The following is a 56,590-nucleotide window of genomic DNA, read 5'->3' on the forward strand; positions in this document are numbered from 1 at the left end:
GAGCTGGCGGCCGACCGCGCGGCGGCACTGCTGACCGGACGGCCCTCGACGCTGGCGGCGGCCCTCACCAAGGTCTCCGGGGAGATCGCGAGGATCCCGACGAAGGATCTGCGGACGGCCCAGGCGTTCAACGCCTTCTACTTCACCCCGGCGACCGGCCGGGAGCCCGGCATCGAGCGGTTCTTCGCCACCCACCCGAGCCTGGAGCAGCGGCTCGCTCAGCTGGGCCGGATCTCGGCGGAGCTGGGCGAGGCCGCCACCCCCGGGGGCACGACCCCGGGCACCGGCACCCCGGGGAAGGCGGGCTGACCGTGGGGCTGCTGGACGTCCTGCTGGGCCGTACGAAACCGGTCGCGCCCGACCTGGACCAGCTGTTCGCGCTGCCGGCGGCGGCCGTGACGCTTGAGGCGGCGGCCGGTTTCACGCCCACCGGCAGCGGAGCGGTGTGCTTCGCCACGGTGGAGGGGGCGGCCTTCGAGCAGACGCACCGGGAGGTGCAGGCGCTGCTGGACGCGGACGCCGACCGCACCGGGCCGCCGGTCGAGCCGAGCCGGGACGGCTACGGCTACTCCTGGCTGGTGTCCCGGCGCTCCCCCGGCCGGCTGCCCGATCTGGTCAACGACCTGCACGCGGTGAACACCTCGCTGGAGGCCAACGGCTTCGGCCCGCAACTGCTGTGCTCCGTGGCCTACTTCCGGGACGACGCCGGCCGGCGGCCGGCGCTCGTGTACCTCTACAAGCGCGGGACCTTCTACCCTTTCGCCCCGCTGCCCGGAGCCGCCGAGCGGCGGGACACCGCGCTGGAGCTGCAGCTGGGGGCCATGCTCGGGGACGACCTGCGGATCGAGCCGGACCTGGGGCGCTGGTTCCCGCTGTGGGGCGCCCCCGGCCTGTGACGGCCGGTGACGCCCTCCCTCACCTCGCGCCGGGCCGCTCACGGCGGTAGCGGCGCTCCCACTTGGCCTGCCGGTCCCGGCGCTCCCGGTACGCCCGGTAGCTGTCGGGCAGGGCGCCGGAGCCGGCGGGCGGGGACGCGGCCGGGCGTGTGCCGGGCGGGGCCGGGCTCGTACGGGGCGAACCGCGACCGTGCGTCGCGTACAGGTACAGCAGGGCGACGGCGGCGAGCCACCAGAGACGGTTCCCGATTCCGAGGATCACCAGGACGACGGTCCCGGTCGCGAGAATGCCACGCATGACGGACCTCCGTGGGGTGAGTGGGGGTGGAAGGAGTGGAAGGAGTGGAGGGCGGGTGTGCGGGTGTTTCGCCTCCGTTCGCCCAGCGTAGGGAGGGCGTGACGGCCGGTGCATCCCGTTTTCCGGCTGCGGCGGGCCGGGCGTGAGTGGCCCGCAGGGACGAACCCACCGCTTCCGGCTACCGGTACGACGGCGAAACGCTCGGCGGAGTGGGCGCGGGCCCGCCCGGCCGGGCCACGGCGGTCCTGCCGCACGGCGCGGGCAACGGCAGCGAGGAGCGGCTGCTGCCGTTCGTCTCCGACGTCGCCGGCCGGAGCTGCCACGCCCTGGCGTTCGACTTCCGGCCCTCCTCGGTGCCGAACGGGACCTCCCGGGCCTCGGGCGTGTACACGGCGGGTGCGCGCAGGCCCACCGCCGCCACCCGGCGCCCGTAGTGCCGTACCGGATCGGCCACCGTCTGCCCGCCCCCACCGCTGAAGCCGACCAGCACCAGCGGACCGCCGGCGGCACTCCCCCGCCCCGGGGGCGTTCCGCTCGTACGCGGGCCGGGCGGTGCCGGCCGTAGCGGGCACCGCCACGATCGTCCCACCGGCGGTGACGGCGGCCGTCCAGGAGGCGCTGCCGGACGGCAGCCGGTTCACCCGCCTCGGGCTCCCCCAAGGCGGACCACTTCCCGGGCATGTGGTTACGCGACCACGCCGAGGACCGGAAGGCGTTCGTGACGGCCCTGCTGGACGAGCGGCCCCGGCGGGGCACGGTTGTCGGTGGCATCGGCGACCATGGACGGCACGGGAGCGTGGACCCGGGGAGGCGGACATGACGCGAGAACGGCGGCACATCGGCACGGAAGAGCGGCGGGCGCGACTGGCCCTGCGGCACCGCCTCGCCGGTACGGCACGGGCCGCCACCCCCGAGCAGGTCGCGGACTCACTGGTGGCCCTGCACGGCACCGACCCGGCGACGGTGCACCTGGCGGTGGCCGCCCGGCTCACCGACCCCGCGAAGGCGGTCGCCGAGACGGAGCGGGCGCTGTACGAGGACCGCACGCTGGTGCGGATGCACGGCATGCGGCACACGGTGTTCGTGTTCCCGGCCGACCTGACGGCCGTCGTCCACGCCTCGACGGGTCTGGCTGTGGCCGCCCGTGAGCGGGCGAGCCTGCTGCGGGCCATGGCGGCCGCCGGTGCCCCGGACGCGGCCTGGCTGGCGGAGGTCGAGGAGGCCACGCTGGCCGCGCTGGCCCGGCGCGGCCAAGCCACGGCGGCGGAGCTGGCGGCGGACGAGCCGCGCCTGCGCGAGCAGTTCCTCTACGCGGCCGGGAAGAGCTACGAGGGCGTCCACACGGTGTCGACCCGTCTGCTGCGGGTGCTGGGCGCGGAGGGCAAGGTGGTCCGGGGCCGGCCGCTCGGCTCCTGGACGTCCGGTCGGTTCCGCTGGGCGCCGGCGCCGCCCCATCCCGAGCTGGACGTGGCCGAGGCCCAGGCCGCCCTGCTGCACCGCTGGCTGCGCGCGTGCGGGCCGGCGACCGAGGCGGACCTGAAGTGGTGGACCGGGTGGAGGATCACCGAGGTCCGCCGCGCGCTGGCCGCGATCGACGCCGAGGAGGTGGCGCTGGACGAGGGCACGGGGTACGTCGCCGACGGCGACACGGCGCCGGTGGCGGCCCCGGAGAGGCCGTGGGCGGCGCTGTTGCCCGCCCTCGACCCGACGGCCATGGGCTGGCGGCAGCGCGACTGGTATCTGGCCCCCGCGCTGCGTCCCCTGCTCTTCGACCGCAGCGGGAACGTGGGCCCGACGGTGTGGTGGAACGGCCGGGTGGTGGGCGGCTGGGCGCAGCGCGCGGACGGCGAGATCGTGTGGCGGATCCCCGAGGCGGGCGTCCGCCGGGAGGCCGCGGGCGCGGTCGAGGCGGAGGCCGGGCGGCTCGGGGACCGGCTGGGCGCCACCCGGGTCACCCCGCGCTTCCGTACGCCGCTGGAGCGGGAGCTGACGGCATGACGGCCGGGTGCCGGGTGCTCCGCACCCGCGCGGGGCACCCGGCACCGCGGGCGGCTCAGCGCGAGTAGCGCATCAGCGCCCGGACCATGTGGCACGTGGTGTCGGACGGGGAACGCATGCCGATCCGCTCGGCCGTGCCCCGGATCGTCTCGTTCCGGGCCTGGTCCGGGAGGTACACCCCGGAGTCGAGCAGGGCTATGGCGAGGCGCATGGCCTTCAGGCGGCGGTTGTGCGTGACGTACCACTCGCGCGGCCGTCCGGCCGGCAGCGGTCGCTTCGCCGCGGGCTCGTAGGGCGAGTCGAACAGCACGGAACGCCGGGCGGTGGACTGGGTCGGCAACGGCTTCGGCTTCAGGGCGGCAGCGGGCACAGGCATCCTCCTGTCGCGGTCAGGCAGCCGCCGGGGTCCCGGCGGCTCCCTCGAACACTGCTCCCAGTCTACCGGCGGGCACTGACAATCGGGGGTGCCCGGGAGGAGGCAAAGCCGCAGGTGAGTACCGGATTTGGCGGGCTGTCACAGGCGGTGGAGACGAGGCGGGCGAGGTGTCGTGAATTCGAACAGGAGGCGATGCCGAGTACCGTGTCCCGCATGGAGATCTGGATCAACCCCGCGTGCTCGAAGTGCCGTAGCGCGCTCAGCCTGCTGGATGCCGAGAAGGCCGACTACACCGTCCGCCGCTACCTGGAGGACGTGCCGAGCCAGGACGAGATCAGGGCCGTGCTGGAGCGGCTGAACCTGGAGCCGTGGGACATCACCCGCACCCAGGAGGCGGACGCGAAGGAGCTGGGGCTCAAGGACTGGCCGCGGGACGCGGACGCCCGGGACCGGTGGATCACCGCGCTCGCCGAGCACCCCAGGCTCATCCAGCGCCCGATCATCACCGCGGACGACGGAACGGCGCTGGTGGCCCGCACCGAGGAGGCCGTACGGGAGGCCCTCGCCCACAGCGAGAGCTGAGCGTGGTTCAACTCGCTTGTGACGCAGGTTACTTCACGGACTCCGGCGACCACTGAGCAGCCTCGTTCGGTATCTCGTACATAGCGGCGTACGCTCCCCTACCTCTTCAGGAGGCGCGCATGTCGCGCAGGAGAACTGCCGGTACGAAGAAGAAGATCGCGCTGCTCGTCAGTGCCGCGGCGGTGGCGGGCGGCGGGGCTTTCGCGCTGGCGTCCACCTCGAACGCCGCGCAGAGCCCGCACGACGCCAAGACGCTGTCGGCCGGGAACTCGACGGTGTGCCAGGGGCTGGCCACGGCCCTCGGCAACAACGAGAAGTTCATCGCGGACCAGAAGGCGAAACCGGACGCCCAGTCCGCGGCCCGGATCGCCAACCGCGAGAAGGTCATCGAACAGATCGAGGTCCAGCAGAAGGCGGCGGGCTGCACCGTTGGGGAGTCGGCTCAGGACTCCCAGGCGGGGCAGGGCGGCAACGCCGGGCAGGGCGCGGGACAGCAGGCCGGAGGCGCTCAGCAGGGCAACGGGCAGCAGGCGGGCGGTGCCCAGCAGGGCGCCGGACAGCAGGCCGGAGGCGCTCAGCAGGGCGCCGGGCAGCAGGCCGCCGGCGAGCAGGTCTGCAAGGGCTCCACCGTGACCCTCTCCGGCGAGGGCGGCGCCCCGGCGGCGTCCAGCAACCAGTTCCCGGCGGGGACGACCCTGAAGGTCACCAACCTGGACAACAACAAGTCCACGACGGTGAAGGTCACGTCCGTCTCCGGCAGTTGCGTCCTGCTCAACAACGCGGCCTTCGAACAGGTCCGGGAGGCCGGGAAGTTCCTCATCCGCCGGGCTGTGATCGAGAAGGTGGGGTGAGGTCGGGCCGGCGACCGCGACGGGGGTGGCGGTCGCTGGCTGTCCCATACCGCGGCACCGCCCGCCTCACCATGTGAGACACGACACAAGAGCGCCAGGTAACACGGGGTTCACATACGAGCAATGGACGGGAAACGGCCCGTTGACAGGCTGCCCGGCAGATCGAGCGGCGCACCGGTGCCGCCGCGCCGCAGCACCCGCGACGACGAGTGAGCCCGCCCCACCCCCGAAGGAAGTGGCCCCGTGACCTTCAAGGCCGAGTACATCTGGATCGACGGCACCGCGCCGACGGCCAAGCTGCGTTCCAAGACGAAGATCATCACGGGTGCCCCGGCCGGTCTCGACGCGCTGCCCGTCTGGGGCTTCGACGGCTCCTCCACCAACCAGGCCGAGGGCCACAACTCGGACCGCGTGCTCAAGCCGGTCTTCACCTGCCCGGACCCGATCCGCGGCGGTGACGACATCCTCGTGCTGTGCGAGGTCCTCGACATCGACATGACCCCGCACCGCTCCAACACCCGAGCCGCGCTGGCCGAGGTCGCCGAGCGGTTCGCCGCGCAGGAGCCGATCTTCGGCATCGAGCAGGAGTACACCTTCTTCGAGGGCTCCCGCCCGCTGGGCTTCCCCGAGAACGGCTTCCCGGCCCCGCAGGGCGGCTACTACTGCGGTGTCGGCGCCGACGAGATCTTCGGCCGTGACGTCGTCGAGGCCCACCTGGACAACTGCCTGAAGGCCGGCCTCGGCATCTCCGGCATCAACGCCGAGGTCATGCCGGGCCAGTGGGAGTTCCAGGTCGGCCCGCTCGCCCCGCTGGAGGTCTCCGACCAGCTGTGGGTGGCCCGCTGGCTGCTGTACCGCACCGCCGAGGACTTCGGCATCTCCGCGACCCTGGACCCCAAGCCGGTCAAGGGCGACTGGAACGGCGCGGGCGCGCACACCAACTTCTCCACCAAGGCGATGCGCGAGGGCTACGACGCCATCATCACCGCCTGCGAGTCCCTCGGTGAGGGCTCCAAGCCGCTGGACCACGTCAAGAACTACGGCGCCGGCATCGACGAGCGTCTGACGGGCCTGCACGAGACCGCTCCCTGGGACCAGTACTCCTACGGCGTCTCCGACCGCGGCGCCTCGGTCCGCATCCCGTGGCAGGTCGAGAAGGACGGCAAGGGCTACATCGAGGACCGCCGCCCCAACGCCAACGTCGACCCGTACGTCGTGACCCGCCTGCTGGTGGACACCTGCTGCTCCGCCCTGGAGAAGGCCGGCCAGGTCTGATCCGCCCGGCTCCGCCGAGGGGCGCCCACCGTCACGGTGGGCGCCCCTCGCGCGCGTCGTGCCCCGCCCGCACCCCGGCGTTGTCCGGGGAGTGAGACGGCGTTCCGGTCAGGGCCGGGCCACGGCAGGCCGCTGACCAGGCTGGGGAGCCGGGTTCGCGGAGGGACGCGCCGTCAGTTCTCCGCCGGGGAAGCGTCCAAGCAGTGAGAGGAGGCTCCTGCCCGGCGCGCGCCTCTGCTTCAATGGCCTCATGGCCGGCTTCCAGAAGATCACAGCGACGGGTCGTCACGACCTCGAGCCGTTCTGGCCTTCCCGTCAGCACCACGACTTCGACCGTGTGTGTTGCCGCGCGACGAACGCGCGGGCCCTCTAAAGCCGTACACCTCCGGCCTTCGGCCAGCGCGGAACGACGTACGTCCTCCGGCGCGCCCGACCACGAATCGCGGCCGCCGCTCCTCCCGACGAACTCCTCGCGCGAAAGAGCTGACCTCCCATGGCGACCTCTCGTACCCTCTCCACCGCCACCCTGGCCACCCCCGCCCCGAACGGCACCCGGCACCGGCTGCGCGCCGTCGACCGGGACGAGGACTGGGGACTCCCCTCCTCGGACGAAGTCGAGAGCCCGGCAGACGACGTCACCCGTTTCCTGCCGCCGGGTGCCACCTGGCTGCCCGCGCCGCAGCACACCCTGCCCGCCCTGCCGGGCCGGCCTCCGATGGTCGGCTACCTGGTGCTGGTCCCGGCCGGCCAGCGGCCCCCGTTCCTGCCGGCCGCGGTCCCGGACCAGCCCGGCAGCGGGACGGAGGCCGGCTCCGAGCCGCTGGTGCGGATCGACACCGGGCAGCGCACCGCCAGCGTCGACGGCCGCGAACTCGACCTGACCTACCTGGAGTTCGAGCTGCTCGCCCATCTGGTCGCGCACCCGCACCGGGTGCACACCCGCGACCAGCTGGTCTCCACGGTGTGGGGGTACGGCCATGTCGGTGACGGCCGCACCGTCGACGTGCACATCGCCCGGCTGCGCCGCAAGCTGGGCGCCGAGCACCGGCAGACGATCCGGACGGTGCGCCGGGTCGGCTACAAGTACATCCCGCCGACCGGCCGCTGACCGTTCTGCCCTCGGCAGAGTCCCGCGCCACCACGGCCCCGGACCGGGCACGATCCGGGCATGAGACTTCTCGTGCTGGGTGGAACGGAGTTCGTGGGGCGGGCCGTCGTGGAGGCCGCGCTCGGGCGCGGCTGGGAGGTGACCGTCTTCCACCGGGGACGGCACGAAGCCCCGGCCGGGGTGCGGTCGCTGCACGGTGACCGCACCGCGCCCGACGGTCTCGCCGCCCTCGCCGCGGACCGCGGTGACGGCTGGGACGCCGTGGTCGACACCTGGTCCTCCGCCCCGCGCGCCGTGCACGAGGCGGCCCGGCTGCTGCGCGGCCGGGCCGGGCGGTACGCGTACGTCTCCAGCCGGTCGGTGTACGTCTGGCCCTGGCCGCGCACGGGCGCCGAGGACGCCCCGCTGGTCGAGGGCGCCGCGGACGCCGGTCCGACGGACTACGCGGCGGACAAGCGCGGCGGCGAACTGGCCGCCGTCGGCGCCTTCGGCGCGGCGGACTCGCTGCTGGTCCGGGCCGGGCTGATCCTCGGCCCGTACGAGAACGTGGGCCGGCTGCCCTGGTGGCTGACCCGGATCGCCCGCGGCGGCCCGGTCCTCGCCCCCGGCCCGCGCGAACTGCCGCTGCAGTACGTCGACGCGCGGGACCTCGCCGGCTGGCTGCTCGGCGCGCTGGAGCGGGGACTGTCCGGGCCGTACGACCTGGTCGGCCCGCCCGGACACGCCACCATGGGCGAACTGCTCCAGGCCTGCCTGCGGGTCACCGGCGCGGACGCGGAGCTGCGCTGGACGGACCCGGAGACGGTCCTGGAGGCCGGGATCGAGCCGTGGACCGAGCTGCCGGTGTGGGTGCCGCCGGGTGGCGAGATGTACGACGCCGTGCACGGCGCGGACGTCTCCCGGGCGGTGGCGACGGGGCTGGTGTGCCGGCCGGTGGGCGAGACCGTCGCGGACACCTGGCGGTGGCTGGCCCGGCTCGGGGGCACCGCGCCCCTGCGTCCGGACCGCCCCCGCATCGGCCTGGACCCGGAGGTGGAGGCGAAGGTGCTGGCGAAGGTGTCGGCGGGGGCCGGGGGTGTACCTGGCACCACCCTCCGGAAGGGGTCCTCGGACGACTGACCCGGCCGCGGCCGTCGGCAAGACTGGCGGCATGCACACCGACAAAGACACAGCCGCCTTCGCGGCCCGGGCCAGGGAGGCGGTGCTGGCCGCCGTGCAGGGGCTCGTACTGGCCCTCGTGGTACTGCCGTGCGGCATGGCGTTCCTCGTCCTCACCCTCCTCTCCGTCGTGCTGATACCGCTCGGCGTCGGTCTCTTCACCACCCCGGCGGTCCTCACCGGCGTCCGGGCGCTGGCGGACACCCGCAGGAGGCTCGCGGAACAGTGGTGCGGGATCCGGATCCCGGCGGTGTACCGGCCGCTCCCGCAGAGCGCCAACCCGTGGACGCGCACGGTCGCGCTGCTCGGGGACCCGCAGGTGCGGCGGGACGTGCTGTGGCTGCCGGTGGACATGACCGCGGGCTTCGTCACCGCGCTGACGCCGGCCGTGCTGGTGCTGTACCCCTTCGAGGGCTTCGCACTGGCGGCCGGGCTGTGGCGGGCGTACGTCCCCGCCACGGGCGACCCCTACTGGTACGGCTTCGTGCCGGTCACCGGCCAGGTCACGGCCCTCGTGGCGGCCGCGCTCGGCGCCCTCGTCCTCGCCGGCACCTGGCGCTACGTCCCGCGCCTGCTCGCCGCGCACTTCCGGCTCACCCGGGCGGTGATCGGCGCCTCCCACGCGGCGCTCGCCGAGCGGGTCCAGGTGCTGACCGAGACCCGGCGGGACGCGGTCGACACCTCGGCCGCCGAGCTGCGCCGCATCGAACGGGACCTGCACGACGGGGCGCAGGCCCGGCTGGTCGCCATGGGCATGGACCTCGGCACCATCGAGATGCTGGTCGAACGGGACCCGGCGCAGGCGAAGAAGCTGCTCGCGCAGGCCCGCCGGAACTCCGCCGAGGCCCTGGAGGAGCTGCGCGACCTGGTGCGCGGCATCCATCCGCCGGTCCTCGCCGAACGCGGGCTCGGCGACGCCGTCCGGGCACTGGCGCTCCGGCTGCCGCTCGCCACGGAGGTCACGGTGGAGCTGCCCGGCCGTGCGGAGGCACCGGTGGAGTCGGCGGCCTACTTCGCGGTGAACGAGGTGCTCACCAACGCGGTCAAGCACTCCGGCGCCGACCGGGTCTGGGTCGACGTGCACCACACCGAGGGCCGGCTGCGGGTCACCGTCACCGACAACGGCCGGGGCGGTGCGGTGGTCGGGGCGGGTTCGGGACTCGCCGGGATCGAGCGCCGGCTCGGTACATTCGACGGGGTCCTGGCCGTCAGCAGCCCCGCCGGCGGTCCCACCATGGTGACCCTGGAGATCCCGTGCGTGTTGTCCTAGCCGAAGACCTCTTCCTGCTGCGCGACGGGCTGGTGCGGATGCTGGAGGCGTACGGCTTCGAGATCGCGGCGGCCGTGGAGTCCGGCCCGGAACTGGCCCGGGCGCTGGAGGAGTTGCGGCCCGACGTCGCGGTGGTCGACGTACGCCTGCCGCCGACGCACACCGACGAGGGCCTGCAGTGCGCGCTCGCGGCCCGGCGGGCGCGGCCGGGGCTGCCGGTGCTGGTCCTCTCCCAGCACGTGGAGCAGCTGTACGCGCGCGAGCTGCTCGCGGACGGCACCGGCGGGGTCGGCTACCTGCTGAAGGACCGGGTGTTCGACGCGGAGCAGTTCATCGACGCCGTACGGCGGGTGGCGGCGGGCGGTACGGCGATGGACCCGCAGGTGATCCAGCAGCTGCTGTCCCGGCGGTCGGCCGGCGCGACACCGCTCGACCGTCTCACCCCGCGTGAGCGGGAGGTGCTGGAGCTGATGGCGCAGGGCCGGTCCAACGCGGGGATCGCGGCGCAGCTCGTGGTGACGGAACGGGCGATCGCCAAACACACCTCCAACATCTTCGCCAAGCTCGGACTCGAGGTGTCGGACGACGACAACCGGCGCGTGCTCGCGGTCCTCGCCCATCTGGACCGGGACCGCTGACCCGTCAACTCCCTGTTTCGGGAAGGAATTTGTGAGAACGGTGAACACCTCCGGGACGGCGTCCGTATGTAGGGGCGCCGCTTCACTCCTGTCGGGCGCCTCGATGCTGCCCCGCAAGGAAGTCAGAGGAGTTCCATGGGACGCAACACACGAAAACGCCGCACGCCGCTGGCCACCAAGGCCATAGCCGCATCGGCGGCCCTAGCGCTCGGTGGGGGCGGGCTGATCTGGGCGAACTTCTACGCCTCGGCGCACGAGTCGAACAACCAGTCGTGGGGAGGCAACTCGACCAAGGCCGCGACGGCGCAGGTCGCGACCATCTCCTGCCCGGACGTCGGCCAGAAACTGACGAACGTGCCGAACCGGGCACGCCGGGGTGTGGCGACGGAGCTGGCGAACCTCGACAAGCAGATCACCGAGGCCTACAACCGGCTCGCCTCCACCCGGGACGCCCAGACGAGGGACGCGAGCTTCGTGCAGAACGCGATCGTCGGCCCCCTCAAGGAGAAGCGGGCGGCGACGATCGACCGGATCCGGATCGACATCCAGCGGGTCGGCGGTTCCTTCGACAACGCGCTCAAGCAGCTCGCCTCCTGCACGACGCAGACCGCCAACCAGACGAACGCCGGCGGCCAGCAGGGCGGTCAACAGCAGGGCGGCCAGCAGCAGAACGGCGGCCAGCAGCAGGGCGGTCAGCAGCAGGGTCAGAACGGGCAGCAGGGGAACATCGGCGGGCAGGCCGGCAACGGCCCGGTCGCGGCCGACTTCGTCGACATCACCAAGGTGGCGCCGAACGTCCAGGGCAAGCCGCGCAGGACCGGCAACGCCTCGACCGGTACGTTCACCACGCGCTGCGGCGTGAACGCCAACAAGAACTTCAACACCGACAACGTGATCGTGGCGCCCGGCGTGACCAACGGCGCGCACCACCTGCACGACTACGTCGGCAACCAGAAGATCAACGCGTTCGCCAGCAACAACACGTTCCTCCAGGGCGGCACCAGCTGCCAGAACCGCAGCGACCTGTCGTCGTACTACTGGCCGGTGGTCCGCGTCCAGGACGGCACGCAGGACTTCGACCAGAACAGGGACGGCGGCGGCAAGGAAGGAAACGTCGGCCGCATCCTGACCCCGGTCCAGGCCCAGATCAAGTACGTGGGCAGCCCGGCGAGCAAGGTCGTCCCGATGCCGCAGTTCCTGCGCATCATCACCGGTGACGCCAAGACCACGACCAACGGTCTGGCGAACGCCAACGCGCACTGGAGCTGCACCGGCTTCGAGAACAGGGTGCAGCTGACGCAGCAGTACCCGATCTGCCCGCAGGGCAGCAAGGTGGTGCGGACGTTCGCCTTCCAGAGCTGCTGGGACGGGCAGAACGCCGACAGCGCCAACCACCGCACCCACGTGGCGTTCGCCGACCCGGCGAGCGGTGTGTGCCCGAACGGGTTCAAGGCGATCCCGCAGCTGACCATGCGGCTCGTCTACAACATCAACCCGCCGACCGTGCAGAACGGCCAGGTGAAGAACGCCTACGCGGTGGACGGCTTCCCGGAGCAGCTGCACAAGGCGGCCACGGACCACGACGACTTCATCAGCGTCACGAAGAACGGTCTGGCCAACAAGATCGCCAACTGCATCAACCGCGGTCAGAACTGCGCGTGAGCCCCGCCCCGCGCCCCTGACAGAAGGCCGGTGACGAGACCCCCCTCCCGTCACCGGCCTTCGCCGTGTCCCCGGTCGTCAGCCGCTGTGCGCGGCGCCGTGCGCGTGGTGGTCGACGCCGTCCTCCAGGTCGCCGCCGAGCGTGCCGCGCAGCGCCTTGACCACCCCGTCGTCGCCGACGGCGACCCATTTGCGGCCGACCAGGTAGTGACCGCCGTAGTCCTTCGCGTCGTTGATCCACTCGCGCTGGCCGCGGTCGGTGGCGAAGGTGGCGAGGATGAAGCGGCCGTCGGGGTTGCGGCAGATGGCCTGGCGGATCTCGTCGGCGTCGGTCTGCATGTTCGGCCGGCACTTCACCTCGGCGGCCAGAAGCTCCAGGCTGCCGGTGGCGGTGGGCGGCACCGCGTCGGTGTGCCCCCCGCCCGAGCCGCACCCCGCCAGCGCGAGCAGGGCCACTGCGCCGAGCGTCAGTCGCGTCAACCTCATCTGTTCCTCCGGTCCTGGTGTGCCAGCATGCCCCAGCCCCTTCGGATACGGCTCCCGCGCGCGGTGCGCTCAAACCGGTGACCGGGCACGCGACGGACGCCCGGGCCCCCGGGGGTGAACCACCCGTCCGGCGGTGACCAACCACCGCCTCGCTCGTTCTCCCGGACGTGCAGTCACAGGATGTATCCCAGCGCCACGCACCCCACTCCGCCCGCGGCACCGGCACGGTCGACGTCGAACAGGCCGAGGCCGCGCTCGTGGAGCACTACCCCCGGCTGGTCCGGCTCGCCTACCTGGTGCTGCCGCCGGGGCTCGGCCGCAGCCGCCGGGTGCTGACCGCACACGCCCTCGCCCAGCGCGCCCTGCCCCGCGGCCGCAAGCAGCCGGCCGTGCTCCCGGCGCAGGCCTCGGGCCGGCAGGACGACCCGGGGTACGCCTGCCTGCGCGAGCGGGTGCTGCGGGCGGCCCTGGAGGCGGCCCGCCCCCGCAAGGGTCTGACCCGGCTCGTCCAGCTGCCGCCGTCGCTCCCCCAGGTGTGGGGGCTGAGGCTGTTCCCGCGCTCGGGCGGTGCCGACGAACTCGCCCTGGACCAGCGGCTGTCCGCCCTGTCCGCCCCGGCCCGCGCCGCCTACGTCCTGCGCGGCCTGGAGCAGCTGGCCGACCCGGACGTCCGCGACATCCTCGCGGCCGCCGGGGTGACCGACCCGGGCGGCGCGCTGGCCTCGGCGAACGGTGTGCCCGCCCAGCCCGGGCTGCTCTCCTCCCCCGAGTTCGACCCGTGCTCGCTGCAGGCCCGGCCCACCGATCTGATGCGCCGCCGACAGCACACCAAGGCCGCCCTGGCCGCCGCCGCGGCGCTCGCGGTGTGCGGCGCACTGGTCGTCCTGCCGGGTGGCGGCTGGGGCCCCGACGGCGCCGCCGCGCCCTCCTACGCCGAGAACCCGGCCGCCGAGGCCGCCCTCGACCCCGGCAGGCTGACCCGCGTCTCCCCCACCGCCTGGCGCACCTCGGCCCGCACCGACTTCTCCGTGTGGCCGGCGCGCGGACCGCTCACCGGTGACAAGGCCCTGCTGCGCCGCGCCCTCGCGGTGTGGGCCCGCCCCGGGGAGACGGTCCGCGTCTCGGCGACCCCCGGCACCCAGACCGGCGGCCCGGCCGGCCCGCCGCAGCTGCTGTACGCGGGCGAGGTCGACGCCGCCCGGGTGGTGGTCCTCTACGACGGCCTGCGCGTCGCCCGCTACGCCGAGCCGAAGAACGGCACCCAGGGCGCGGCCCTGGACTTCGCCCGGGTCGACGGCGCGACCGGCGCCGGGGCGAGCGCGCTGGTGCTGGGCCGCTCCGACGGCAACGTCCGCTATCTGACGGCTCCCTGGGTGACGAGGGCGGCCCGGCGGGACCTGACGAAGCCGGACGCGGCCGCGACACCGCTCACCCTCTCCGACGGGGTCACCGCGCCGCTGGCCAGCTCCGCCCTGCAGCCCGGCAGCTGCACGTCGTGGACGGTGCTCCAGCTGACCGACGCCTCCGGTACGCGGCTCACGACCGACCTCGGCGAGCTGGTCCCGGCCCACCTCACGGCCGGCCGGCCCGGCTCGGCCGGGGAGGCCTCCGGCGTGGAGGGGCTGCGCACCTGGGCGCCGTTCGCCTGCTCCCTGTCGGCGGAGCGCTCGTCGGGCGTCCGAAGCGTGAACGCGTGGGCGTTCGCCGTGCAGCCCCTGCCCGCGGGCGGCGGGTCCGCCGCGTGGGTGTGCACCCGGGCGGAGACCTGGCGCGGCGACGGCACGGCCGCGCTGGCACAGTTCCGCACGCCGGGCGGGGCGGCCGGGGCGGTCGTCGCCAAGGGCACGGACGTGCCGGCCTGTGGGCCGCGTGACCCGCACGTGCTGGCCGGGGTGCTGTGGAAGTCGGCGGCGGGGAGCTGGTACCTGCTGGCGGCGGGGAGCAGGGACACGGTGTCGATCCGGGCCACGGGCGGGGTCACCGCGTCGGCACCGGGGCAGTTGCTGGCGGCGAAGGCGGAGCAGGGTGCGCGGGCCGATCTGAAGGGCACTCTGGCGGGTGGCCGGGAGATCAGCGGGCTGCACTAGCTGACACTGGCGTCAACAAGGTGGCGCGCGGGGCTTCTCAGCGCCCCTACCCATCAGTACATTGACGCCATGTCCAACACGCACACCCGGGTGCCGCTCACGGCACGCAAGGTGTCCTTCTCCTGGGACGGCACGCCGCTGCACTGGGTGCCGGGGGATCCCCTCACCACGCACACCATCAACGTGCTGCACCTGCTGCTGCCCGCCGGTGAGCGCTGGTTCGTGCACGTGTACAAGCAGGTGCTGCCGTACATCCGCGACGAACGGCTCCGTGAGGACGTCATCGGGTTCATCGGCCAGGAGGCGATGCACTCCCAGGCCCATGACGAGGTACTGCCCCACCTCCGGGAGCAGGGGCTCGACCCGACGCCGTACACCGCGCAGGTCGACTGGTTCTTCGAGAAGCTGCTCGGCGACCGGACCCTGCCGCCGGGCCGGCCGCGCCGGTGGTGGCTGATGGAGCGGGTCGCGCTCATCGCGGCCATCGAGCACTACACGGCGTTCCTCGGCAACTGGGTGCTCAACGCCGACGAGCTGGACCGGCGCGGCGCCGACCCCACCATGCTGGACCTGCTGCGCTGGCACGGCGCCGAGGAGGTCGAGCACCGCTCGGTCGCCTTCGAGCTGTTCCTGCACGTCGACGGCGGCTACCGTCGGCGCGTGCGCACCTGGGCCACCGCCTTCACGGCACTGGTGTTCCTGTGGCAGCGCGGCACGCGGTTCTTCATGGAGAACGACCCCACCCTGGTCGACGGCAAAGCCTCGCTGAGGGAAATCCACGTCCGCGGCCGGCAGGGCCTGCTCCCCTCGACCGGTGACATCGTCCGGTCCGTCCCCCGCTACCTGAGCCGCGGATACCATCCCTCGCAGGAGGGCGACACCGAGCAGGCCGTGGCCTACCTGGCCGCCTCCCCCGCGGCCACGGCGGCGGAGCGGAGGGCCGCGTGATGCCGAAGCCGCGTACCCTCGCGCTCGTGGCGGCCGCCGTGCTGCTGACCCGGAGCGCCCTGCGCCGCCGTATCCGCCTCTCGCCGCTGTGGCCGCTGCCCGCGCTGGAGGAGCCCACGTCGGGCCGGCCGCGCTCACGGGCCCTGCGGCTGCTGGTCACCTCGCACGAGACGGTGGCCGACGGGGTCGTCCGGCTCCGGCTGGAAGGCCGGGACCTGCCGGGCTGGGAGCCCGGCGCGCATCTCGACCTGGTGCTGCCGTCGGGGCTCGTCCGGCAGTACTCGCTGTGCGGCGACCCTCAGGACACCTCCTCGTACACCGTCGCGGCCCGGCTGGTCGAGGACGGCCGGGGCGGCTCGCGCGAGGTGCACGAGCAGGTGGCGGAGGGCACGGAGCTGGAGGTGCGGGGGCCGCGGAACCGCTTCCCGCTGGTCGACGCGGAGTCGTACGTCTTCGTCGCCGGCGGGATCGGGATCACCCCGCTGCTGCCGATGCTGCGGGCGCTTCCGGACGACGCCGACTGGCGGCTGCTGTACGCGGGACGCACGCGGGCCTCGATGCCGTTCCTGGAGGAGGTCGGGAAGCTGGGCGGTGACCGGGTGACCGTGGTCGAGGGGCGGCCCGATCTCGACGCGCTGGAGGTGCCCGAAGGGGCCGCCGTCTACTGCTGCGGTCCAAAGGGGCTGATGGCGGCCGTCGCGGAACGCTTCCCGGACGTCCGTCTCGAACGGTTCGCGCCCGGTGCGCCGGCCGGCGGCGACACCGCGTTCGAGCTGGAACTGCGGCGCAGCGGGCGGACGTTGACCGTGCCGGCCGGTTCCACCGTGCTGGACGCCGTACGCGAGGAGCTGCCGGACACCGCCTACTCCTGCGCGCAGGGGTTCTGCGGGACCTGTCAACAGCGGGTGCTGGAGGGGGAGGTCGACCACCGGGACGAGCTGCTGACGGACGCCGAGCGCGGCGACTCGATGCTGATCTGCGTGTCCCGGTCCCGGAGCGACCGCCTGGTCCTGGACATGTGAGCACCGGCGAACGCGTGAGCAGCGGTCACATGTGATCACGGGGCGGCCGGATTCGATCGGTAAAGTGTTCGCATGAGTTCCGGGGTTCGCCGCAGGATGGGCGTCGAGGAGCGTCGGCAGCAGCTGATCGGTGTCGCTCTCGACCTGTTCAGCCGACGCTCGCCCGACGAGGTCTCCGTCGACGAGATAGCCACGGCGGCGGGCATCTCACGCCCGCTCGTCTACCACTACTTCCCGGGCAAACTCAGCCTGTACGAGGCCGCCTTGAAGCGTGCCTCGGAGGATCTCGCGAGCCGGTTCGACGAGCCCCGCGAGGGCCCGCTCGGCGCCCGGCTGCTCCGGGTGATGGGCCGCTTCTTCGACTTCGTGGACGAGCACGGCCCCGGTTTCTCGGCGCTGATGCGCGGCGGCCCGGCCGTGTCCGTGGGCGGAGCCCACTCGATGAGCCACGTGTCCACGACGAACGCGCTCATCGACTCCGTACGACAGGCCGCCCATGACCAGATCCTTTCGCACCTGGGCGTGACCGAGGCGTCCCCGCGCCTGGAGCTGGTGGTGCGGTCCTGGATCTCGCTCGCCGAGTCCACGGCGCTGATCTGGCTGGACGGCCGGCGCATCCCGCGCGCCGAACTGGAGCTCCAGCTGGTGCACGACTTCGCGGCGCTGGCCGCCGTCAGCGCCGCCTACGACGAGGACATGGCCGTTCTGCTCCGCTCGATGGTGGAGGAGGAGCCGGCCGACGGCCCCTTCGCGGACTTGGTCGGCCGGCTCGTCGCGCTCGGTTCCTGAGCGGTCGCTAGCGGTCGTACTTCCGGTACGACGGATCGAGGTCCTGGACCTCTGCGGAGGCGTGCAGGGCGAACGCCCCGTCCGCCACGTGCCTGCCGAGCAGTTCCAGGGCCGTCTCCGTCAGCTTCGCCTTCGCCTCCTCGCTGCGGCCGGCGAGGAGCCCGATCGTCACGTGCACGACGGCGTGCCCGCGCGCCCCGGGATCCTCGTACCCGAACACGGTGTACGCGCTCGGCCGGAACTGCGTCTTGCAGGCCTCCGGCTTCGCCGCCGCGATCTCCACGGTCGCCTCGTGCAGCGCCCGGGCGAAGCCCTCGCGGTCGAAGGCGTCCTCCATGAGGTCGGAGTAGTCGATGGTGATCTGCGGCATGCGCACTCCCGTTCTACGGCAACGGCCTCACCCTAGTTCCCCGCCCGGGTGAACACGGCCACGGTCCGCGCCGGGACGGTGAACGTGCCCGAACCGGCCGCGTAGGCGGAGGTCTTCACCGTCTCGTCGGCACCGGCCGCCTGCACCGGGTGCAGCCGGTAGTGCTCCCCGGCGAGCGCGGGGATCCGCTGGTCCTGCCGGTCGGGGGTGGCGTTGAGGACGACGACCAGGTCACCCAGGGTCATGGTGATCACGCCGGGCGTCTCGCCCGTGCCGGACAGCGGGAAGGAGAGCCGCTCCTGCACCCGTGCGGCCGTGCCCAGCGAGAACGCCTTCTCGGTGGTGCGGATCCTCAGCAGGTCCCGGTAGGCGGCCGAGGCACCGGTGATCTGCGGGCAGCCCACCTTCACCGTGCTCAGCAGCGGCCCGGCCCGGTCCCACTTGGACCGGTTGTCGGCCGCCGGGGGCAGCCCGCGCCCGAAGCCGTTGCCGTCGGCGCAGTTCCAGTGGATGGCGTTGAACCAGTCCCCGCTGTCGAAGGAGTTGCGGTCCAGCGACTTGGAGCGCAGCAGGTCGGTACCGGCCTGGGACAGCGCCGGGCCCTGGGAGAGGGCGGCCGTGGCCATCGCGAGGACCTGCATCCGGGCCCGGTCGGAGGCGGAGGTGTCCTTCGGCAGCTTGTAGGCCAGCGCGTCGAACAGCGACTCGTTGTCGTGCGCGTCCACGTAGGCGAGGGCGTCGCCGGGTGCCCGGGCGTAGCCGGCGGGTGCGCCGTTGTAGTCGACCCGGGCGCCGGTGACCTCCTTGCCGCCGCTGTCCGTGAACCGGTACCCGGCCAGGTTGCCGGTGAGACCGACCTTGATCAGGTCCTGGTAGTGCAGCAGGCGCGCCTTCTGCTCGTCCTTCGTGCCGTTGGCCGTGGACCCGTTGGGGTCGGTGTACAGCCCGGAGGCGAAGCCCTGGACACCGGGGTCCTCGTCGAAGGGGCCGCCGCCGCGCACCGCGTCCCGGGCGCGGTCGGAGAAGGTGGCGATGCCGGTGCCGGCCATGTTCTTCTGCGTGGCCTGCACGAACCGGGCGTCGTCCGCGACCTCGCCGAAGTTCCAGCCCTCGCCGTACAGGATGATCTTCTTGCCGTCGACGCCGTCCTTGCGCAGGGTCAGCGCGTCCAGGGCCTTGCGCACGGCCAGGATGTTGGCCTTGGGGTGGTGGCCCATGAGGTCGAAGCGGAACCCGTCGACCTTGTACTCCTTCGCCCAGGTGACGATCGAGTCCACGACCAGCTTGCCCATCATGGCGTTCTCGGGCGCGGTGTTGGCGCAGCAGGTGCTGTTCGCCACCGAGCCGTCGGCGAGGAGCCGCTGGTAGTAGCCGGGCACGATCCGGTCCAGCACGGAGGTGTCCGCCTGACCGCTCGCCGCCGTGTGGTTGTAGACGACGTCCATGACGACCCGCAGGCCGTCCTGGTTGAGCGCCTGCACCATCTCGCGGAACTGGACGGTACGGGCCGTGCCGTCCGGGTCGGTGGCGTAGGAGCCCTCCGGGACCGTGTAGTGGTACGGGTCGTAGCCCCAGTTGTAGGCGTCCTTCGCGGCGGTCTTCGCCACGCACTCCTGCTGCTTGTCGGAGTCGGCCGGGTAGGAGGCCAGGTCGCAGTCCGGGGTCGCCTGGTCGGCCTTCTTCTCGGGGATGGTGGCGATGTCGAAGGCGGGCAGCAGGTGCACGTACGACGTCCCGGCCCCGGCCAGCGCCCGCAGGTGCTTCGAGCCGTCGCTGTCCTTGTCGGTGAAGGCCAGGTAGGTGCCCGGGTGCTTGGCGGTGCGGTCCTCGACGGAGAAGTCCCGGATGTGCAGCTCCTGGATCTGCGCGTCCCTCAGCGGTACGGCCCTGGGCTTGCGCAGGGACGTCCAGCCGGCCGGCGCGAGGGACGGGTCGTCCAGGTCCACGACCAGGCTGCGCCCGGAGTTCGCGGTGAGCGCGACCGAGTAGGGGTCGGTGACCTTGTTGGTGACGAGCTTGCGGACGCTGGGCGCCCACACCTTCACGACGTACCGGTAGGGCTTGCCCTTCCAGGACGCGGGGCCGGTGACGGACCAGACGCCGGTGCCGGCGTCCCGGTGCATCCGCACGGTCTTGCCGTCGAGGTCGAGGTGCACGGACTGGGCCGTCGGCGCCCAGACGGAGAGGGTGGGCCTGCCGTCGTGGAAGACCGGGCCGAGCTTCGCCTTGGTGGCGCCGGGGTAGAGGTCGTCCAGCACGCCGGCGGTCTGCACGCCGGTCGCGGCCAGCACGGCGCCGTTCGCCGCCCGCTGCGAGGCCACGAGCTGGCCCTGGAGGGCCTCGCGGACCCGGTCCCGGTCGCGCGGGTCCACGGACCAGGCGGTGTAGTCCTTCAGGTGCGGGAACCTCGCCTTCTGCGCGTCGGTCAGCGTGGTCTTCCCCAGCCGGAGCCAGCGCTCGTCGTCGCTGGTCAGCGTCCCGTCCTTGACGGTGATCGAGCCGTCACGGGAGTACAGCAGCTGGGTGGAGGCGGCGCCGTCGACGCCGTTCCAGGCGAGGGTGTCCCGGTCGATCCAGACCGCCTTGGAGGTGGTCGGGTCCAGCGCGGCGGCGCTGCCGGCCGGCTGGGGCAGCAGGTACTGCTCCTGGCCGTTCAACAGCCAGACCTCGTTGCCGGCGGCCTTGAGGTCGAGGGACCGGTCGGCCGGGAACTCCTTCTCGTCGCCCTTGTGGATGATGTAGCTGAGGCTGGTGGCACCCTCGGTGAGCGGCACCTCGAAGACCGCGCCATAGGCATCAGTCTTCACCGGCTTGAGCGGGTTCGACCAGTCGGTGGGGTGCGCGGCCCCCGTCCAGACGTGCAGGCCCCAGCCGTCGTAGTCGCCGTCGGCGCGGTGGTAGTGCAGGACGGCCCTGGTCCTGTCCTGCGCCGGGTGGTCGGGCCGCTCGGTGAGGACGTCCGCCTTCCCCTGCTCGATCCACACCTCGCCCGTCCTGGTGACGTCGATGCTCCGGTCGGCGGAGACGTCCTTGGTGCCGTCCTTGTCGATGACCAGGAAGCCGACGTTCGAGGCGCCGGGCCTGAGCTTGACGTAGGCGAAGGCGCCGTAGGCGTCCCTGCCGGTGAAGGGGTGGCTGGCCGGCCAGTTCGTGGCCTCTCCGTCGGCGAGGTCGCCCCAGGCGTACAGGCCCCAGTCGGCGTAGTCGCCGTCGGTGCGCTTGTAGTGGACGATCGCGTAGTCCCGGGAGGAGGCGGTGGGGACCTCGGGGGCGGGCGGGGTGCCGGTGGTGCTGTCCGCCAGGGCGCTCGCGGTGTGCCCGGCCGTGTCGACGACGACGGCCTTGTAGCGCAGGGCGGTGCCGGCGGGGACGTCCCTGCCGAGGGTCTGGGTGACCTGGTAGGGGGCGTGGTCGGCGGAGCCGAGCGTCTTCCACGGCCCGTTGCCGACCTGGGCGGCGAAGACGACCCGGTTGAGCTGTCCGCCGTCGACGCCGGCCTTCACGACGGCCGTCCCGGTGGCACCGGCGGCCGGTGCGGTCAGGGTGATCGTCGGCTTGGTGACCGGTCCGGCGAGGGGGCCGGCGGCCTTGTAGACGACGGCGGAGCCGGCCGGGACGGTGACGGTGAGCTTCCGGTCGCCGTCGGACGTCAGCCGGCCGGTGGCTCCGTAGACGCCCTTGTACGACCTGTCCGCGGATCCGGTCGCGAACGTCGCCGTCTTCTCGGAACCGGCGTTGTTGAAGGCGACGACGTACTCCTGGCCCGTCCGGGCGTCCGTGCGCGTGAAGGCGTAGACACCGGGTCCGTCGGCCGCGTACCGCTCGGTCTGCACACCGTCGGTCAGGGCCGGCTCGGCCTTGCGGAGCTTCGCGAGCGCGGCGATCTGCCGGTACAGCGGGGCCCGGGTGTCGTAGGCGGCTCTGGCGTGGGTGCGGTCGGTGCCGATCTCGTCGTCGTCCAGGTAGTCGGCGACCTGGGAGGCGAACATGGTCTGGCGGGCGTCCTTGTCGCCGCCGGAGCCGGTGAAGCCCTGCTCGTCGCCGTAGTAGACGACCGGGTTGCCCCGGCTGAGGAACATCAGCTCGTTGGCGAGCCGGTCCTTCCTCAGGATCTCGGCGTCGGTCGCCTTCGGGTCGTCCTGCTTCAGGAAGTACCCGATGCGGCCCATGTCGTGGTTGCCGAGGAAGGTGACCTGCTCGTAGGCGTTGGCCTTGTCGGTGGTGTACCGGTAGTCGTCACCGAAGACGCTCGCGAGCCTGTGCGCGCTGCCGCCCTGGGAGGCGTAGGCGCGGGCCGCGTCCTGGAAGGGGAAGTCGAGGGTGGCGTCGAGGCGCCCCTGGGTGACGTACGGGGAGGTGACGGCGGTGTCGGCGGAGTAGACCTCGCCGAACATGAAGAAGTTCCTCCGCCCGCGCTCGGCCGCGTACCGTTCCAGCGCGGTCGCCCACTGGGTCCAGAACTCCATGTTCACGTGCTTGACGGTGTCGATGCGGAAACCGTCGACGGCGAAGTCCTTCACCCACCGCTCGTAGATCTTCTCCATCCCGTGGACGACCTCGGGACGCTCGGTCCACAGGTCGTCCAGGCCGGAGAAGTCGCCGTAGGTGGCGGACTCGCCCGCGTAGGTGGAGTCGCCCCTGTTGTGGTACATCGTCGGGTCGTTGAGCCAGGCCGGGACCTTGCTCCTGCTCGCGGTCTTCGGGGTGTAGGGGAAGGAGGCGCCGGACACGGCCGGGAAGGCGCGGCCGCCCTTGGCGTAGTCGGCGTCGTCGAAGGGCCTGCCGTCCTCCGTGAGGTAGGGGAAGGCGCCCTTGGACAGGTAGTCGTACGACTTCTGCTCGTAGTCGACGACGTCGGCGGTGTGGTTGGTGATGACGTCGAAGAAGACCTTCATCCCCTTGGCGTGGGCCTTGGAGATGAGGTTCTTGAGGTCGCCGTTGGTGCCGAAGTGCGGGTCGACCTGCGTGAAGTCGGTGATCCAGTAACCGTGGTAGCCGGCCGAGGCGTTGCTGCCGGTGCCCTGCACCGGGCGGTTCCTGAAGATCGGCGCCAGCCAGATGGCGGTGGTGCCGAGCCCCTTGATGTAGTCCAGCTTCCCGGTCAGGCCCTTGAGGTCGCCGCCCTGGTAGAAGCCCTTGTCGGTGGGGTCGTAGCCGGTGGCGAGGCGGGAGCCGGTGAGGCCGCCCCGGTCGTTGGACGCGTCGCCGTTGGCGAACCGGTCCGGCATGACGAAGTAGAACTGCTCGCGGGTGTCGTCGTGCCGGGCGGGTACGGCGGCGAGCTTCGCGTCCGAGGGGGGCGCGGGCGGGGTGGCGGCGCGGGCGGCCGGCACCTGGACCAGGGCTGCGGCGAGGGCCATGCCGGTGACGGCGGCGGCCCTTCTGCGATACGGCGTACGGCGCGTGCGCGGCGCCGGCCATCTCGGTATCACGGGTCGTGACTCCTAGGATTGCGGCTGACAGTTGCAGCAAGATGCGTGAAACCTCCGGCAAGAGGTTTCACGCACCGTCAGACGGTGGGTCAGCAGCTCGACTTGCCGGCGTAGAGCGCGAGTGCCGTGTTCGAGCCGAGGGTCGCGGTGAACTGTCCGCTGGAGTTCACGCTGACCGTGGTGTTGTTCTGGACGTTGCAGTACGTCCCGGCGGGCAGGGACGTCTGGTAGGTGCGGGTCAGCGACGAGGACTCGTGGTTGATCGCCACGTAGCCCTTGCCGCCCCGGCCGAACGCGATCGCGTTGTTGCCGTTGTCCCACCAGTTACCGACCGCCTGGCCGCGGGTCGCGTTGCGGAAGGCGACCATCGACTTGATCTCGGGCCAGGCGTGCTGGCACTTCCAGCCGTCCTGCCAGCAGGCGTTCACCTGGCCGCCGTTCGGCGGACCGGCGTCGGCGTCCGACCACTCGTAGCCGGAGTTGACGTCGGGGGCGCCGTAGGGCCAGGCCAGCATGAAGACGTTGGCCAGCGTGTAGGCGGCGCCGCTCTTGTAGTTCAGGGTGCTGCCGTTGCGCTCGGTGTCGTGGTTGTCCACGAAGACACCGGCGGACGAGCTGCCCAGGTAGCCCCAGCCCTCGCCGTAGTTGCCGAGGTAGGCGAGCTTCTCGCTGGTGAAGACGCGCTTGAGGTCGTAGGCGTAGCGGAACTCCTGGACGTCTCCGTTGCCGGTGTACTCGGAGGGCTGGACGGCCTCGCCCGACCCGTAGATGACCTCCTGCTTCCAGTAGACGGACGGGTTGGTCAGGCGGCTCTTGATGTTGGCCAGGTCCCCGGCGGGTATGTGCTTGGCCGCGTCGATGCGGAAGCCGTCGACACCGAGGCCGAGCAGGTCGTTCATGTAGCCGGCGATCGTCTTGCGGACGTACTCCTCGCCGGTGTCCAGGTCGGCGAGGCCGACGAGTTCGCAGTGCTGCACGTTCCAGCGGTCGGAGTAGTCCGACACCTGGGAGGTGCAGTCGTCGAAGTCGTGGGAGGAGTACAGGCCCGGGTAGTCGTACTTGGTGTACGACGAGCCGCCGGTGCCGGTGCCGGAGCCCGCCGACATGTGGTTGACGACCGTGTCGACCACGACCTTGACCCCCGCCGCGTGGCAGGTGTCCACCATGTTCCGGAACGCCGTGCGGTCGCCGAGGCGTCCCGCGATCTTGTACGACACGGGCTGGTACGACGTCCACCACTGCGAGCCCTGTATGTGCTCGGCGGGCGGGGAGACCTGGACGTAGCCGTAGCCGGCGGGGCCGAGGGTGTTGGTGCACTCCTTGGCCACCGAGGCGTAGTTCCACTCGAAGAGGACGGCGGTGACGTCCTTGGTGCCGGGCGGGGAGGCCTCGGCGGTAGTCGGGGTCATGCCAATCAGAGCGGCCGCTGTGAGGGCTGCCGCCGCGGGGAGTGCTCTGCGTGCCATGGGTGGGGCCCTTCGACGTTGAAGGTGGCAGGGACCGCTGAAGCCGCTTGCTGAAATCTTTCAGCAAACTTGCGGTGACGCAGATGTTAAAGGCCCGCTGGCCGAAAGGCAGCGGGCCGTTGTGAACTTGATGCAAGAACTTTCGGACGCGGCGTCAGCCGGCCGTCGTCCACCACACCGTGGTGTCGCCGGGCACCTTGGTCTCGCCGTCCGCCTCGGTCACCTCGCCGCTGGTCAGCAGGACGCGGCCGTAGGCCGGGGTCGTCACGGACTCGCCGGTCGTGTTCGCCACGCACGTGAACTCGCCCCGCCGGAAGGCCAGGACGCCCTCCGGAGCCCGCAGCCACTCCACCGCGTCGCCGGCGCCCAGATCGCGCTGGGCACGGCGCACGCGCAGCGCGCTCCGGTACAGCTCCAGCGTCGAGCCGGGCACCGCGGTCTGCGCCTCCACGCTCAGCTCGCCCCAGACCGGCGGCTGGGGCAGCCAGCTGCCCCCGCTGCCGAAGCCGTACGAGGAGCCCTCCCGGGTCCACGGGATCGGCACCCGGCACCCGTCCCGGAAGCCGTCCTGGCCCGCGCCCCGGAAGTACGCCGGGTCCTGGCGCACCTCGTCGGGCAGGTCCACGACGTCGGGCAGGCCCAGTTCCTCGCCCTGGTAGATGTAGGCCGAGCCGGGCAGGGCCAGCATGAGGAGGGTGGCGGCGCGCGCCCGGCGCAGGCCCAGTGCCCGGTCGCCCGCCGTGCGGATCTGGGTGCCGAGGCCCGGCGGGTTGGCGAAGCGGGTGGCGTGCCGGGTGACGTCGTGGTTGGACAGCACCCAGGTGGCGGGGGCGCCGACCGGGCGCATGGCCTCCAGGGTGCGGTCGATGACCGTACGGAGGTCCCTCGCGTCCCACTCCGTGCCCAGGTACTGGAAGTTGAAGGCCTGGTGGAGCTCGTCGGGCCGGACGTAGTTCGCGGTGCGCTCGACCGTCGGGGTCCAGGCCTCGGCGACGAAGATGCGCTCCCCCGCGTATTCGTCGAGGATGGTCCGCCACTGACGGTAGATCGCGTGCACGCCGTCCTGGTCGAAGAACGGCATGACATCGTTGCCCAGCAGCTTGAGCTGGTCGTGGGAGCCGAGGTCCGGCAGGCCCTCCGCCTTGACCAGGCCGTGGGCGACGTCGATGCGGAAGCCGTCCACGCCCATGTCCAGCCAGAAGCGCAGGATGGAGCGGAACTCGTCGCCGACGGCCGGGTGCTCCCAGTTGAAGTCGGGCTGCTCGGGGGCGAAGAGGTGCAGGTACCACTCCCCGTCCGCGACGCGCGTCCAGGCCGGGCCGCCGAAGATGGACTCCCAGTCGTTGGGCGGCAGTTCGCCGTTCTCTCCCTTGCCGGGGCGGAAGTGGTAGCGCTCGCGCAGCGGGGAGCCGGGGCCCTCGGCGAGGGCGCGCTTGAACCACTCGTGCTGGTCGGAGGAGTGGTTGGGGACGAGGTCCACGATGATGCGCAGGCCGTGCGCGTGGGCGTCGCGGATCAGCGCGTCGGCGTCCAGCAGGGAGCCGAACATCGGGTCGACGGCACGGTAGTCGGCGACGTCGTAGCCGGCGTCGGCCTGCGGGGAGGCGTAGAAGGGGCTCAGCCACACGGCGTCGACGCCGAGGTCACGCAAGTAGGGCAGACGGGAGCGTACGCCCTCCAGGTCACCCATGCCGTCGCCGTTGCTGTCGGCGAAGCTGCGCGGGTAGACCTGGTAGATGACCGCGTCCCGCCACCAGTCGCGGCGGTCGGCGACGGTGACGGCGGCGGAGTGGCGGGCCGGTGCGGCGGAGTGCTGCTGGCTCATGGCGTCCTTGATACGTAACTGGGGCATGGTGGGCGGTCGGGTGGATGCGGCGGGCGAGGCGGGCCGCGGTGACAGCGGGGTCGGATGGGCACCGCGGCCCGCCTGGACGGTGGCGGGCGTCAGCCCTTGGTGCCGCCGGCGGTGAGGCCGGTGACGAGGTTCTTCTGCACGAGGTAGAAGAACACGGTCACGGGTATCGCGATCAGCACCGCGGTGGCGGCCATGTAGTTCCACTGGGCGTCGTGCTCGCTGACGAAGGTCTGCAGGCCGACGGCGAAGGTGTACTTGGAGTCGTCCAGCAGGAAGGTGGTCGCGAAGGCGACCTCGCCCACGGCGGTGATGAAGTTGTAGAACGCGGCCACGGCCAGGCCCGGGCGGGCCAGCGGCAGGATCAGCCGGAAGAAGGTGCCGAAGGGGCTGAGCCCGTCCACGCGTCCGGCCTCGTCGATCTCGAAGGGGATGGTGTCGAAGTACCCCTTGAGCAGCCACGCGCTGTACGGCACGGCGGTGGTGCAGTTGACGAGGATCAGCGCCCAGTAGGTGTCGATGAGGCCGAGTTCGCTGAAGATCTCGTACATCGGCACGATCAGGATGGCGATCGGGAAGGCCTGGGTGAGCAGCAGGACCCACATCAGCTGCTTGTAGCCGGGGAAGCGCATCCGGGAGACCGCGTAGCCGGTGGTGGCGGCGACCAGGACACCGATCAGCGTGGTGCCGAGGGCCACGATCATGGTCGACTTGAACCAGTCGAGGAACCCGGTGTGCTCCAGCACGAAGCCGTAGTTGGAGAGGGTGGCCTTGCCCGCGATCCCGCGCGGGTGGAGGTAGTCCTCCTTGTCCGGGCCGAGCGACAGGTAGCACAGCCAGGCCACCGGGGCCAGGGCGATCAGGCTCGCCACGACGAGGCCGCCGTGCAGCAGGGCGGCGCCGAGCGGGCCGCGTTCGCCGCGCCGGCGGGCGGGGCGCCGGGGCGCGGGTGCGGGAGCCGGGGCGGTCTCGGTCGTGTCCAGGGTGGTGGTGCTCATGGCGGCGGCTCCTGCGGCGTCAGACGGCGAGCTGGTCATTGCGCTTCAGCCAGCGGAAGTAGAAGGAGGTGAAGACGGTGAGGATCGACAGCAGCAGCACGCCGTACGCGGCGGACTGGGCGAAGTCGCGCGGCTGCTGGCCGAAGCCCAGCGCGTAGGCCCAGGTGACGAGGATCTGGGCGTCCGGGGCGGAGTTCTTGCCGAACAGCAGGAAGATGATGACGAACTGGTTGAAGGTCCAGATGACGCCGAGCAGGACGACGGTGGAGCTGACCGAGCGCAGTCCGGGCAGGGTGACGTGCCGGAAGCGCTGCCAGGCGCTCGCGCCGTCCATCTCCGCGGCCTCGTAGAGCGTGGAGTCGATCGACTGCAGGCCGCCGAGCAGGGACAGCATCATGAACGGCACACCGCACCAGGTGTTGACCATGATCGCGGCGAAGCGCTGCCAGAAGGTGTCCTCCAGCCACTCCGGCCGGGGCAGGTGCAGGGCGCCGAGGATCTGGTTGAGCACGCCGGAGTCGGCGAGCATGATCCGCCAGGAGAAGACGGTGACGAAGGTCGGCACGGCCCAGGGCAGGACGAGCAGCAGCCGGTAGGCGGTACGGCCGCGCAGCTTCTGGTTGAGCATGAGCGCGAGGCCGAGGCCGATGCTGTAGTGCAGGGCCACGCAGGCGACCGTCCAGAAGACGGTCCACAGGAAGTGCGACCAGAAGCGGTCGTAGGCCGTCGGGCCGAACAGGATGTCCTGGTAGTTGTCGAGGCCGATGAACTTGTAGGTGGCGTCGATGCGGTTGACGCCGATCGTGCGCGCGGAGTTGAGGCTGTTGGCGTCGGTGAGGGTGAGGTAGATGCCCCGCGCCAGCGGGTAGCCCACGAGGACGCCGAGCACGACGACCACCGGGGCGATCATCGCGTAGGCGTACCAGTACTTCTGCAAGCCGTTCCGCACGCGCTGCCCCAGCCCGGGACGAGGCGCGCGGTCACCGCGGCGCTTGCCGGTCGCGCGGTCGATGGCGACTGTCATGGTTCGACACCTTCAAACGTTCAAGGGGTTGGGCCGGGCACAGGGCGGTGGCCGCCGGATCCCCCGCCCGCCGTGCGGCGGGAGGATCCGACGGCCACGCGGACTCACTTGCTGAAGCCGTCCACCAGCTTGGAGATGGCCAGCTCGGCGTTGCCCAGACCCTTGTCCAGCGACTCCTTGCCGCTGGCGACCTTGGGCAGCTCGGTGTCGAGCGGACCCCACAGGGAGCTGTACTCGGGCAGCGCCGGGCGGGGCTGCGCGGCGGCCAGGACGCCCTGGTAGCCGGCGATGCCCGGGTCGGCCTTGACCTTGGCGGTGTAGGCGTCGGAGCGCGTGGGCAGCGTGGAGTTCTTCAGCGCGATGGTCTCCTGGGCCTGCGCCGAGGTCATGAACTTCACGAACTTCAGGGCCGCCTGCTGGTGGGCCTTGTCGGAGCCGGCGTAGACCGAGAGGTTGTGGCCGCCGGTCGGGGCGCCCGCCTTGCCGGCGGAGCCGGCCGGCACGGTGGCGATGCCGAGGTTCGACTTGTCCTTGAAGGCGCTGCCCTTGTAGAAGTTCGTGATCTCCCAGGGGCCCTGGATGATCGCGGCGACCTTGCCGTTGACGAACGCGTCCTGGATGTGGGCGTAGGCGTCGGCGGTGGCGTCGGCCTTGTGCAGGCCCTTGCCGTCGAACAGGCTCAGCCAGGTGCCGTAGGCCTTCTTCGCGGCGGGCGAGTCCACCGTGATCTTCTTGGCGGCGACGTCGACGGTGTCGGTGCCCTCGCCGTAGAGGAAGGTCTGGGCGTAGTAGGCCTGGGTGGAGCCCCAGTAGCCGTCGATCCCGGCCTTGTCCTTGATCTTGGCGGCGTCGGCCTTCAGCTCGTCCCAGGTCTTGGGGGCCTCGGTGATGCCGGCCTTCTTGAACAGGGCCTTGTTGTAGACCAGCGCGAGGGTGTCGGTGACGAACGGCACGCCGTAGGTCTTGCCCTCGTACTGGGCCTGCTTGATCAGGTTCGGCTCGAACTTGCCCTGGTCGGCGAGGGCCTCCGTGCCGTCCAGCGGCAGGAAGTAGCTCTTCTTGGCGAAGGCGGGGGTCCAGCCGACCTCGGAGCGCAGGATGTCCGGGGCGCCCGTGGCACCGGCCGCGGTGTCGAACTTGTTCTGCGCCTGGTCGAAGGGCACGTTGACGTACTTGACCTTGATGTCCTTGTTCGCGGCCTCGAACTGCTGGACCAGGGCCTTGTACGTCGGCGCCTCGTTCGTGGCGTTGGAGGTGTCCCACCAGGTGATGGTGACCGGGCCGTCCGACTTCCCGCTGTCGCTGTCGCTCCCGCCGCACGCCGTCGCCGTCAGGGCGAGGGACGCCACCAGCGCGGAGGCCGCTATGCCACGCCGCATGAGTTCTCCTTGAGGGTTAAGCCCGAGTGGTACAGAGGGCGGTCCCGTCCGCCTCTGCGACTTGCCGACTGCGCCGTTGCCGCGGCCGGGCGACTGGGAACGTAACAGCGTTGTAAGCGTCGCGAAAGACCTTGCAGAAAAAAAATGCAAGAGGACACGATGGTTACCGGCCCGTGACCGGGCGTCGACCGTGCCGCAACCGGGTAGTAGCGGTGCTGAGCGGCGATGACGACACTTGTGCAAGACTTGCAAGCTCTTGCCACGATGATTCCCGAGGGAGCGCGATGACGCAGCAACCCACGGCAGGCCGCACACCCGCCCGCGCCCGGCGTCCGGCCGGTGTGCAAGGGCAGACACGACCGGTACAGTCCAGTCCCGTGACCACACGGCTTGCCGACATCGCTGCGCAGGCGGGGGTGAGCGAAGCGACCGTCAGCCGGGTCCTCAACGGGAAGCCGGGCGTCGCCGCCACCACCCGCCAGTCCGTGCTCGCCGCGCTGGACGTGCTGGGCTACGAACGCCCGGTACGGCTGCGGCAGCGCAGCGAGGGCCTGGTGGGCCTGATCACGCCGGAGCTGGAGAACCCGATATTCCCGGCCCTGGCCCAGGTCATCGGACAGGCGCTGACCCGCCAGGGCTACACGCCGGTGCTCGCCACCCAGACCCCGGGCGGGTCGACCGAGGACGAGCTGACCGAGATGCTGGTGGACCGCGGGGTCGCCGGGATCATCTACGTCTCCGGGCTGCACGCGGACACCACCGCCGACATGCAGCGCTACGAGCGGCTGCGCGCACAGGGCGTGCCGTTCGTGCTGGTGGACGGGTTCTCGCCGAAGGTGCAGGCGCCGTTCATCTCCCCCGACGACCGGGCGGCCATGGCGCTCGCGGTGACGCACCTGGTGTCGCTGGGGCACACCCGGGTCGGGCTCGCGCTCGGGCCGAAGCGGTTCGTGCCGGTGCAGCGCAAGATCGAGGGTTTTGTCCGGGCGATGCAGGACCAGCTCGGGCTCGGCGCGGAGACCGTCGAGGCGGAGCTCGTGCAGCACTCGCTGTACACGCTGGAGGGCGGCCAGGCGGCCGCGACGGCGCTGATCGAGCGGAACTGCACGGCGGTGGTCTGCGCCAGCGACATGATGGCGCTCGGCGCGATACGGGCGGCCCGGCAGCGCGGCCTGGAGGTCCCCCGGGACGTGTCCGTGGTCGGCTTCGACGACTCCCCGCTGATCGCCTTCACCGACCCGCCGCTGACCACGGTCCGCAAGCCGGTCCCGGCGATGGGGCAGGCGGCGGTGCGCACCCTGCTGGAGGAGATAGGCGGGACGCCGGCGCCGCACAGCGAGTTCGTGTTCATGCCGGAGCTGGTGGTGCGCGGTTCGACCGCCTCCGCCCCGCATGTCCTCCGTTCGTCGTAGAAGGTGCGCCGCGGACCCTTCCAAGGGATGATCGGCCGAGGAGGCCTCGTCTGGCAGACTCTGTGGCTATGACTGACTCGACCGTGACACAGCCGGAGGGGCGCCGGGAGGTGGCCGTTCCGCGAGCCGTCACGGGTGAGGACCGACGGGGTCCGCTGGGCCGGCTGCGCCGGCCCCGACGGCCCCGCCTGTGGTTCGAGATCCTTCTGATCGCGGTGAGTTACTGGACGTACTCACTGATCCGCAACGCCGTGCCCGAGCAGCGGCACGAGGCGCTGCGCAACGCGGACTGGATCTGGCGTGCGGAGGACCGGCTCGGCATCGCCGTCGAGCAGTCGGTCAACCACGCCGTCAACTCGGTGTCTTGGCTCATCGTCGGGATGAACTACTACTACGCCACCTTGCACTTCGTGGTCACGCTCGGGGTGCTGGTGTGGCTGTACCGGTGGCATCCCGGTCGGTACGCGGCGACCCGTCTGGTGCTGTTCGCGACGACGGGCGTGGCCCTCGTCGGCTACTACCTGTTCCCGCTCGCGCCGCCCCGGCTGATGCGCGGCGGGCACTTCGTGGACACCGTGATGGTGCACCACACCTGGGGGTCGATGGCCTCCGGCGACCTCAAGCACATGTCCAACCAGTACGCGGCGATGCCGTCGATGCACATCGGCTGGTCGCTGTGGTGCGGGCTGACGGTCTTCGCGCTGGCGTCGGTGCCGTGGGTGCGGGTGCTGGGGCTGCTGTACCCGGCGGCCACCCTGCTGGTGATCGTCGCCACCGCCAACCACTTCTGGCTGGACGCGGCCGGCGGACTGCTCTGCCTGGCCTTCGGGTTCCTGGTGGCCCGGGCGTGGTACGGCAGCCTGCCGTACGCCCTGCCACGGCCGGCGCCGGGACCCCGGCGGGAGCCGGCCGGGGCCGTCGGATCGGCGTAGCGCGTTCAGTCCGCGTAGAACAGTTCGTCGACCACCGTGCGCGCCCGGCGGGTGGTACGGCGGTACGCGTCCAGCATGTCCCCGGCGTGTCCGGCGCCGTAGCCCAGGTAGCGGCCCACGGCGGCCAGTTCGCGCGGCTCGGTGGGGAAGGTGTCCCCGGCCCGGCCGCGGACCAGCATGACCGCGTTGCGCACCCGGGTGGCCAGCACCCACGCCTCGTCCAGGATCTCCGCGTCCTCGGCACCCAGCAGCCCGGCCGCGCAGGCCGCGGACAGGGCCTCGCGGGTACGGGTGGTGCGCAGGGCGGGGACCTGGTGGCCGTGGCGGAGCTGGAGCAGCTGGACCGTCCACTCGACGTCGGACAGGCCGCCGGGGCCCAGCTTGGTGTGCAGCCGGGGGTCGGCGCCGCGCGGCAGCCGCTCGGACTCCATCCGGGCCTTCAGCCGGCGGATCTCGCGGACGGCGTCCTCCGGCAGGCCCTGCCGGGGGTAGCGCAGCGGGTCGACCAGTTCGATGAAGCGCCGGCCCAGGTCCTCGTCGCCGGCGACCGGCTCGGCCCGCAGCAGCGCCTGTGACTCCCAGACCAGCGACCAGCGGCGGTAGTACGCCTCGTACGACTTCAGGGTGCGCACCAGCGGGCCGGACTTGCCCTCCGGGCGCAGGTCGGCGTCGATCAGCAGGGGCGGGTCGGAGCTGGGCAGCTGGAGCAGGCGGCGCATCTCGGCGACGACCTTGTTGGCGGCGGCGGACGCCTCGTGCTCGTCCACGCCGTCCTGCGGCTCGTGCACGAACAGCACGTCGGCGTCGGAGCCGTAGCCCAGCTCGTGCCCGCCGAAGCGGCCCATCCCGATGATCGCGAACCGGGTGGGCAGGGTGTCGCCCCAGCCGTCGCGGACCACCGCGCGCAGGGTGCCGGCGAGGGTGACCGCGGTCAGGTCGGAGACGGCCGCGCCGACCCGGTCCACCAGGGCGCCCTGGTCGGCCTCGGCGGCACTGGCCTCGGTGCCGTAGGAGGCGACGATGTCGGCGGCGGCGGTGCGGAACAGCTCGCGGCGGCGGACGCCGCGGGCCGCGGTGACGCCCTGCGCGGCGTCCTGAGCGCGGCCCACGGCCGCCATGATCTCCTGGGCCAGGGCGGCGTGCCGCCGGGGTTCCAGGCCGCCGCCGTCGCCGTCGCCGAGCAGCGCGACCGCCTCGGGGGCGCGCATCAGCAGGTCGGGGGCGAGGCGGCCCGCCGACAGGACGCGGGCCAGGTTCTCCGCCGCCGCGCCCTCGTCGCGCAGCAGGCGCAGGTACCAGGGGGTCTTGCCGAGCGCGTCGGAGACCTTGCGGAAGTTCAGCAGGCCGGCGTCGGGGTCGGCGGAGTCGGCGAACCAGCCGAGCATGACCGGGAGCAGGGTGCGCTGGATCGCGGCCTTGCGGGTCACGCCGGAGGCGAGGGCCTCCAGGTGGCGCAGGGCGGCGGCCGGGTCGGCGTAGCCGAGGGCGATGAGGCGTTCCCGGGCGGCCACGGGGCTCAGCCGGGCCTCGCCGGGGGCGAGCTGGGCGACCGCGTCGAGCAGCGGGCGGTAGAAGAGCTTCTCGTGCAGGCGGCGTACGACCGTGGTGTGCCGCTTCCACTCGCGGTTCAGCGTGGCCACCGGGTCGGTGCGCAGGCCCAGGGAGCGGCCGAGGCGGCGCTGGTCCGGCTCGGCCTCCGGGACGAGGTGGGTGCGGCGCAGCCGGTACAGCTGGATGCGGTGCTCCATGGAGCGCAGGAAGCGGTACGCCTCGTCCAGGCGGGCGGCGTCCTCGCGGCCGACGTAGCCGCCGGCGGCGAGGGCCTGGAGGGCGTCCAGGGTGGTGCCGCTGCGCAGGGCGGGGTCGGTGCGGCCGTGCACCAGCTGCAGGAGCTGGACGGCGAACTCGACGTCGCGGAGGCCGCCGGGGCCGAGTTTCAGTTCCCTGTCGATCTCGGCGGCGGGGATGTTCTCGACGACGCGGCGGCGCATCTTCTGGACGTCGGGGACGAAGTTGTCGCGGTCGGCGGCCTTCCAGACGAGGGGTTCCAGGGCGTCGACGTACGCCTCGCCGAGCGCCGTGTCGCCGGCCACCGGGCGGGCCTTGAGGAGGGCCTGGAACTCCCAGGTCTTGGCCCAGCGCTGGTAGTAGGCGAGGTGGCTGCTGAGGGTGCGGACGAGAGGGCCGTTGCGGCCCTCGGGGCGGAGGTTGGCGTCCACCGGCCAGATGGAGCCCTCGACGGTCGTCTCGGAGCAGATCCGCATCAGGTGGGAGGCGAGTTTCGTGGCGGACCCGAGGGCGTTGTGCTCGGGGGTGCCCTCGGTGGGTTCCGCCACGAAGATCACGTCCACGTCGGAGACGTAGTTCAGCTCGTGGCCGCCGCACTTGCCCATCGCGATCACCGCGAGGCGGCAGGCGGCGGCGTCCTCGGGGGCCGCGCTCTCGGCGAGGGACAGGGCCGTGCGGAGGGTGGCGGTGGCCAGGTCGGCGAGTTCCGCGGCGGCCTCGGCGACGTCCGTGGTGCCGCAGACGTCGCGGGCGGCGATGGACAGCAGGCAGCGGCGGTAGGCCACGCGGAGGGAGACCGGGTCGGTGGCGGCGGCCAGGCCCTGTTCGAACTCCGCGACGCCGGGGTGGAGGTCGTGGGGTTCGTAGGTGACCAGGGCCTGCCAGTCGCCGGGGTGGCGGGCGAGGTGGTCGGCGAGGGCCGCGGAGGCGCCGAGGACGCCCAGCAGGCGGTCGCGCAGGGGCTTGGCCGCGATGAGGGTGTCCAGCAGTTCGCGGTGGGCGGTGGGGCCGGGCTGGGCCTCCAGCAGGCGGACCAGGCCGTGCAGGGCCAGGTCGGGATCGGCGGTGGCGCCCAGGGCTTCGAGGAGGACCGGGTCGTCGCGCACGGGCGCCAGCTCGGGGCCGTCCAGGAGGCGTTCGGCGGCGGAGGGATCGGTGAAGCCGTGTCGCAGCAGACGGGTGAAGGTGCTGCTCCTGCGGCCCGGCGTCATGTCCGTGGTCTCCCCTCGGATCTGCTTGGTACTGGCCAGAGCCTAACCGGAGGGGGGCCGGGGGGCTTCGTGCGCGGGTGGCTGGTGGGCGCTGGTGGTGGTGCGCTGGTGGGGGAGCCGCGTCCGCAGGAGGTCGTGGAGGGTCTGGGCCGCGGTGGGGGCGGCGTCCCCGCAGCAGTTGTTGAAGAGGATGTGCAGTTCGTCGGTGGCCTCCGCCTGGGCCTGGATGCGGGGCAGCCAGGCGAGCAGCTCCCGCTCGGTGTACGCGTGCCGGAAGCGGTCCTCCTTCGTTCCCGTGCCCCAGTGGGGGCTGCGCCCGTGGAAGCGGATCACGGAGAGGCGGGCGGTGGTGGGCGGGGTGTCCGCGGGCATGGAGGTCGGCAGGCCCTGGGCGGTGTCGACGGCCACGGCGGTGGCGTCCAGGTCGCTGAGGAAGGCGGTGGTGCGGGGGGTCTGGGCGGGGTGCCACCAGGCGGGGTCGCGGAACTCGACGGCGAACGGCCAGTCGCGGGCGCGTTCGCGGGCGGTGCGGACGAAGGCCTCGGCCTCCGGGCCGGGGGCGAGGGAGGGCGGGTACTGGAAGAGGAGGGTGCCCAGGCGGCCGGAGCGCAGGAGCGGCGTGAGCGCTTCGGCGTAGCGGGTCCAGACCTCCTCGCGCAGGGCCTCGTCACGGGGGTGGGCGCGGAGGTCGGCGGGGAGTGCGGCCGGGCGGGTGCGGTGGCCGGTGAGGAGGGAGAACGCCTTGACGTCGAAGCGGAAGCCGGGGGGTGTGCGGTCCGCCCAGAGGGTGGTGGTGCGGGGGGTGGGGAGGGCGTAGTAGGGGGAGTCGGCCTCGACCACGGGGAAGCGGGTCGCGTAGTGGCGCAGGCGTTTCTCGGCGTCGCGGTGGCCGGGCGGGTACCAGCCGCTCCGGAGCAGTTCGGGGTCGGTCCAGCCGCAGGTGCCGATGAGGATCTCCGCCATGCGGGCGCTAGTACCCGCCGTTCATCCGGTCTTCACCCGGGAGGTTGGCCGGTGTGGGCTGCGGGAATGTTGGCGTGTGCATGCTCTGTCCGCACCGCCAGCCGTCCATCCCTACCCGGAGGTTGATGTGTCCGGCAGTTCTGCCCGTTCGGCGTATCGCCGTGCCCGAGCCGTCGTGGCGTCCGCGGCCGCCCTCGCCGCAGCCGCGGTCGGGCTGTGGACCGGGCTCGGTCAGGAGTCCGCGCACGCCGCGGGCGCCGTGCCCCGCCCGGACCACGTGGTCGTCGTGGTCTTCGAGAACCATGCCTACGGCCAGGTCATCGGTTCCGCAAGCGCGCCGTACATCAACTCGTTGAAGACGGGGGGTGCGAATCTCACCCAGTCCTACGCCGAGACCCATCCGAGCCAGCCGAACTACTTCGCGATGTTCTCCGGGTCCACCCAGGGCATCACCGACGACAGCTGTTACACGCCCGGCTTCTCGTCCGCGCCCAACCTCGCCTCCGAGCTGATCGCCGCCGGCCGCAGCTGGGCCAGCTACAACGAGACGCTGCCGAGCCAGGGCTCCACGACGTGCAGCAGCGGCAGTTACGCGCGCAAGCACAACCCGTGGTTCGGGTTCGGCAACGTGCCGACGTCGACGGCGAAGACGTTCGCCCAGTTCCCGACCGACTACTCGACGCTGCCGCAGCTGTCGTTCGTGGTGCCGAACCTGTGCAGCGACATGCACGACTGCTCGGTGTCCACCGGTGACACCTGGCTGAAGAACAAGCTGGGTGCCTACGCCACCTGGGCCAAGACCCACAACAGCCTGCTGGTGGTGACGTTCGACGAGGACAACCGGCTGAGCGGCAACCGGATACCCACCGTGCTCTACGGGCAGCCCGTCACCGCCGGCTCCGGCTCCGCCACCACCTACAACCACTACGACCTGCTGCGGACCCTGGAGGACACCCAGGGGCTGAGCACGCACGCGGGCAACGCGGCCTCCGCCCGGGACATCACCGGCATCTGGGCGTCCTGACGTGTACGTAGCGGACAGCCGTGCCCGTACGTCCGCTCACGACGCCGTCCGGCCCTCCGCCGGGCGGCGCCGTGCCGCGGTCGCGCCGACCGTGCTCGCGCTGGGCACGGTCAGCCTGGTCACCGACGTCTCCTCGGAGATGGTGACGGCGGTGCTGCCCCTGTACCTGGTGACGGGGCTGGGTCTGTCGCCGCTGGGCTTCGGTCTGCTGGACGGCGTCTACAACGGGTTCTCGGCGCTCGTCCGGCTGGTGGGCGGGCACTTCGCCGACCGGGGCGGCGGACGGCACAAGTGGGTCGCCGGGCTCGGCTACGGCATCTCGGCCGCGTGCAAGCCGCTGCTGCTGGTGGCGCACACGCTGACGCCGATCGGGGTCGTCCTCGCCGCCGACCGGACCGGCAAGGGGCTGCGGACGGCCCCGCGGGACGCGCTCATCTCGATGGCCGGCACGCCCGAGACGCGCGGGCGGGCCTTCGGGGTGCACCGGGCGATGGACACGGCCGGGGCCCTGCTCGGGCCGCTGGTGGCGTTCCTGATCCTGCGGGCCACCGTGGACGGCTACGACGCGGTGTTCACCGTCAGCTTCTGCGTCGCCGTGCTGGGCGTCCTGGTGCTGGTCCTGTTCGTACCGGGCGGACGCGGGGAGACGGCCCCGGCCGAACGGCCGACCCTCGTTGCGGCCCTCGCCCTGCTGCGCCGCCGCGACCTGCGCCGGATCACCGTGTGCGCGCTGCTGCTGGGCCTCGCCACGGTCAGCGACTCCTTCGTCTACCTGCTGCTCCAGCGCCGTCTCGGGGTGCCCGACCGCTGGTTCGCGCTGCTGCCGCTGGGGACGGCCGCCGCGTTCCTGCTGCTGGCCGTGCCGCTCGGCCGGCTCGCGGACCGGGTGGGCCGCTGGGCGGTCTTCCTCGCCGGCCACGGCGCCCTGCTCGCCGCGTACGCGCTGCTGCTCGCCTCGTGGCACGGCACGGGTCTGCCGTACCTGGTGCTCGCCCTGCACGGCGGTTTCTACGCGGCCACCGACGGGGTGCTGATGGCCGCCGCCTCGGACGGCGTGCCCGAGGGTCTGCGTTCCTCCGGGCTCGCCGTCGTACAGACCGGGCAGGCGCTGACCCGGTTCGCCTGCTCGCTGCTGTTCGGCGCGGCCTGGACGGTGTGGGGCGACCGGGCGGCGCTGGCGGGCGCGGCGGTGGCCCTGGCCGCGTGCGCCGCCTTCTCCCTCACCCTGCGCCCGAAGAGGACCCCGACCGCATGATCACCTCACCCCCGCAGAGGACCGTGACCGCATGAACACCCCACCCCCGCAGAGGACCGTGACCGCATGACCGTACGCCGTCGAGTGCTGATCCTCGTCGCGGCCGTCGCCGTGCTGGCGGCGGTCGGGCTGGCCTCCGTGCTGCACGCCTCGGCGCGGGCGGACCGCCGTGACCACGTGCGGGCGGGCGGACCGCGCGTCACCCCGGGCACGGTGACGCTGCGGGATGCCGGGCGGCTGGTGTTCCGGAACATGGCGTGGGGGCCGCACCGGGACGAGCTGACCTCCGTACCGGCGGACGCCCCGGGCGGCCCGCGCACCGCCTCCGGCCTGAAGTGCCTGCGCTTCCACGCCGCGTCCGGCACCGGCGTGTGCCTCCAGGCGGTGCACGGTCCCGTCTCCGACACCTACCGCGCGCTGGTCCTGGACACCCGGCTGCGGACCGTGCACCGCTACGACGTGCCGGGCATCCCCTCACGGGCGCGGGTCTCCCCCACCGGGCACTTCGCCGCCTGGACGGCGTTCGTGGGCGGTGACTCGTACGCCGGGACGGACTTCTCCACGCGCACGGCGATCGTGGACACGCGCAGCGGGGAGCTGATCCCGTCCCTGGAGGCCTTCCGGATCGTCAGGGACGGGCGTCCCTACCGCGCGGCCGACGTCAACTTCTGGGGCGTGACCTTCGCGGACGACGACCGCACGTTCTACGCGACGCTCGCCACGCGGGGGCGGACCCACCTGGTCCGCGGTGACCTGCGCCGCCGTACCGTCACCACGCTGCACGCCGACGTCGAGTGCCCGTCCCTGTCGCCCGACGGCACCCGCGTCGCCTACAAGAAACGGGTCGCGGGCCTGCCGAAGGACGCGCCCTGGCGCCTGTACGTCCTGGACCTGCGCACGCTGCGGGAGACGCCGCTCGCCGAGACGCGGAGCGTGGACGACCAGGCGGTGTGGCGGGACGCCCGGACGGTCGTGTACGCGCTGCCCGGGGACTACGGCGCCGACCTGTACGAGGTCCCGGCGGACGGGTCGGGGCGGGCGCGCAGGATCGGCTCGGCCGCCGTGTCACCGGCCTATCTCGGCGAGCGACGTCAACACCGGGGCCCGGCTTTTCCGTCATCACGGTGACGTGCCGTGCGCCGCTCCCGTCGTCGTGCTCGGCCGCCCGGACACTTTCCGGGCGGTGGCCGGGCGGCCGTCGGGAAGGTGAGGGCACGGGATGGGCGAGAGCAGGATCCTGGTCGCGGTGCCGGAGCACCCGCGCGCCGAGGGCGCCGGGGCCGAGCAGCTGCGGAAGATCCGGGAGGCGGTGGAGGCGGACGGCTTCGGCGTGCGCTGGGCGGTCAGCGCGGAGGACGCGGACGCGGTGCTGCGGACCGAGGCGGGGCTGGCGGCGGCCCTGGTGGCCTGGGACCTGCCCGGGGGCGCGCGGGCGGCCGGGGACGGTCCCGGGGCCGCGCTCGCCAGGACGGACGAGACCCTCGACGGGGCTCCCGGCGGGGCGGCCGTGCTGCGGCGGATCGGGCGGCGGTACCGGGACCTGCCGGTGTTCCTGGTCATGGCCGAGGAGGGCGTGCGGGAGCTGCCGCTGTGGGTGTCGGAGACGGTCGTCGGCTACGTGTGGCCGCTGGAGGACACCCCGAACTTCATCGCGGGCCGGATCACCAGCGCCGCCCGCGCCTACCGGGAGGACGTGCTGCCGCCGTTCTTCCGGGCGCTGCGCCGCTTCCACGACGCCCACGAGTACTCCTGGCACACCCCGGCCCACTCCGGTGGCGTCGCCTTCCTCAAGTCGCCCGCCGGACGCGCCTTCCACGACTACTTCGGCGAGCGGCTGCTCCGCTCCGACCTGTCGATCTCGGTGGAGGAGCTGGGCTCGCTGTTCGAGCACACCGGCCCGATCGGGGAGGCGGAGCGCAACGCGGCCCGTGTCTTCGGCGCCGACCTCAGCTACTTCGTGCTGCACGGCGACTCCACCTGCAACCGGCTCGTCGGCCACTTCAGCGTCACCCGTGACGAGCTGGCCCTGGTCGACCGCAACTGCCACAAGTCGGTGCTGCACGGCCTGGTCGTCTCCGGCGCCCGGCCCGTCTACCTGGTGCCCACCCGCAACGGCTACGGACTCGCCGGCCCGCTGCCGCCGGCCGAGCTGGCGGCGGACTCGATCGCGGCCCGGATCGCCGCGCACCCGCTCGCCGAGGGCGCCGTCTCCCGGGACCCCCAGTACGCGGTGTTCACCAACTCGACCTACGACGGCCTGAGTTACGCCGCCGTACCGGCCGCGAAGGCCCTCGCGGCCAGCACGCCCCGGGTCCACTTCGACGAGGCGTGGTTCGCGTACGCCCGCTTCCACCCGCTGTACCGGGGCCGGTACGGCATGTCGGTGGACGCGGACGCCTTCCCCGGCCCGGAGCGGCCGACGGTCTTCGCGACCCAGTCCACGCACAAGCTGCTGGCCGCGCTGTCGCAGTCGGCGATGGTGCACGTGCGGCCCGCGCCCCGGGCGCCGGTGGAGCACGACCGGTTCAACGAGGCCCTGATGATGCACGGCACCACCTCGCCCCTGTACCCGATGATCGCCTCGCTGGACGTGGCGACGGCCATGATGGACGGGCCGCAGGGCGAGTGGCTGATCGACGAGGCGGTGACGGAGGCGATCCGCTTCCGGCAGGAGATGGTGCGGCTCGGACGGCGGGTGGCGAGCGCCGGTGACCGGCCGCCGTGGTTCTTCGGCGTCTGGCAGCCGGAGGAGGTCACCGACCCGGCGACGGGCGAACGGCTGCGCTTCGACGAGGCCCCGCCGGAGCTGCTGCGCACCGAGCAGTCCTGCTGGCTGCTGGAGCCGGGCGCCGCCTGGCACGGCTTCCCCGGGCTGACCGAGGGCCACTGCATGCTGGACCCGGTCAAGGTCACGCTGACCTGCCCCGGCATCACCGCCACCGGCGAGATGGCCGAGGAGGGCATCCCGGCGCGCGTCCTGACGGCGTACCTGGCCACCCGGAACATCGTGGTCGAGAAGACCGACAGCTACACCACGCTGATCCTCTTCTCGATGGGCATCACGAAGGGCAAGTGGGGCACGCTGCTGGACGCCCTGATGGACTTCAAGGCCCTGTACGACGCCGACGCCCCGCTCGACCGCGTCCTGCCGGAGGCCGTCGCCGCGCACCCCAGGCGCTACGCCGGGCTGACCCTGCGCGAGCTGTGCCGGCAGATGCACGAGCAGCTGCGCTCGGCCCGCCTGGTGGAGCTGCTGGACACGGCGTTCCAGCGGCTCCCGGAGCCGGTCCACCCGCCCCAGCACTGCTACCAGCGCCTGGTCCGGGGCGGCACGGAACGCGTCCGGATCGCCGACGCCGCGCACCGGGTGGCGGCGGCGATGGTCACGGTCACCCCGCCCGGCATCCCGGTCCTCATGCCGGGCGAGTCCACCGGCACCCCCGACGGTCCCCTGCTGCGCTACCTCACGGCCCTGGAGACCTTCGACCGCCACTTCCCGGGCTTCCGCAGCGAGACCCACGGCGTGACGATCGACGAGGACAGCGGGGACTACGAGATCGAGGTGCTGCGTCCGGAGTGACACCGGGGCGGCACCGGGGCGACCGGGCGGCCTCCGGCAGACGAGGTCCGCGCCGGACGTCAAGTCACGGATTGTCGGGGCGTGACCCCGGACCCCGCAGGCGGCTTACTCGATGCACGGGCTCTCGCCGAGCCACGTCCCCCGGGGAGAGGCCGGGGGCGCGGTCTCCGGGACGGGAGCCCTGCTGCCGAGGGCCCCCGACCGATGAGCCCCTCGGCAGTTCCCGTCTCTCACAGAAGGAGAACCGCCATGCCTCACACACCTCACATACGTCACCTCGTGACGCTCACCCTCACCACCGCCCTGGCCGCGGGAGCCGCCATGCTGCCGGTCAGCGCCTTCGCCGCCACGCCGCACACCGGCACGCTGACCGTGCAGCCCTCCAAGAGGGACAGCGGCGGGCACGAGACCCGGGGCCGCGGCCCGACGAGCGGCCGGCACCAGCCCGGCTCCGGCCCGGGCCGCGGCTCCGGAACCGACCAGCATCCAGCGGGACCCGGCGCGGGCCGCGGTGCCGGAGCCGACCAGCACCCAGCGGGACCCGGCGCCGGCTGCGGCTCCTGCGGCGGCCCTACCGGCGGCACACCGGGCGGCTTCGACGAAGGCGGCGGTGCACCCGCCGGCGGCTGGGCGAGCGGCATGGACGAGGCCGGCGCCCCCGCGGGCGGCCGCACCTGAGCCGGGGGCGGTACCCGCCCCCGGTCGCGCCCCTGCCGAGACGCCCTGGGGCCGGCGGTCGTGGATCGCCGGCCCCAGGGCGTCATTCGCTGGGATACCCCACCTGAGCTGCGCTCTACAGCACCGGCAGGTTCTTCCGCAGCTCGAACGCGGTCACCTCGGACCGGTACTCCTCCCACTCCGACTTCTTGTTGCGCAGGAAGAAGTCGAAGACGTGTTCGCCCAGGGTCTCGGCGACCAGGTCGCTGCCCTCCATGAGGGTCAGGGCCTCGCCGAGGTTCTGCGGGAGGGGCTCGATGCCCATGGCGCGGCGCTCGGCGTTGGAGAGGGCCCAGACGTCGTCCTCGGCACCCGGGGGGAGCTCGTAGCCCTCCTCGATGCCCTTCAGGCCGGCGGCCAGCAGGACGGCGTAGGCCAGGTAGGGGTTCGCGCCGGAGTCGATGGAGCGGACCTCGACGCGGGCCGAGCCGGTCTTGCCGGGCTTGTACATCGGGACGCGGACCAGGGCGCTGCGGTTGTTGTGGCCCCAGCAGATGTAGGAGGGGGCCTCGCCGCCGGCGCCCGCCGTGCGCTCGGAGCCGCCCCAGATGCGCTTGTAGGAGTTCACCCACTGGTTGGTGACCGCGGAGATCTCCGCCGCGTGCCGCAGCAGGCCCGCGATGAAGGAGCGGCCGACCTTGGAGAGCTGGTACTCCGCGCCGGACTCGTAGAACGCGTTGCGGTCGCCCTCGAAGAGGGACAGGTGGGTGTGCATGCCGCTGCCGGGGTGCTCGGAGAACGGTTTCGGCATGAAGGTCGCCTGGACGCCCTGCTCCAGCGCCACCTGCTTCATGACCAGGCGGAACGTCATGATGTTGTCGGCCGTGGAGAGCGCGTCGGCGTAGCGCAGGTCGATCTCCTGCTGGCCGGGGGCGCCCTCGTGGTGGGAGAACTCCACCGAGATGCCCATCGACTCCAGCATGGTGATCGCCTGGCGGCGGAAGTCCATGCCGACGTTGGTGGGCGTGTGGTCGAAGTAGCCGGAGTTGTCGGCCGGGGTCGGGCGGGAGCCGTCCAGCGGGCGGTCCTTCAGCAGGAAGAACTCGATCTCCGGGTGGGTGTAGAAGGTGAAGCCCAGGTCGGAGGTGCGGGCGAGGGCGCGCTTGAGGACGTAGCGCGGGTCGGCGAAGGACGGGGAGCCGTCCGGCATGAGGATGTCGCAGAACATGCGGGCCGTACCGGGGGTCTCCGCGCGCCACGGCAGGACCTGGAAGGTGGACGGGTCCGGCTTGGCGATCATGTCGGACTCGTAGACCCGGGCGAAGCCCTCGATGGCGGAGCCGTCGAAGCCGATGCCCTCGTCGAAGGCCTGTTCCAGCTCCGCGGGGGCCACGGCGACGGACTTGAGGAAGCCCAGCACGTCCGTGAACCACAGGCGTACGAACCGGATGTCACGCTCCTCCAAGGTCCGGAGCACGAACTCCTGCTGCTTGTCCATCTTCCGCTTCCCCATCCTTGCTGGTCAGGCCGCCTGTCCCCCGTGCCACGGGAGGCGGTCGGGCACCTGAGCATCCCACCACAACACCATGTCACGCGTGTTGCGGAGCTTGATCGCCCGAGCGTCTTCGGCCTGAACGCCCGTCGTACGGCAGGTGTCCTTCTCTGCCGCCCATCTTGCCTGCTCGCACCGGCATCCGTAATGGCCGATCCGCTTCCTCGGTGACCGACACCACGCCCGTTAAATTTGCATCCAAGATGCAAGTTTCCATAGCGTGCCGGTCAGCCGAGTTCTCCGAGGAGTCCCGATGCTGACCGAGCAGTCCGCAGCCACCGTCCGCGCCACCCTGCCCGCCGTCGGCGCGGCGATCGGCGACATCACCGAGCGCTTCTACGCCCGCCTCTTCGACGCCCACCCCGACCTGCTGAGCGACCTCTTCAACCGCGGCAACCAGGCGGCCGGCACCCAGCGGCAGGCCCTCGCCGGTTCGATCGCCGCCTTCGCCACGCACCTGCTGGACCACCCGGAGACGCGGCCGGACGCGATGCTCGCCCGCATCGCCCACAAGCACGCCTCCCTCGGCGTCGCCCCCGAGCAGTACGACGTCGTCCACCAGCACCTCTTCGCCGCCATCGCAGAGGTCCTCGGCGAGGCCGTCACGCCGGAGGTGGCCGCGGCCTGGGACGAGGTGTACTGGCTGATGGCGAACGCGCTGACCGCGATCGAGAAGCGGCTGTACGAGGAGAGCGGCGGCCCGGGCCTGCGCGCCTTCCGGGTCGAGGAGCGCGTCGAGGAGACCGCCGACGTCGTCACCTTCCGGCTGCGGCCGGCCGACGGGGGCCCGGTGGCCGCCTTCCGCGCCGGGCAGTACGTCTCGGTCGGCGTCACGCTGCCCGACGGCGCCCGCCAGATACGGCAGTACAGCCTGTCCGGGGCGTCCGGCGAGGCGGTGCGCCAGATCAGCGTCAAGCGCGTACGGGGCCGGGCCACGCCCGACGGCGAGGTCTCGAACCACCTCCACGCGCACGTACGCCCCGGCGACGTCCTGGAACTCTCCGAGCCCTTCGGCGACCTCACCCTCTCCGACGCGCCGGACACCCCGCTGCTGCTCGCCTCGGCCGGCATCGGCGTGACCCCGATGGTCGCGATGCTGGCCGACCTCGCGGCCGGCGGCCACCGCGCCCCGGTCATCGTCGTCCACGGCGACCGCTCCCCCGCCGACCACGCCCTGCGCACCGAGCACACGGCCTACGCCGCCAAGCTGCCCGACGCCCGCGTGCACTTCTTCTACGAGCACGGCGCCGAGCCCGGCACCCGGAGCGGCCTGGCCGACCTGACGGACATCGCCGTACGGCCCGGCACGCGCGCGTACCTGTGCGGCCCGCTGCCCTTCATGCGCGCGGTCCGCGCCCAGCTGATCGAGAAGGGCGTGGCCCCGGCCGACATCCACTACGAGGTGTTCGGGCCGGACCTGTGGCTGGCGCAGGGCTGAGCCGACGGGCGGCGCCCCGCGAGGGGCGCTCAGTCCGGTCCCGGTCCCCGGGAGATCCCCAGCAGCAACGGCCCCGTCGGCTCGTCGACGATGTCGGCGAGGGTGACGGAGTCCAGCGCCGCGTAGAACGCCTCCCGGGCCCCGCGCAGGGCGCCCCGCAGACGGCAGCCGGAGCGCAGCGGGCAGGGAGGCGTTCCCTGGGTGGCGCCCTCGCAGTCCACCACGTCCCCGTCGCCCTCGAAGGTCCGCACCACCGCGCCCACCGACGCCGTACGCCCCCGCTCCGTGAGCGCCAGTCCGCCGCCCCGGCCGCGCCGGGCGTGGACCAGACCCAGGCGCTGGAGCTCGGCGACGACCTTCGCGGCGTGCGTGTAGGGGACGTCCATGTCCGCGGCGACCTGGCGGGTCGTGGGCACGGCGTCGGCGACGACGGCGAGTCGCATCAGGACGCGCAGGGCCAGGTCGGTGGAGCGCAGCAGCCGCATAACCGCGAGCGTAGGTAATACGCATCCCGCGTTCAAATTTCCCGGCCCCGAAATCATCCGGTTCCGGCTCCCTCCCTACGGAAGTGCGGCCCCGCCGCACTACGATCAGCGAGCCCCACCGTCCACGTCCCCTTCCGCAGAAGGACACGCCTCATGGGTTCCGGCAAGAACAGCAGCACCGCGGCGCGCAAGGCGCGCATCGACGAGATGCGGCGCGCCGAGCGCGCCCGCGAGCGCCGCACCCGGGTGCTCACCATCGCCGCCAGCGCGGTGGTCGTCGTCGGTCTCGTCGTCGGCGGCGTGGTCCTGGTCAGGTCGCAGGACGACTCCGGCAAGGACCAGGCCGGCCCCAGCGGCGACGCCAAGGGCTCCGGGGACTCCGGGCACTTCACCACCGGCAAGGACGGGGTGAGGACCTGGTCGGGCAAGCTGTCCCGGACGCACGTGACGACCAAGGTGTCGTACCCGATGCACCCGCCGGTCGGCGGCAACCACAACCCGGTCTGGCTGAACTGCAACGGCGACGTCTACACCAAGCCGGTGGCGGACGAGAACGCCGTGCACGCGCTGGAGCACGGCGCGGTCTGGGTGACGTACACCGGCAAGGCGCCGAAGGCGGACGTCGACGCGCTCGCGGCCAAGGTGAAGAAGACGCCGTACTCGCTGATGAGCCCGTACGAGAACCAGGAGGCCCCGCTGATCCTCTCGGCGTGGGGCCACCAGGTGACGGTGAAGAGCGCGAAGGATCCGGAAGTGGACAAGTTCTTCGCCGCCTACGTGCAGGGCCGGCAGACTCCCGAGCCGGGCGCCTCGTGCACCGGCGGGGTCATGAAGTGAGGCGGCAGCACATCGGCTGGGCCGCGGGGGCCGCGGCGGCGGTGCTCGTCGCGGCCGGCGCGATCACGTACGCGGTCGCCGAGGACACCGGCGGATCCGGTACGAAGACGCCGGACGCCCGGTCGGCGGACGCCGGCTTCGCGCGGGACATGGCCGTCCACCACCAGCAGGCCGTCGAGATGTCGTACATCGTGCGGGACCGCACGGGCGACGAGGAGGTGCGGCGGCTCGCGTACGACATCGCGCAGACCCAGGCCAACCAGCGCGGGATGCTGCTGGGCTGGCTGGACCTGTGGGAGCTGCCCAAGGTGTCCGCCGACCCGCCGATGACCTGGATGGGCATGGGCGGCATGGCCTCCGGCAAGGACGGCGCGCTGATGCCGGGCATGGCGACCAACACGGAGCTGGAGAAGCTCCGGTCGCTCAACGGCAAGCAGGCCGAGATCCTCTACCTCCAGCTGATGACGGCCCACCACAAGGGCGGGATCCACATGGCCGAGGGCTGTGTCGCCAAGTGCACGGTCGGCGTGGAGAAGCGGCTCGCGCAGGGCATGGTCGACGCGCAGCAGTCGGAGATCGAGCTGATGGCCGGGATGCTCAAGGAGCGGGGCGCGCAACCCCGTTCGTAACACCGCCGTCCGGACGAAAGCGCCAAATCCCCCTACGAAGGCGGTTACTTGAGCTTCTCTTGACTTTTACGTTCCCCTGACATGAACGGTTCATCGAGAGAGTGGCCCCCATCGTGTGATCCATTCGCCGGCCGACACCGCCGCGGGCCGGCGCGCATCCACGTGGTACCGACCACCACTACATGCATGCGAACCGCATCGCAGGGGGTTCTATGAGATCCAACCGCGCCACCGTGCGCGCCGGTGTGAGCATGGCAGCGACACTGCCCATGATCGCCGGTGCGCTGGCGCTGGGCATACCCGCGGCACACGCTGCGGACAGCCCCGCTCGTGACGTCCTGAAGGGCACCAAGCCGCTGTGGGCCACGGCCAAGGCGGACAAGGGCGCCACCTCGGACAACGCCCGGGTCAAGGCCCGCGTCTACCTCGCCGGCAAGGACGCGGCCGGCCTCGCCGCCTACGCCAAGGCGGTGTCCGACCCCAGCTCGCCGCTGTACGGCAAGTACCTGAGCGCCAAGAAGGTCCAGGCCCGCTTCGGCGCCACCAAGGCCCAGGTCGGCGCGGTCACGTCCTGGCTGAAGTCGGCCGGCCTGACCGTCACCGCGGTCACCCCGCACTACGTCGCCGTCTCCGGTGACGTGGCCGCCGCCGAGAAGGCGTTCGGCACCCAGCTGCACAACTTCGCCAAGGGCTCGAAGACCTACCGCGCCCCGGCCGCCGCGGCCTCCGCCCCGGCCGCCCTGAAGGGCGCCGTCCTCACGGTCACCGGCCTGGACAACGCCCCGCACAAGGCGAACCACGACGACCAGCTCCCGCCCCCGGACGCGGTGTTCAAGAACTCGGGCCCGTTCTCCTCGTACTACGGCTCGAACATCGCGACGACGCTCCCCGACGCGTACGGCTCGAAGATCCCGTACGCCGTCAAGGGCTACACCGGCAAGCAGCTGCGCGCCGCGTACGGCGCGGGCACGTACACCGGCCGCGGCGTCCGCATCGCCATCACGGACGCGTACGCCTCCCCGACCATCGCCTACGACGCGGGCAAGTACGCGCTGAAGCACGGTGACGCGGCCTGGAAGACCGGCCGGCTGCACCAGGTGCTGCCGAAGAACTACACAAAGACCGAGGAGTGCGGGGCCGCCGGCTGGTACGGCGAGGAGACCCTGGACGTCGAGGCGGTCCACGCGGTGGCCCCGGCCGCCGACGTCACCTACGTCGGCGCGGCCTCCTGCTACGACGACGACCTGCTCGACTCCCTCAGCAAGGTCGTCGACAATCACCTGGCCGACATCGTCTCCAACTCCTGGGGCGACGTCGAGGCCAACCAGACGCCGGACCTCGCCGCCGCGTACGACCAGGTCTTCCAGCTGGGCGCGGTCCAGGGCATCGGCTTCTACTTCTCCTCCGGCGACGACGGCGACCAGGTCGCCAACACCGGTGTGAAGCAGGTCGACACCCCCGCCAACTCCGCCTGGGTGACCGCGGTCGGCGGCACCTCGCTGGCCGTCGGCAAGGGCGACACGTACCTGTGGGAGACCGGCTGGGGCACCGAGAAGGCCTCCCTGGCGGCCGACGGCAAGAGCTGGACCGGCTTCCCCGGCACGTTCACCTCCGGCGCGGGCGGCGGCACCAGCAAGACGGTGCCGCAGCCGTACTACCAGAAGGGGGTCGTGCCGAAGGAGCTGGCCACGGCCAACAACGCCGCCGGCAACCGCGTCGTCCCCGACATCGCGGCCATCGCCGACCCGAACACCGGCTTCCTGGTGGGCCAGACCCAGACCTTCCCCGACGGCACCGAGCAGTACAGCGAGTACCGCATCGGCGGCACGTCGCTGGCCGCCCCGGTCATCGCCGCGGTCCAGGCCCTGGCCCAGGAGGCCCGCGGCGGCAAGGCCATCGGCTTCGCCAACCCGTCGATCTACGCCAAGTACGGCAAGAAGGGCGTCTACCACGACGTCACGGACGACCCGACGGGCTCCGGCCTGGCCGTGGCCCGGATCGACTTCGTCAACGGCTACGACGCCTCCGGCGGCCTCGCGACCTCGGCCCGCAGCCTGGGCAAGGACAGCTCGCTGAAGGCCGTGAAGGGCTACGACGACGTGACCGGCGTGGGGTCGCCCGCGGGCGGGTACGTGCAGTCGTTCCGGCGGCGGTAAGTCGCTGAGATCGCTTCACTGAAGGGGCGTGGGGTCTTCGGGCCCCACGCCCCTTTGCGTGTGCGGTTACCGGGACTTGAGGGCGGTGATGAAGGGGGTCCAGGCGGTGGGGGTGAGGAGGAGGGTGGGGCCGTGGGGGTCCTTTGAGTCGCGGACGGGGACGACGTGGGGGATGTGGGGGGCCACTTCGACGCAGTCGCCGCCGCTTTCGTTGCTGTAGCTCGACTTGCGCCAGAGGGCGGCGCCGGGGAAGTCGCTGGCCACTTCCACACAATCCCCGCCGTCGCCGTTGCTGTAGCTGCTCTTGAACCAGAGAGCGTCACTCAAGTCGATCCGGTTGCTTGCCATTTCGGTAATCCTCCGCCGCTGCCTTGATCTTGGCGAGGGACGTGTCTGGTGACAGCGCGACCGCCCTGAGCCGATCGTATGCCTTGCAGTACTGCTTCACGAGGGACGGATCGTCGATGGTGTCCCCGCTGTAGGACGCCTCGATGTAGAGCAGCGGCGGGGCGTCCGAGAATGTCATGACCTTGACGGAGGCGGCCATCAAGGGATACGCACCGCACGTCCGCGGAACGATCTGCGGAGTGATCCGACGCCGCTGGGCCAAGGCCACCACGCGGTCGAGCTGCTCCGCCATTTCCAGCGGAGGAAGGATCGGCTCCGTGATCAGCGACTCGTGCAGGATCGCCCAGTACTCCGGGGTGGAGTGATCGTCCTCGAAGATGCGCGCGCGGGCGAGTCGGGCTGCCACCTTCTCCTCGACCCACTCGTCAAGGGCTCCCGGGTGAGCCGACCGGACCAGCGCCCGCGCGTACGGCGCCATCTGGAGCAGCCCAGGGAAAGTGATGGGGCACCACTCCTCGATACACTCGGCGTGCCTCTCCGCCTCCAGAACCTTTTCGAAGTACGCGGCATGCGGCCCCCTCCTCGCCCTCCGCACATCCTCACACCGCCGCTCGAAGAACCCGTCGGTCTTCAGCACCCGATCCGCGTGCCGAGCCAGATCGAGCGGCATCCTCCGTTCCCCGCGCTCGATGTCGCTGAGGTACGTCTTGCCGTAGAAGCTGCCTTCGAGGAACCCGTCCAGCGACAGCCCCGCCGCCTCCCGCTTCCACCGCAACTCCTTGCCGTAGAAGGTCGGGACGCTCATCGAGCCGTCGATGTCCTTGCCGCGAGCCACCGCTCACCCACCTCCGCTGCCCTGGTCGCGAACGCGAAACCCCTTTCACGGTAGCGAGGTCGGCGACAGTCTGTGAGGTGTTCGTCACAGACCGCACAGAAGGTTGCCGCCTCTCATGCCGGACCACTCCCCCACCGCCTACGACGTGACCCTCTGCGTCGAGGACCTCCGCGCCGCGCTCGCCCTGCACGGCATCACGCTCCCCTCCCTCCGCGTCGTCCTGCCGAGCTTCGCCGGTACGTACACCCCGCCCGCCGGGCTCGTCACGCTCGGGAACTGCAACACGGCCACGGCGCGGGCGCTGGCGGCCGTGCTGAGGAAGGCGGCGGAGCGGTGACGACGCTGCTGGAGCTGGAGTTGCTCGCGACGCCGAAGGCCGCACCGGAGCTGCGCCACCACCTCCGGGACCACGGCCACGACGTACGCCTGTGTGCGACGGAGTTGCTGACGAACGTGATCGACCACGTGGGCGAGGGAACTCCGGTGACCGTCCGGGTGAGACGGGTGATCGGGACGGCGACACGTCACGGCCGTACCCGGATCGAGGTGACCGACCCCGAGCCACGCGCGTCGCCCGCCCTGCTCCCCGCCACGGAGACGGAGGAGTCGGGGCGTGGACTGGCTCTCGTGGACGCGCTGGCCGAGCGGTGGGGCGTGGAACGGGGGCCGGACCGGAAGACGGTGTGGTGTGAGCTGCGGAGCGGGAGCGGGGAGCGGGGAGCGGGGAACTGATGTGACCGGATGCTGACAAGTGGCCGTGGGGCCGCCCGCTTCTTCGCCAGTGTCGGGTCTCCGCGAGGTGAGAAGCGAGCGGGCAGCCCGGGAAAGTGGCCGGCTCAGGCCCGCTGCCCCCTTGGGTCGGCTGCGTTCGCAGCGTGGGTGAGGGCGCGGACGCGCCTCGCACGCACGCCGGGCGGGCTCAGCGGCTTCCGGCCGGTGGGGGTGATTGGCGGGCTTGGGCCAGGCCTCAGGCGGTAGCCCAACCCGCTCACCTGCCCTTCTCCTCGATTCCTGGCCCAAATGCGCCGATCACCGGGGGAAGGGGTGGGCGAAAAACTGGACGCACGCGCCTTGACCACTGATACCTACTGGTCAGTACGCTCCCGTCATCCCTCAACGACACCGGTGTCCTTCCCCTGCGTCCGCGGCGAACCGGCATCTTCTGCCGTCCCCACTCGCCCTCAGGCACGGCCTCCCGCGACCCGGGAGACGCCCTCGCTGTCCCCGTCAGACGCGCCGTCGAGCGCGTTTCCCCACCGCTCCCCGTGAGGCTCCCCGTGCAGAGATCCCTCCTGACCCTCCCGAACAGATCCCTCGTGTCCACGGCCGTCGCCGCGGCCGGCGTCCTCCTCGCCGTGCAGGCGCCCGCAGCGCAGGCGTCCGGCAGCTCCACGTTCCGCTCCACCAGCGACCCGGTCCTCTTCGTGCACGGCTACACCGGTGACGGCAGCAACTGGAACACCATGGCCTCCCGGTTCAGGAGCGACGGCTGGCCGTCCTCCTACCTGGACCAGTGGACCTGCGACTGGCGCCAGTCGAACGCCACGACCGCCCAGCAGCTCTCCGCCGAGGTCGACCGCCTGCTCGCGGCGACCGGCGCCACCCGGGTCGACATCGTCAGCCACTCCATGGGCGGGCTCTCCTCGCGCTACTACCTCAAGAACCGCGCGGGTACGGCCAAGGTCGACGCCTGGGTGTCCCTGGGCGGCCCGAACCACGGAACCGACAGCGCCAACAGCTGCTTCGACACGTCCTGCACCGAGATGCGCACCGGCTCGGGCTTCCTCACCGCGCTCAACTCCGGCGATTAGACGCCCGGTTCGGTTCGCTACGCGACCTGGTGGTCGCCCTGCGACACGGTGATCAACCCCGACAGCTCCGTCCCCCTGTCCGGCGCGGCCAACACCGAGACCGCCTGCCTCAGTCACACGGCCCTGTTCAGCGACGCGACCGTCTACGCCCAGACACGGGACGTGATCAACCGCTAGCCCCGCCCCTGCCCCGGCCGTGACGGGGCGCCACCTCGGCTCCCTGTCCGCTCCCACCCATCGGGCCGCCAGCCACCGGTCGCTGACCGGGGACCTCCCCCTCGGGCACGCAGTCGCCGCCCGTCTCTTCCCCCCAACCGGCGCAGCCGGTCAGCTGTGCTGCGGGCGCCCTGGGCTTCCGTGTCGGCGTGTTGCCGCGCGTCTCGTCGTCATCCGGGGGCCTGTGATGAGTACCCGTACTCACCTTGGAGGTGCCATGGGGATAGAGCTGGAGTTGCGCGTCGGGCGGGCGGCCGTGCGGGGGAAAGGGCGGCGGCGGGAGACCGTGGTCCGGGCCTCCCGCGAACACGGGGAGATGCTCGCGCCGGCCCTGGAGGGGGTGACCCGGGGGCGACTCGCCCAGGTCGACCCCCACCGGGACACCCGCTTCACCGACCAGGACGCGCGGGCCGCCCTGCCTGAGGTCGCCACCCTCGTACGGGAGTGCGCCGGCCCCTTGCAGGAGGCGGCCCTGGCCGATCTCGCCGAGATGCCTCAGGCCTGCGTGGCGACGCCGGGGAGCTGTCTCACGTTCATCGGCGACCAGCCCCCGGCGGCCGGCCTCAGCCGCGCAGCGCTTCCGACCCCTCCGGAACCCGCGACGCGACCACCCGGCCCGGCGACGGGACCGTCCGCCTGCGGTCCACCGCGTAGGCCACGCTCGCCACGCCCAGGCCCAGGACGGCCAGGGCCGCTCCCGCGAGGGCGGGGGAGGTCGTACCGAAGCCGGCCGCGAGGGCCAGGCCGCCGATCCAGGCGCCGCCGGCGTTGGCCAGGTTGAAGGCCGCCTGGTTGGCCGAGGAGGCGAGGGAGGGGGCCGCCGCGGCCTTCTCCATGACCATCAGCTGGAGCGGGGAGCCGGTGATGAAGGCGGCCGCGCCCAGCAGGGTCACCGCCAGGGCGGCGCTCCACTCGGCCCGCATGAGGACGGGGAAGAGCAGGAGGACCGTGCCCAGGGAGGCCAGGCCGCCGAAGAGGGTGGCCCGCAGCGAGTGGTCCGCCAGGCGACCGCCGAGGAGGTTGCCTGCCGTGGCGCCGACTCCGAAGAGGGCCAGGAGCAGGGTCACGTTCGTCTCCGCGTAGCCCGCGGTGTCCGTCAGCATCGGCGTCACGTAGCTGTAGGCCGCGAACAGCGCGCCGAAGCCCGCCACCGTCGTACCGAGGGCCAGCCAGACCGGCAGGGACCGCAGGGCGGTCAGTTCGCCGCGCAGGCCGGTCGAGGCGGCCTCGTGCTTGCCGTCGTGCGGGATCAGGAGGGCGAGGGAGGCTATCGCCGCCACTCCGATGGCGCTCACCCCGAGGAACGTGGCCCGCCAGCCCAGGTGCTGGCCCATCAGGGTGGCCACGGGGACGCCCGCGATGTTGGCGACGGTCAGGCCGAGGAACATCAGGGACACCGAGCGGGCCTTGCGCTCGGGCGGGACCATTCCCGTGGCGACGACCGCGCCCACGCCGAAGAAGGCGCCGTGCGGCAGACCGCTGAGGAAGCGGGCGGCCAGCAGGGAGCCGTTCCCGGGGGCGAGCGCCGACAGGGCGTTGCCGGCCACGAACAGGGCCATGAGGGAGATCAGGACCGTGCGGCGGGACATGCGCGCGGTGAGCGCGGCCAGCAGGGGGGCGCCGATGACGACGCCGAGCGCGTACGCCGAGACCAGGTGGCCGGCGGTGGGGAGGGAGATGTGCAGGTCGTCCGCGACGTCGGGCAGGAGGCCCATCATCACGAACTCGGTGGTACCGATACCGAAGGCGCCGACGGCCAGGGCGAGCAGGGCCAGGGGCATGGAAGAGCCTGTGCCTTTCAAAGCGGGGGAGAGCGGGCAGAGCGGAGTTCCGTCGCGTGTAAGTTCACTTCCGGAACAAAGTCTCCCGGGCTCGGTATTCCAACCGCTCAGGAGGACGTGTCGAGGCTCACACGCGCCGCCACCGGCAGGTGGTCGCTGTTGGTGCGCGGCAGCGTCCAGCTGCTCTCCGGCTCGGCGCCCCGGACCATGATCTGGTCGATGCGGGCCATCGGGAACGACGCCGGCCAGCTGAACCCGAAGCCGCTGCCCGCCGCGCCCTGCGTGGAGCGCAGCTGCGAGGTGACCGCGTTGAGCGCGCGGTCGTTCATCGTGCCGTTGAGGTCCCCGAGGAGGACGACCCGCTTGAGCGGCTCGTCGGCGATGGCCTCGCCCAGCGCGTCGGCGCTCTTGTCCCGCTGCCGGGCGGTGAACCCGGCCTCCATCTTCACCCGCACCGAGGGCAGGTGGGCGACGTAGACCGCGATCGGGCCCCTGGGCGTGGCGAGCGTGGCGCGCATGGCCCGCTTCCAGCCGAGCTTGATGTCCACGGCCTCGACGCCGGTCATCGGGTACTTGCTCCACAGGCCGACCGTGCCGACCACCGCGTGGTACCTGTACGTCGGCGCGAGCGCCTTCTCGTAGACGGGGACGGAGGAGGCGGGGAGTTCCTCCAGCGCCAGGACGTCGGCGCCGGAGGCGGCCACGTCCCGTGCGGTCGCGGCCGGGTCGGGGTTGTCGGCGTTGACGTTGTGGGTGGCCACCATGAGGTCGCCGCCGCCGCCCGCCCTGTCGGTCAGCAGCCCGCCGAAGAGGTTGAGCCAGACGACCGCCGGGAGGACGACCGCGAGCAGGGCGGTCGCCGACTTGCGGATGACGGCGAGGACCAGCAGGAGCGGGATGGCCAGGCCCAGCCAGGGCAGGAACGTCTCGGTGAGCGAGCCGAGGTTGCCCACCGCGTTGGGGATGTGGGCGTGCACCAGCATCACCAGGGCGAGCAGCAGGGCGAGGGCGGCCAGGACGAGGCCGCGCCGCCAGATCCGTGGATCGTTCCGCCAGCCGGTGAACAGGCGGTGCGCGAGGCGCCGAAGCCGGGATCCCGGTCGCTCGGGCCCCGAGCCGCCGCCCACCGTCTCCGTCATGTACGCCTGCTGCGCCATACCGTCTGCCTCACTGCCTGCCGTGCACACCGTTCGCCCCCGTGCTCTTCCGACCCTAGGGGATGATCGGCTCCGTTCCCGCCGTCCCATGACGGCCGTACGGAAGACGAGGACGAACGAGCCGGGGCGGGGAGTTCCGGTTACCCCGGCAGGGGCGGGGTCTGTGACGAAACGCGCACATGGGCGCTACGAGACTGTCGACCTGACGGGTCGTAGGCCGTCCAGGACCGTGTCGACGATCTGCTCCGCGAAGCCCTCGGGCAGGTCGGCCTCGGGGCGCATCACCGAGCGGACGAGCATGGGGCCGACGAACATGTCGTTGGCCAGGTCCAGGTCGACGTCCGCCCGGATCTCCCCGTTCTCCTGTCCGCGGCGCAGCACGTCCAGGGCGAGGTCGCGCCGGGGCGCTATGACGCTCGTGTGGTACGCCGCCCACACCTTGGGGGCGGACTTCATCTGGGCGTACACGTTGTGCAGGATCGCCGAGGAGCGGCTGACGAGGCCGCGCTGGCGCAGGGCCTCCAGCAGCACCACGAGGTCGTCGCGCACGGAGGTGCC

Annotated in this window: 48 protein-coding genes and 1 pseudogene (2 of these 49 only partly in view); 30 read left to right on the forward strand and 19 right to left on the reverse strand. The window is 72.2% G+C overall.

Features of this window, described 5'->3' with window-relative positions; all coding sequences use genetic code 11:
- A protein-coding gene (htpX, locus tag ACZ7N4_RS01355) for a zinc metalloprotease HtpX (protein ID WP_471352486.1) crosses the window boundary here: on the forward strand, positions 1-309 show its 3' portion. The gene continues 642 nt to the left of window position 1, outside the view; only the last 309 of its 951 coding nucleotides appear in the window; its start codon lies beyond the left edge, outside the window; the stop codon is at positions 307-309.
- 2 nt (positions 310-311) lie between these two features.
- Entirely contained in the window at positions 312-896 is a 585-nt protein-coding gene (gene pspAB, locus ACZ7N4_RS01360) for a PspA-associated protein PspAB (protein ID WP_471352488.1), read from the forward strand.
- A 19-nt stretch (positions 897-915) separates the two neighbouring features.
- On the opposite strand, the gene ACZ7N4_RS01365 is transcribed toward pspAB, so the two are convergent.
- On the reverse strand, positions 916-1,194 hold the full coding sequence (locus ACZ7N4_RS01365; RefSeq protein WP_471352490.1) for a hypothetical protein: 279 nt from the start codon (positions 1,192-1,194) through the stop codon (positions 916-918).
- Positions 1,195-1,340: 146 nt separating this feature from the next.
- Here ACZ7N4_RS01365 and ACZ7N4_RS01370 point away from each other — a divergent pair, with 146 nt between their 5' ends.
- Positions 1,341-1,628: a hypothetical protein gene (locus ACZ7N4_RS01370; protein WP_471352492.1), complete on the forward strand. Its 288-nt coding sequence runs from the start codon at positions 1,341-1,343 to the stop codon at positions 1,626-1,628.
- 382 nt (positions 1,629-2,010) lie between these two features.
- The gene (locus tag ACZ7N4_RS01375; RefSeq protein ID WP_471352494.1) at positions 2,011-3,192 is read left to right on the forward strand and encodes a winged helix DNA-binding domain-containing protein; all 1,182 of its coding nucleotides are present in this window, start codon (positions 2,011-2,013) and stop codon (positions 3,190-3,192) included.
- A gap of 55 nt (positions 3,193-3,247) precedes the next feature.
- Here ACZ7N4_RS01375 and ACZ7N4_RS01380 read toward each other — a convergent pair whose 3' ends face one another.
- A complete protein-coding gene (locus tag ACZ7N4_RS01380) occupies positions 3,248-3,562 on the reverse strand; it encodes a hypothetical protein (RefSeq protein WP_471352496.1) in 315 nt (104 codons plus the stop codon).
- A gap of 219 nt (positions 3,563-3,781) precedes the next feature.
- Here ACZ7N4_RS01380 and ACZ7N4_RS01385 point away from each other — a divergent pair, with 219 nt between their 5' ends.
- From ACZ7N4_RS01385 to ACZ7N4_RS01420, 8 genes are all read left to right on the forward strand, one after another.
- Positions 3,782-4,150, forward strand: a complete 369-nt coding sequence (locus ACZ7N4_RS01385; protein WP_471352498.1) for an ArsC/Spx/MgsR family protein — start codon at positions 3,782-3,784, stop codon at positions 4,148-4,150.
- 119 nt (positions 4,151-4,269) lie between these two features.
- On the forward strand, positions 4,270-5,001 hold the full coding sequence (locus ACZ7N4_RS01390) for a hypothetical protein (protein WP_471352500.1): 732 nt from the start codon (positions 4,270-4,272) through the stop codon (positions 4,999-5,001).
- Positions 5,002-5,244: 243 nt separating this feature from the next.
- Entirely contained in the window at positions 5,245-6,276 is a 1,032-nt protein-coding gene (gene glnII / locus ACZ7N4_RS01395; RefSeq protein WP_471352502.1) for a glutamine synthetase, read from the forward strand.
- A gap of 493 nt (positions 6,277-6,769) precedes the next feature.
- Positions 6,770-7,384: a winged helix-turn-helix domain-containing protein gene (locus ACZ7N4_RS01400; protein WP_471352504.1), complete on the forward strand. Its 615-nt coding sequence runs from the start codon at positions 6,770-6,772 to the stop codon at positions 7,382-7,384.
- A 60-nt stretch (positions 7,385-7,444) separates the two neighbouring features.
- Complete coding sequence (locus ACZ7N4_RS01405; protein WP_471352506.1) at positions 7,445-8,503, forward strand: NAD-dependent epimerase/dehydratase family protein; 1,059 nt, start codon at positions 7,445-7,447, stop codon at positions 8,501-8,503.
- A gap of 31 nt (positions 8,504-8,534) precedes the next feature.
- Positions 8,535-9,812, forward strand: coding sequence for a sensor histidine kinase (locus ACZ7N4_RS01410; protein WP_471352508.1), 1,278 nt, complete (start codon positions 8,535-8,537; stop codon positions 9,810-9,812).
- A complete protein-coding gene (locus ACZ7N4_RS01415) occupies positions 9,797-10,450 on the forward strand; it encodes a LuxR C-terminal-related transcriptional regulator (RefSeq protein WP_471352510.1) in 654 nt (217 codons plus the stop codon). Before ACZ7N4_RS01410 ends, ACZ7N4_RS01415 begins: the two co-directional genes overlap by 16 nt.
- Before the next feature lie 135 nt (positions 10,451-10,585).
- Positions 10,586-12,112, forward strand: a complete 1,527-nt coding sequence (locus tag ACZ7N4_RS01420) for a DUF1996 domain-containing protein (protein WP_471352512.1) — start codon at positions 10,586-10,588, stop codon at positions 12,110-12,112.
- Between the two features lie 78 nt (positions 12,113-12,190).
- On the opposite strand, the gene ACZ7N4_RS01425 is transcribed toward ACZ7N4_RS01420, so the two are convergent.
- On the reverse strand, positions 12,191-12,598 hold the full coding sequence (locus ACZ7N4_RS01425) for a hypothetical protein (RefSeq protein ID WP_471352514.1): 408 nt from the start codon (positions 12,596-12,598) through the stop codon (positions 12,191-12,193).
- A 167-nt stretch (positions 12,599-12,765) separates the two neighbouring features.
- Between ACZ7N4_RS01425 and ACZ7N4_RS01430 the strand changes: the two genes are divergently transcribed.
- From ACZ7N4_RS01430 to ACZ7N4_RS01445, 4 genes are all read left to right on the forward strand, one after another.
- On the forward strand, positions 12,766-14,685 hold the full coding sequence (locus ACZ7N4_RS01430; protein WP_471352516.1) for a hypothetical protein: 1,920 nt from the start codon (positions 12,766-12,768) through the stop codon (positions 14,683-14,685).
- Between the two features lie 69 nt (positions 14,686-14,754).
- Positions 14,755-15,633, forward strand: a complete 879-nt coding sequence (locus tag ACZ7N4_RS01435; protein WP_471352518.1) for a metal-dependent hydrolase — start codon at positions 14,755-14,757, stop codon at positions 15,631-15,633.
- On the forward strand, positions 15,633-16,655 hold the full coding sequence (locus tag ACZ7N4_RS01440; RefSeq protein WP_471352519.1) for a PDR/VanB family oxidoreductase: 1,023 nt from the start codon (positions 15,633-15,635) through the stop codon (positions 16,653-16,655). The genes ACZ7N4_RS01435 and ACZ7N4_RS01440 overlap by 1 nt, the downstream gene beginning before the upstream one ends.
- 72 nt (positions 16,656-16,727) lie before the next feature.
- Positions 16,728-17,444 (forward strand): TetR/AcrR family transcriptional regulator, encoded by a 717-nt coding sequence (locus tag ACZ7N4_RS01445; protein ID WP_471352521.1) that lies wholly within the window; start codon positions 16,728-16,730, stop codon positions 17,442-17,444.
- A 7-nt stretch (positions 17,445-17,451) separates the two neighbouring features.
- Here ACZ7N4_RS01445 and ACZ7N4_RS01450 read toward each other — a convergent pair whose 3' ends face one another.
- The 7 genes from ACZ7N4_RS01450 to ACZ7N4_RS01480 all read right to left on the reverse strand — a co-directional run bounded on the left by ACZ7N4_RS01450 (position 17,452) and on the right by ACZ7N4_RS01480 (position 29,965).
- Positions 17,452-17,814 (reverse strand): 5-carboxymethyl-2-hydroxymuconate Delta-isomerase, encoded by a 363-nt coding sequence (locus ACZ7N4_RS01450; protein ID WP_471352524.1) that lies wholly within the window; start codon positions 17,812-17,814, stop codon positions 17,452-17,454.
- 32 nt (positions 17,815-17,846) lie between these two features.
- Positions 17,847-23,246, reverse strand: coding sequence for a pullulanase-type alpha-1,6-glucosidase (gene pulA / locus ACZ7N4_RS01455; RefSeq protein WP_471352526.1), 5,400 nt, complete (start codon positions 23,244-23,246; stop codon positions 17,847-17,849).
- A gap of 89 nt (positions 23,247-23,335) precedes the next feature.
- Positions 23,336-24,712, reverse strand: a complete 1,377-nt coding sequence (locus ACZ7N4_RS01460) for an alpha-amylase (RefSeq protein WP_471352529.1) — start codon at positions 24,710-24,712, stop codon at positions 23,336-23,338.
- A 154-nt stretch (positions 24,713-24,866) separates the two neighbouring features.
- Complete coding sequence (locus tag ACZ7N4_RS01465) at positions 24,867-26,537, reverse strand: glycoside hydrolase family 13 protein (protein WP_471352530.1); 1,671 nt, start codon at positions 26,535-26,537, stop codon at positions 24,867-24,869.
- A 119-nt stretch (positions 26,538-26,656) separates the two neighbouring features.
- Positions 26,657-27,562 carry a sugar ABC transporter permease gene (locus ACZ7N4_RS01470; protein ID WP_471352532.1) on the reverse strand — a complete coding sequence of 302 codons (906 nt, stop codon included), beginning with the start codon at positions 27,560-27,562 and terminating at the stop codon, positions 26,657-26,659.
- Positions 27,563-27,581: 19 nt separating this feature from the next.
- Positions 27,582-28,586, reverse strand: a complete 1,005-nt coding sequence (locus ACZ7N4_RS01475; protein WP_471352534.1) for a carbohydrate ABC transporter permease — start codon at positions 28,584-28,586, stop codon at positions 27,582-27,584.
- Between the two features lie 104 nt (positions 28,587-28,690).
- Positions 28,691-29,965, reverse strand: coding sequence for an extracellular solute-binding protein (locus ACZ7N4_RS01480; RefSeq protein ID WP_471352536.1), 1,275 nt, complete (start codon positions 29,963-29,965; stop codon positions 28,691-28,693).
- Positions 29,966-30,342: 377 nt separating this feature from the next.
- Between ACZ7N4_RS01480 and ACZ7N4_RS01485 the strand changes: the two genes are divergently transcribed.
- Positions 30,343-31,377 (forward strand): LacI family DNA-binding transcriptional regulator, encoded by a 1,035-nt coding sequence (locus ACZ7N4_RS01485; RefSeq protein WP_471352538.1) that lies wholly within the window; start codon positions 30,343-30,345, stop codon positions 31,375-31,377.
- Positions 31,378-31,445: 68 nt separating this feature from the next.
- Positions 31,446-32,309 carry a phosphatase PAP2 family protein gene (locus ACZ7N4_RS01490; protein ID WP_471352540.1) on the forward strand — a complete coding sequence of 288 codons (864 nt, stop codon included), beginning with the start codon at positions 31,446-31,448 and terminating at the stop codon, positions 32,307-32,309.
- A gap of 5 nt (positions 32,310-32,314) precedes the next feature.
- Here the strand turns inward: ACZ7N4_RS01490 and ACZ7N4_RS01495 are convergent, their stop codons facing one another.
- On the reverse strand, positions 32,315-35,308 hold the full coding sequence (locus tag ACZ7N4_RS01495) for a bifunctional [glutamine synthetase] adenylyltransferase/[glutamine synthetase]-adenylyl-L-tyrosine phosphorylase (RefSeq protein WP_471352541.1): 2,994 nt from the start codon (positions 35,306-35,308) through the stop codon (positions 32,315-32,317).
- 42 nt (positions 35,309-35,350) lie between these two features.
- Positions 35,351-36,271 (reverse strand): DUF72 domain-containing protein, encoded by a 921-nt coding sequence (locus ACZ7N4_RS01500; RefSeq protein WP_471352543.1) that lies wholly within the window; start codon positions 36,269-36,271, stop codon positions 35,351-35,353.
- A gap of 127 nt (positions 36,272-36,398) precedes the next feature.
- Between ACZ7N4_RS01500 and ACZ7N4_RS01505 the strand changes: the two genes are divergently transcribed.
- From ACZ7N4_RS01505 to ACZ7N4_RS01525, 5 genes are all read left to right on the forward strand, one after another.
- Positions 36,399-37,295: an alkaline phosphatase family protein gene (locus ACZ7N4_RS01505; protein WP_471352545.1), complete on the forward strand. Its 897-nt coding sequence runs from the start codon at positions 36,399-36,401 to the stop codon at positions 37,293-37,295.
- 1 nt (position 37,296) lies between these two features.
- Positions 37,297-38,550, forward strand: coding sequence for an MFS transporter (locus tag ACZ7N4_RS01510; protein WP_471352547.1), 1,254 nt, complete (start codon positions 37,297-37,299; stop codon positions 38,548-38,550).
- A gap of 66 nt (positions 38,551-38,616) precedes the next feature.
- On the forward strand, positions 38,617-39,678 hold the full coding sequence (locus ACZ7N4_RS01515; protein ID WP_471352550.1) for a TolB family protein: 1,062 nt from the start codon (positions 38,617-38,619) through the stop codon (positions 39,676-39,678).
- Between the two features lie 91 nt (positions 39,679-39,769).
- On the forward strand, positions 39,770-42,130 hold the full coding sequence (locus tag ACZ7N4_RS01520) for an Orn/Lys/Arg family decarboxylase (RefSeq protein ID WP_471352552.1): 2,361 nt from the start codon (positions 39,770-39,772) through the stop codon (positions 42,128-42,130).
- A gap of 249 nt (positions 42,131-42,379) precedes the next feature.
- A complete protein-coding gene (locus ACZ7N4_RS01525; protein ID WP_471352554.1) occupies positions 42,380-42,808 on the forward strand; it encodes a hypothetical protein in 429 nt (142 codons plus the stop codon).
- Positions 42,809-42,923: 115 nt separating this feature from the next.
- Here the strand turns inward: ACZ7N4_RS01525 and glnA are convergent, their stop codons facing one another.
- Complete coding sequence (gene glnA / locus ACZ7N4_RS01530) at positions 42,924-44,285, reverse strand: type I glutamate--ammonia ligase (RefSeq protein ID WP_356160866.1); 1,362 nt, start codon at positions 44,283-44,285, stop codon at positions 42,924-42,926.
- A 307-nt stretch (positions 44,286-44,592) separates the two neighbouring features.
- Here glnA and ACZ7N4_RS01535 point away from each other — a divergent pair, with 307 nt between their 5' ends.
- Positions 44,593-45,777, forward strand: a complete 1,185-nt coding sequence (locus ACZ7N4_RS01535; RefSeq protein ID WP_471352557.1) for a globin domain-containing protein — start codon at positions 44,593-44,595, stop codon at positions 45,775-45,777.
- Between the two features lie 29 nt (positions 45,778-45,806).
- On the opposite strand, the gene ACZ7N4_RS01540 is transcribed toward ACZ7N4_RS01535, so the two are convergent.
- Positions 45,807-46,262 (reverse strand): RrF2 family transcriptional regulator, encoded by a 456-nt coding sequence (locus tag ACZ7N4_RS01540; RefSeq protein WP_471352559.1) that lies wholly within the window; start codon positions 46,260-46,262, stop codon positions 45,807-45,809.
- Between the two features lie 153 nt (positions 46,263-46,415).
- On the opposite strand from ACZ7N4_RS01540, the gene ACZ7N4_RS01545 reads away from it, so the two are divergent.
- The 3 genes from ACZ7N4_RS01545 (at position 46,416) to ACZ7N4_RS01555 (ending at position 49,884) form a co-directional block, all read left to right on the forward strand.
- Positions 46,416-47,099, forward strand: coding sequence for a DUF3105 domain-containing protein (locus tag ACZ7N4_RS01545; RefSeq protein ID WP_471352561.1), 684 nt, complete (start codon positions 46,416-46,418; stop codon positions 47,097-47,099).
- Positions 47,096-47,728 carry a DUF305 domain-containing protein gene (locus ACZ7N4_RS01550; protein ID WP_471352563.1) on the forward strand — a complete coding sequence of 211 codons (633 nt, stop codon included), beginning with the start codon at positions 47,096-47,098 and terminating at the stop codon, positions 47,726-47,728. Before ACZ7N4_RS01545 ends, ACZ7N4_RS01550 begins: the two co-directional genes overlap by 4 nt.
- A gap of 212 nt (positions 47,729-47,940) precedes the next feature.
- Positions 47,941-49,884, forward strand: coding sequence for a S53 family peptidase (locus ACZ7N4_RS01555; RefSeq protein ID WP_471352565.1), 1,944 nt, complete (start codon positions 47,941-47,943; stop codon positions 49,882-49,884).
- A gap of 66 nt (positions 49,885-49,950) precedes the next feature.
- Here ACZ7N4_RS01555 and ACZ7N4_RS01560 read toward each other — a convergent pair whose 3' ends face one another.
- Both ACZ7N4_RS01560 and ACZ7N4_RS01565 read right to left on the reverse strand, forming a co-directional pair.
- Entirely contained in the window at positions 49,951-50,232 is a 282-nt protein-coding gene (locus ACZ7N4_RS01560; protein WP_471352567.1) for a DUF397 domain-containing protein, read from the reverse strand.
- Complete coding sequence (locus ACZ7N4_RS01565) at positions 50,204-51,067, reverse strand: helix-turn-helix domain-containing protein (protein ID WP_471352569.1); 864 nt, start codon at positions 51,065-51,067, stop codon at positions 50,204-50,206. The genes ACZ7N4_RS01560 and ACZ7N4_RS01565 overlap by 29 nt, the downstream gene beginning before the upstream one ends.
- Positions 51,068-51,182: 115 nt before the next feature.
- Here ACZ7N4_RS01565 and ACZ7N4_RS01570 point away from each other — a divergent pair, with 115 nt between their 5' ends.
- The 3 genes and pseudogenes from ACZ7N4_RS01570 to ACZ7N4_RS01580 all read left to right on the forward strand — a co-directional run bounded on the left by ACZ7N4_RS01570 (position 51,183) and on the right by ACZ7N4_RS01580 (position 53,055).
- The gene (locus tag ACZ7N4_RS01570; RefSeq protein WP_471352571.1) at positions 51,183-51,404 is read left to right on the forward strand and encodes a hypothetical protein; all 222 of its coding nucleotides are present in this window, start codon (positions 51,183-51,185) and stop codon (positions 51,402-51,404) included.
- Entirely contained in the window at positions 51,401-51,799 is a 399-nt protein-coding gene (locus ACZ7N4_RS01575; protein WP_471352573.1) for an ATP-binding protein, read from the forward strand. The genes ACZ7N4_RS01570 and ACZ7N4_RS01575 overlap by 4 nt, the downstream gene beginning before the upstream one ends.
- A 584-nt stretch (positions 51,800-52,383) precedes the next feature.
- A pseudogene (locus tag ACZ7N4_RS01580) lies at positions 52,384-53,055 on the forward strand (esterase/lipase family protein).
- Positions 53,056-53,657: 602 nt separating this feature from the next.
- Here the strand turns inward: ACZ7N4_RS01580 and ACZ7N4_RS01585 are convergent.
- The 3 genes from ACZ7N4_RS01585 to ACZ7N4_RS01595 all read right to left on the reverse strand — a co-directional run.
- Positions 53,658-54,875 carry an MFS transporter gene (locus ACZ7N4_RS01585; RefSeq protein WP_471352575.1) on the reverse strand — a complete coding sequence of 406 codons (1,218 nt, stop codon included), beginning with the start codon at positions 54,873-54,875 and terminating at the stop codon, positions 53,658-53,660.
- 107 nt (positions 54,876-54,982) lie between these two features.
- Positions 54,983-56,032 carry an endonuclease/exonuclease/phosphatase family protein gene (locus tag ACZ7N4_RS01590; protein ID WP_471352577.1) on the reverse strand — a complete coding sequence of 350 codons (1,050 nt, stop codon included), beginning with the start codon at positions 56,030-56,032 and terminating at the stop codon, positions 54,983-54,985.
- A gap of 186 nt (positions 56,033-56,218) precedes the next feature.
- Positions 56,219-56,590, reverse strand: partial view of a TetR/AcrR family transcriptional regulator gene (locus ACZ7N4_RS01595; protein WP_471352579.1) — the 3' portion only. 258 nt of this gene lie beyond the right edge of the window; 372 of the gene's 630 nt are visible here — the last part of the coding sequence; its start codon lies beyond the right edge, outside the window; its stop codon occupies positions 56,219-56,221.

The sequence above is a fragment of the Streptomyces sp. NPDC107654 genome (genome assembly GCF_055639035.1).

Excerpts from the sequence above, each read along its gene's own strand:
- ACZ7N4_RS01445 (WP_471352521.1), top strand. The coding sequence starts at position 16,728 with ATGAGTTCCGGGGTTCGCCGCAGGATGGGCGTCGAGGAGCGTCGGCAG.
- ACZ7N4_RS01440 (WP_471352519.1), top strand. The coding sequence starts at position 15,633 with ATGCCGAAGCCGCGTACCCTCGCGCTCGTGGCGGCCGCCGTGCTGCTG.
- ACZ7N4_RS01555 (WP_471352565.1), top strand. The coding sequence starts at position 47,941 with ATGAGATCCAACCGCGCCACCGTGCGCGCCGGTGTGAGCATGGCAGCG.
- ACZ7N4_RS01570 (WP_471352571.1), top strand. The coding sequence starts at position 51,183 with ATGCCGGACCACTCCCCCACCGCCTACGACGTGACCCTCTGCGTCGAG.
- ACZ7N4_RS01520 (WP_471352552.1), top strand. The coding sequence starts at position 39,770 with ATGGGCGAGAGCAGGATCCTGGTCGCGGTGCCGGAGCACCCGCGCGCC.
- ACZ7N4_RS01525 (WP_471352554.1), top strand. The coding sequence starts at position 42,380 with ATGCCTCACACACCTCACATACGTCACCTCGTGACGCTCACCCTCACC.
- ACZ7N4_RS01460 (WP_471352529.1), bottom strand. The coding sequence starts at position 24,712 with ATGGCACGCAGAGCACTCCCCGCGGCGGCAGCCCTCACAGCGGCCGCT.
- ACZ7N4_RS01585 (WP_471352575.1), bottom strand. The coding sequence starts at position 54,875 with ATGCCCCTGGCCCTGCTCGCCCTGGCCGTCGGCGCCTTCGGTATCGGT.
- ACZ7N4_RS01545 (WP_471352561.1), top strand. The coding sequence starts at position 46,416 with ATGGGTTCCGGCAAGAACAGCAGCACCGCGGCGCGCAAGGCGCGCATC.
- ACZ7N4_RS01375 (WP_471352494.1), top strand. The coding sequence starts at position 2,011 with ATGACGCGAGAACGGCGGCACATCGGCACGGAAGAGCGGCGGGCGCGA.
- ACZ7N4_RS01435 (WP_471352518.1), top strand. The coding sequence starts at position 14,755 with ATGTCCAACACGCACACCCGGGTGCCGCTCACGGCACGCAAGGTGTCC.
- ACZ7N4_RS01480 (WP_471352536.1), bottom strand. The coding sequence starts at position 29,965 with ATGCGGCGTGGCATAGCGGCCTCCGCGCTGGTGGCGTCCCTCGCCCTG.
- ACZ7N4_RS01590 (WP_471352577.1), bottom strand. The coding sequence starts at position 56,032 with ATGGCGCAGCAGGCGTACATGACGGAGACGGTGGGCGGCGGCTCGGGG.
- ACZ7N4_RS01465 (WP_471352530.1), bottom strand. The coding sequence starts at position 26,537 with ATGAGCCAGCAGCACTCCGCCGCACCGGCCCGCCACTCCGCCGCCGTC.
- ACZ7N4_RS01425 (WP_471352514.1), bottom strand. The coding sequence starts at position 12,598 with ATGAGGTTGACGCGACTGACGCTCGGCGCAGTGGCCCTGCTCGCGCTG.
- ACZ7N4_RS01540 (WP_471352559.1), bottom strand. The coding sequence starts at position 46,262 with ATGCGGCTGCTGCGCTCCACCGACCTGGCCCTGCGCGTCCTGATGCGA.
- ACZ7N4_RS01405 (WP_471352506.1), top strand. The coding sequence starts at position 7,445 with ATGAGACTTCTCGTGCTGGGTGGAACGGAGTTCGTGGGGCGGGCCGTC.
- ACZ7N4_RS01410 (WP_471352508.1), top strand. The coding sequence starts at position 8,535 with ATGCACACCGACAAAGACACAGCCGCCTTCGCGGCCCGGGCCAGGGAG.
- ACZ7N4_RS01515 (WP_471352550.1), top strand. The coding sequence starts at position 38,617 with ATGACCGTACGCCGTCGAGTGCTGATCCTCGTCGCGGCCGTCGCCGTG.
- ACZ7N4_RS01560 (WP_471352567.1), bottom strand. The coding sequence starts at position 50,232 with ATGGCAAGCAACCGGATCGACTTGAGTGACGCTCTCTGGTTCAAGAGC.
- ACZ7N4_RS01500 (WP_471352543.1), bottom strand. The coding sequence starts at position 36,271 with ATGGCGGAGATCCTCATCGGCACCTGCGGCTGGACCGACCCCGAACTG.
- ACZ7N4_RS01475 (WP_471352534.1), bottom strand. The coding sequence starts at position 28,586 with ATGACAGTCGCCATCGACCGCGCGACCGGCAAGCGCCGCGGTGACCGC.
- ACZ7N4_RS01535 (WP_471352557.1), top strand. The coding sequence starts at position 44,593 with ATGCTGACCGAGCAGTCCGCAGCCACCGTCCGCGCCACCCTGCCCGCC.
- ACZ7N4_RS01495 (WP_471352541.1), bottom strand. The coding sequence starts at position 35,308 with ATGACGCCGGGCCGCAGGAGCAGCACCTTCACCCGTCTGCTGCGACAC.
- ACZ7N4_RS01400 (WP_471352504.1), top strand. The coding sequence starts at position 6,770 with ATGGCGACCTCTCGTACCCTCTCCACCGCCACCCTGGCCACCCCCGCC.
- ACZ7N4_RS01490 (WP_471352540.1), top strand. The coding sequence starts at position 31,446 with ATGACTGACTCGACCGTGACACAGCCGGAGGGGCGCCGGGAGGTGGCC.
- ACZ7N4_RS01420 (WP_471352512.1), top strand. The coding sequence starts at position 10,586 with ATGGGACGCAACACACGAAAACGCCGCACGCCGCTGGCCACCAAGGCC.
- glnA (WP_356160866.1), bottom strand. The coding sequence starts at position 44,285 with ATGGACAAGCAGCAGGAGTTCGTGCTCCGGACCTTGGAGGAGCGTGAC.
- ACZ7N4_RS01470 (WP_471352532.1), bottom strand. The coding sequence starts at position 27,562 with ATGAGCACCACCACCCTGGACACGACCGAGACCGCCCCGGCTCCCGCA.
- ACZ7N4_RS01365 (WP_471352490.1), bottom strand. The coding sequence starts at position 1,194 with ATGCGTGGCATTCTCGCGACCGGGACCGTCGTCCTGGTGATCCTCGGA.
- ACZ7N4_RS01390 (WP_471352500.1), top strand. The coding sequence starts at position 4,270 with ATGTCGCGCAGGAGAACTGCCGGTACGAAGAAGAAGATCGCGCTGCTC.
- ACZ7N4_RS01450 (WP_471352524.1), bottom strand. The coding sequence starts at position 17,814 with ATGCCGCAGATCACCATCGACTACTCCGACCTCATGGAGGACGCCTTC.
- ACZ7N4_RS01385 (WP_471352498.1), top strand. The coding sequence starts at position 3,782 with ATGGAGATCTGGATCAACCCCGCGTGCTCGAAGTGCCGTAGCGCGCTC.